The 47785-nt window shown below is 35.2% G+C and carries 32 protein-coding genes; 14 read left to right on the top strand and 18 right to left on the bottom strand.

Features of this window, described 5'->3' with window-relative positions; genetic code table 11:
• Positions 1–713 precede the first annotated feature (713 nt).
• Entirely contained in the window at positions 714–1391 is a 678-nt protein-coding gene (locus tag F6K54_RS06780; RefSeq protein ID WP_293075883.1) for a hypothetical protein, read from the top strand.
• Positions 1392–2266: 875 nt separating this feature from the next.
• A complete protein-coding gene (gene moaA / locus F6K54_RS06775; RefSeq protein WP_293075881.1) occupies positions 2267–3253 on the top strand; it encodes a GTP 3',8-cyclase MoaA in 987 nt (328 codons plus the stop codon).
• A gap of 407 nt (positions 3254–3660) precedes the next feature.
• On the opposite strand, the gene rpsD is transcribed toward moaA, so the two are convergent.
• Positions 3661–4269: a 30S ribosomal protein S4 gene (gene rpsD / locus F6K54_RS06770; protein ID WP_293075879.1), complete on the bottom strand. Its 609-nt coding sequence runs from the start codon at positions 4267–4269 to the stop codon at positions 3661–3663.
• Between the two features lie 353 nt (positions 4270–4622).
• Between rpsD and F6K54_RS06765 the strand changes: the two genes are divergently transcribed.
• Positions 4623–5186, top strand: coding sequence for a hypothetical protein (locus F6K54_RS06765; protein ID WP_293075877.1), 564 nt, complete (start codon positions 4623–4625; stop codon positions 5184–5186).
• Positions 5187–5328: 142 nt separating this feature from the next.
• Complete coding sequence (locus F6K54_RS06760; RefSeq protein WP_293075875.1) at positions 5329–5754, top strand: hypothetical protein; 426 nt, start codon at positions 5329–5331, stop codon at positions 5752–5754.
• A gap of 624 nt (positions 5755–6378) precedes the next feature.
• Here the strand turns inward: F6K54_RS06760 and F6K54_RS06755 are convergent.
• Together F6K54_RS06755 and F6K54_RS06750 are read right to left on the bottom strand one after the other, a co-directional pair.
• A complete protein-coding gene (locus F6K54_RS06755; RefSeq protein WP_293075874.1) occupies positions 6379–7512 on the bottom strand; it encodes a cob(I)yrinic acid a,c-diamide adenosyltransferase in 1134 nt (377 codons plus the stop codon).
• A 1394-nt stretch (positions 7513–8906) separates the two neighbouring features.
• Positions 8907–10007: a PPC domain-containing protein gene (locus F6K54_RS06750; protein ID WP_293075872.1), complete on the bottom strand. Its 1101-nt coding sequence runs from the start codon at positions 10005–10007 to the stop codon at positions 8907–8909.
• Between the two features lie 461 nt (positions 10008–10468).
• On the opposite strand from F6K54_RS06750, the gene F6K54_RS06745 reads away from it, so the two are divergent.
• From F6K54_RS06745 to F6K54_RS06720, 6 genes are all read left to right on the top strand, one after another.
• On the top strand, positions 10469–10612 hold the full coding sequence (locus tag F6K54_RS06745; RefSeq protein WP_293075870.1) for a hypothetical protein: 144 nt from the start codon (positions 10469–10471) through the stop codon (positions 10610–10612).
• A gap of 1121 nt (positions 10613–11733) precedes the next feature.
• A complete protein-coding gene (gene fraC / locus F6K54_RS06740; RefSeq protein ID WP_293075868.1) occupies positions 11734–12237 on the top strand; it encodes a filament integrity protein FraC in 504 nt (167 codons plus the stop codon).
• On the top strand, positions 12234–13274 hold the full coding sequence (locus tag F6K54_RS06735) for a DUF5357 family protein (protein WP_293075866.1): 1041 nt from the start codon (positions 12234–12236) through the stop codon (positions 13272–13274). The genes fraC and F6K54_RS06735 overlap by 4 nt, the downstream gene beginning before the upstream one ends.
• Before the next feature lie 475 nt (positions 13275–13749).
• Entirely contained in the window at positions 13750–14523 is a 774-nt protein-coding gene (locus tag F6K54_RS06730) for an ABC transporter permease (RefSeq protein WP_293075864.1), read from the top strand.
• Between the two features lie 1045 nt (positions 14524–15568).
• Positions 15569–16396 carry an ATP-dependent sacrificial sulfur transferase LarE gene (gene larE, locus F6K54_RS06725; protein ID WP_293075887.1) on the top strand — a complete coding sequence of 276 codons (828 nt, stop codon included), beginning with the start codon at positions 15569–15571 and terminating at the stop codon, positions 16394–16396.
• A gap of 2470 nt (positions 16397–18866) precedes the next feature.
• On the top strand, positions 18867–19562 hold the full coding sequence (locus tag F6K54_RS06720; RefSeq protein WP_293075862.1) for an SAM-dependent methyltransferase: 696 nt from the start codon (positions 18867–18869) through the stop codon (positions 19560–19562).
• A 61-nt stretch (positions 19563–19623) separates the two neighbouring features.
• Here the strand turns inward: F6K54_RS06720 and F6K54_RS06715 are convergent, their stop codons facing one another.
• The 3 genes from F6K54_RS06715 to F6K54_RS06705 form a co-directional block, all read right to left on the bottom strand.
• Positions 19624–19953, bottom strand: coding sequence for a DUF559 domain-containing protein (locus F6K54_RS06715; protein ID WP_293075860.1), 330 nt, complete (start codon positions 19951–19953; stop codon positions 19624–19626).
• 69 nt (positions 19954–20022) lie between these two features.
• Positions 20023–20241, bottom strand: a complete 219-nt coding sequence (locus F6K54_RS06710) for a hypothetical protein (protein ID WP_293075858.1) — start codon at positions 20239–20241, stop codon at positions 20023–20025.
• 69 nt (positions 20242–20310) lie between these two features.
• Positions 20311–20454, bottom strand: coding sequence for a hypothetical protein (locus F6K54_RS06705; RefSeq protein ID WP_293075856.1), 144 nt, complete (start codon positions 20452–20454; stop codon positions 20311–20313).
• Between the two features lie 577 nt (positions 20455–21031).
• Here F6K54_RS06705 and F6K54_RS06700 point away from each other — a divergent pair.
• The gene (locus F6K54_RS06700) at positions 21032–22171 is read left to right on the top strand and encodes a histidinol-phosphate transaminase (RefSeq protein WP_293075854.1); all 1140 of its coding nucleotides are present in this window, start codon (positions 21032–21034) and stop codon (positions 22169–22171) included.
• Between the two features lie 1153 nt (positions 22172–23324).
• Here F6K54_RS06700 and F6K54_RS06695 read toward each other — a convergent pair.
• Positions 23325–24770, bottom strand: a complete 1446-nt coding sequence (locus F6K54_RS06695) for a cyclic nucleotide-binding domain-containing protein (RefSeq protein WP_293075852.1) — start codon at positions 24768–24770, stop codon at positions 23325–23327.
• A gap of 625 nt (positions 24771–25395) precedes the next feature.
• Positions 25396–26739, bottom strand: a complete 1344-nt coding sequence (locus F6K54_RS06690; RefSeq protein ID WP_293075850.1) for an S-layer homology domain-containing protein — start codon at positions 26737–26739, stop codon at positions 25396–25398.
• A 283-nt stretch (positions 26740–27022) separates the two neighbouring features.
• Here F6K54_RS06690 and F6K54_RS06685 point away from each other — a divergent pair, with 283 nt between their 5' ends.
• Positions 27023–27739 (top strand): glycerophosphodiester phosphodiesterase, encoded by a 717-nt coding sequence (locus tag F6K54_RS06685; RefSeq protein WP_293075848.1) that lies wholly within the window; start codon positions 27023–27025, stop codon positions 27737–27739.
• 269 nt (positions 27740–28008) lie between these two features.
• Here the strand turns inward: F6K54_RS06685 and F6K54_RS06680 are convergent, their stop codons facing one another.
• The 3 genes from F6K54_RS06680 to F6K54_RS06670 all read right to left on the bottom strand — a co-directional run bounded on the left by F6K54_RS06680 (position 28009) and on the right by F6K54_RS06670 (position 31105).
• Complete coding sequence (locus F6K54_RS06680) at positions 28009–28656, bottom strand: PEP-CTERM sorting domain-containing protein (RefSeq protein ID WP_293075846.1); 648 nt, start codon at positions 28654–28656, stop codon at positions 28009–28011.
• A 151-nt stretch (positions 28657–28807) separates the two neighbouring features.
• The gene (locus tag F6K54_RS06675; protein ID WP_293075844.1) at positions 28808–29545 is read right to left on the bottom strand and encodes a PEP-CTERM sorting domain-containing protein; all 738 of its coding nucleotides are present in this window, start codon (positions 29543–29545) and stop codon (positions 28808–28810) included.
• Positions 29546–30808: 1263 nt separating this feature from the next.
• Complete coding sequence (locus tag F6K54_RS06670; protein ID WP_293075842.1) at positions 30809–31105, bottom strand: hypothetical protein; 297 nt, start codon at positions 31103–31105, stop codon at positions 30809–30811.
• 893 nt (positions 31106–31998) lie between these two features.
• Here F6K54_RS06670 and F6K54_RS06665 point away from each other — a divergent pair.
• Positions 31999–33018 carry an endonuclease/exonuclease/phosphatase family protein gene (locus tag F6K54_RS06665; RefSeq protein WP_293075840.1) on the top strand — a complete coding sequence of 340 codons (1020 nt, stop codon included), beginning with the start codon at positions 31999–32001 and terminating at the stop codon, positions 33016–33018.
• A gap of 96 nt (positions 33019–33114) precedes the next feature.
• On the opposite strand, the gene F6K54_RS06660 is transcribed toward F6K54_RS06665, so the two are convergent.
• From F6K54_RS06660 to petB, 6 genes are all read right to left on the bottom strand, one after another.
• Positions 33115–33255 (bottom strand): hypothetical protein, encoded by a 141-nt coding sequence (locus tag F6K54_RS06660; RefSeq protein WP_293075838.1) that lies wholly within the window; start codon positions 33253–33255, stop codon positions 33115–33117.
• Between the two features lie 825 nt (positions 33256–34080).
• Positions 34081–34476 (bottom strand): hypothetical protein, encoded by a 396-nt coding sequence (locus F6K54_RS06655; RefSeq protein WP_293075836.1) that lies wholly within the window; start codon positions 34474–34476, stop codon positions 34081–34083.
• A gap of 41 nt (positions 34477–34517) precedes the next feature.
• On the bottom strand, positions 34518–35669 hold the full coding sequence (locus tag F6K54_RS06650; RefSeq protein WP_293075834.1) for a glycosyltransferase family 4 protein: 1152 nt from the start codon (positions 35667–35669) through the stop codon (positions 34518–34520).
• A gap of 325 nt (positions 35670–35994) precedes the next feature.
• Positions 35995–37797, bottom strand: coding sequence for a hypothetical protein (locus tag F6K54_RS06645; protein ID WP_293075832.1), 1803 nt, complete (start codon positions 37795–37797; stop codon positions 35995–35997).
• A 622-nt stretch (positions 37798–38419) separates the two neighbouring features.
• Positions 38420–38902 (bottom strand): cytochrome b6-f complex subunit IV, encoded by a 483-nt coding sequence (gene petD / locus F6K54_RS06640; protein ID WP_293075830.1) that lies wholly within the window; start codon positions 38900–38902, stop codon positions 38420–38422.
• A 105-nt stretch (positions 38903–39007) separates the two neighbouring features.
• Positions 39008–39676 carry a cytochrome b6 gene (gene petB, locus F6K54_RS06635; protein ID WP_202223005.1) on the bottom strand — a complete coding sequence of 223 codons (669 nt, stop codon included), beginning with the start codon at positions 39674–39676 and terminating at the stop codon, positions 39008–39010.
• A 316-nt stretch (positions 39677–39992) separates the two neighbouring features.
• On the opposite strand from petB, the gene ctpA reads away from it, so the two are divergent.
• Positions 39993–41231: a carboxyl-terminal processing protease CtpA gene (ctpA, locus tag F6K54_RS06630; RefSeq protein WP_293075828.1), complete on the top strand. Its 1239-nt coding sequence runs from the start codon at positions 39993–39995 to the stop codon at positions 41229–41231.
• Positions 41232–42134: 903 nt separating this feature from the next.
• Here the strand turns inward: ctpA and F6K54_RS06625 are convergent.
• On the bottom strand, positions 42135–47762 hold the full coding sequence (locus F6K54_RS06625) for a formylglycine-generating enzyme family protein (RefSeq protein ID WP_375341956.1): 5628 nt from the start codon (positions 47760–47762) through the stop codon (positions 42135–42137).
• Positions 47763–47785 lie beyond the last annotated feature (23 nt).

Here is a 47785-nt window from a genome sequence, read left to right as displayed (position 1 = left end):
GCTGAAATTCACGAAAATTTCTTCACATAAAATGGCCGAAACCCTTGCCTGTGCCCCCATCTCCGCGTCCCCGCGTCTCCGCGTCCCCGTGTCCTACCCCACCAACCAATTTATTCAGCAAACCCTAATTAGGGTTTGCTGAAAAAGTCTTATGGGTGAGGGTAGGAGACAGGAGACAGGAGACAGGAGAAATGGGTGCTTAGAGGAGGTAGGAGTAAGAATTGTAAGAATAATTTTTCTGCCCAACTATGTGCCTAAAATACTAACTTTTTGAGCATTAATAGCTGAAAACTAGGCACTTTTTAAAGACACCAAAAAGGCTAAATTCTTTATATTTCAATGCTTTGATATTTAATCAGCAAGCCCTAATTAATACTAACTGGCTAATATTAGAACGCTCAATTAGATTGATAATTTTTGACAACAACAGAGCAATTATCATAAAAATTATATATATATTTGTAGCCAATATTTATGATTATGAAACTGTATTATCCTTCGGTATTCAATCAGATATGATATAATTCCATACCTAAAACCTAATACCTTCTTCCTTAATATAGCGTTTCTCAAATTAGTGAGATACAGTTATTTTTCTTATTTTCTATCCTCTGTTTCCCGAATTACTACTCCCTACTCCCTACTCCCTACTCCCTACTCCCTACTCCCTAAAATCAACGAATTTTGTACCTCACCAGTATGGGAATTACTATATGATTTATTTATCTCCAAAAAAAACCATTATATTTCTGATATTTATTGTTATTGGCTTGACTATTGCCAGTATTACCGGGCAGTTTTTTCAATATTATGGTTTCTCTAATTCTACCGAATTGATTGATAAATTTAATGTAGATGGAGAATATACTATTCCTTCATTATTTTCATCTTTTTCTTTATTTTTTTGCTGTATCATTCTGGGGATAATTTCTCATAAAAAATGGCAACAAAATGATAAATATCTTTGGAAGTGGATAGGTTTATCTGTAATATTTTTCTATCTAGGACTTGATGAAACAATTAGCTTACACGAACAACTAATTCATCCTTTGCGAGATATGCTGAATGCGACGGGAATTTTTTATTACACTTGGGTAATTCCAGGATTAATATTAGTTATGACTGTTCTATTTATTTATCTAAAGTTTCTTCAATCTCTGCCTAGAAAAATAAAATATCTATTTTTTCTCGCTGGAATATTTTATGTTGGAGGTGGAATTGGTATGGAAATGGTTGGTGGATATTACGCTTATTTATATGATACTAATAACTTTTTTTATGAAATATTGGTAACAATTGAAGAATTACTTGAAATGTTAGGAGTTGTTGTCTTTATTTATGCGCTTCTGTGTTATGGGAGGGAACAGGGAACAGGGAACAGGGAACAGTAGGAAAAACATTTATCTGCCTAAACTTCATCATCATTATACGCCCTAAGTAACTCGTTTTTTGCTATATTTTAAATTAGATTAATTTGATAATTTAATATTTTTTATTGGTGAATTATCAAATTGAAAAATCTGCTATTTAATATCAAGTAAAGATATTCATAAATTGATCAATAATACGAAATTCATGGCTAATTAGGGTTTTCTGAAATCGCTAAAAAGGTATATTTATCTATGCAAGCTACTGAAAATTTTGGTCAAAATTATACTTTCTTAATTTTTTGGTCAAAAAAATGCCATAACTGGTAAATATAGCAATGAGCGCTGGTATATTTACAAATTGCAGGATGGGCCAAATAGCTAAAAGTCTTATATGATTCCTACGGAATGCTTGCGCAAACAGCAATTTATTCCCCCTGTTGCCTGTTGCCTGTTGCCTGTTGCCTGCGCACAGCGCTATATTTAGCTATTCAGTATAATATAAAATTGTATTACCGATAAATTGTGGTTTAAAGCCTCCCCTTTTAAGGGGAAAAAGAAAAAAAATTTCCTTTGAGTCAATCCTCTTCTTTTCAAGGAGAGGTAATTATTAATTAGGGTTTGCTGAAAAAGTCTTTTAGTAGGGGAAGGAGACAGGAGACAGGAGACAGGAGACAGGAGAAATAGGAATGAGCGAGGAGGTAGGAGTAAGAATTGTAAGAATGATTTTTCTACTCAACTATGTGCCTAAAATACTAACTTTTTGAGCGTTTTAGACTGAAAATCAAGCACTTTTTTCGACCCTAAAAAGGCTAAAGTCTTTATATGTCAATGCTTTTAGGTTTAATCAGCAAGCCCTAATTATTAATTATTAATTGTTGAAATAGAATATTTTTAATATGAATAAAGTTGATTATTTAAGAATTAGTCTGATAGATCGTTGCAATTTTAGATGTCAATATTGTATGCCAGAAGGTGCAGAAATTAACTATGTATTACAACAAAACTTACTAACTCATAATGAATTACTAACCCTACTAAAAGAAGTTTTTATTCCTGTAGGTTTTACTAGGTTTCGGTTAACAGGAGGCGAACCTTTATTACGTCCTGGTGTGATAGATTTAGTAGAAGCGATCGCCTCTTTCCCAGAGACTCAAGACCTATCAATGACCACCAATGGATTTTTGTTGGCGGGTATGGCAAAAGATTTATATAAAGCTGGCTTGAGAAGAGTTAATATTAGTTTGGATTCTCTAGACTCAGATACTTTTAATATAATTATTGGTAATCGAGGTCGTAGTCGTTGGCAACTGGTTTGGAATGGTATTCAAGCTGCTTATGATTTAGGTTTTGACCCTTTAAAAATAAATGTAGTGGTAATTCCTGGGGTTAACGACCATGAAGTTTTAGACTTAGCAGCTTTAACTATTGACCGTAATTGGCACGTTAGATTTATTGAATTTATGCCTATTGGTAATGATAAATTATTTGACGACCGAGGTTGGATATCTTCGGAAGAATTACGGCAAAAAATTAGGAAACGATGGGGTTTGACAGAATCTTCTGTTAGAGGAAATGGGCCTGCCGATGTCTTTCAGATTCCTGGAGCAAAAGGGACACTGGGATTTATTAGTCAAATGTCAGAATGTTTTTGCGATCGCTGTAATAGAATGCGTCTCTCAGCGGATGGATGGTTAAGACCTTGCCTTTTGAATGAAATGGGTCAAATAGATTTAAAAAGTGCGCTGCGTAGTGGGGTTTCTGTTGAGGAGTTACGGCAGCAGGTAGAATGTTTGTTGGGTATTAAACCAGAAATTAATTTTAAGCAAAGAGAGTCTGGCACTACTGGAAGTTATGGTCGAACTATGTCACAAATTGGTGGGTGAAATCAGTTATGGCGCTACGCGCTAGGGAATAGGGAATAGGCAATAGGCAATAGTAAACTGTTAAAGGGTTTCAGGATTTAGAAATGTTAAACACTTTAATGCGTAGCGCTATATTCAGTTATCAGCTATCAGTTATCAAAAGAACATGGGTCTAAAACCCCGCCTTTTAAGGCACAATATTTTTGGAGAGTTGCTCAAATCCCCTACTTCCCCTCCTGGGAGGGGTTAGGGGTGGGTTAACTTCTGACTTCTAACTTCTGACTTCGTTAACAACGGGGGTGCTTAAAATTGTTTGGCAAATATCAGGGAAGAATGAGGAAAGAACGGGCCAGAGGCCCATTCCACAAAACCCATTCCACAAAACTAAAAACTAATGAATTAAAAATTCAGATAAAAAACAAAAATCTCTATGCTTGTCTGGAATAATATTCCACTACTAATAGTTCGTTAATTTGAAGTGCCACCCACTCCCGTTCCACAATACTATTAACCTTACCAACAAGTTTATTTTTATCAAATTCTAAATGGCTAGGAATATTCGCTAAACCAGGATATTGAAGATTAGTTTTTACCAATTCCTGAGATGCCTCTTTTGACCTAACACCAATTTCCTCTCCTGGTTTACACTGATAACTAGCAATACTCACAACCTTACCATTTACTGTTACATGACCATGATTAACTAGCTGTCGTGCTGAGGGAATAGTTGGTGCCATTCCTAAACGAAATACAGTATTATCTAAACGCATTTCTAGTAGTTGCAATAATACCTGTCCAGTGGAACCTGCTGCACGACGAGCTTTTTTTACATAACGTAGGAGTTGTCGTTCGCGAAGACCATAATTATAAAGTAATTTTTGCTTCTCTTCTAGTCGAATTGCGTACTCTGAGCGCTTCCTCCGATTTTGACCATGTTGACCGGGGGGATAAGCACGTCTGGGACTTTTACGAGTTAGTCCTGGTAAGTCACCGAGACGACGCGCTATTCTTAAGCGTGGGCCTCTATATCTAGACATATAATTTCCTCATTAACATCAAATTTAACCACAATCTTATATTATATACTACTTAAGCGTTGTTTTGTCAATTAGCTTTTCTTTAGCAGTGTAAGCATTTCCTACGGAATGCTGCGCAAACAGCTATTAGCTTGTCAGCTAGCCTCCTACGGAGGAACTGCGTTAACAGCAATAAGACTCTCTTATACAGGATAGTGTTTAAATTAATATAGACTTTAAGGGCAAGGGAGCAAACTTTTATAGTAATAGAATTAATAAAGCTTTTATCTAAAATTAAAAGTAATAGCTGATGGCTGATAGCTGACGGCTGAATGCTTACCTAGTAGTAAATCCATTAATTTAATTTATTTATTATGCCTAATATTCCTAATATTAACTTTTCTAATTTATTCCTGAAAAAGTTTCCTCGATCTATTAAATTCCGTCATTGGCGCTGGATTTATTTAGTAGGAGTTTTTAGTTATGGTTTGTTAATAGCTACTCCTCAAGTAGCAGTAGCTCAAGCAAATAAAAAATCTTTTAAAATTTGCTCTGAAGATTTACTAAGTGTAGGTTTATCTGAGGCAGAAGTAGCTAATGCTTGTGGTGCAGCTCTCAAACCTAGAGGTTTATCAAGATGCGTGACAAAAATTTATGATAATACAACAGAAGAACTTTCAGCAGAAGATATTTTATTTAATTGTCAACGAGTCAGAAGATTTGATGAATTGGGAACTTGTGTAGAAAAAATTAATAAATCAGTTCAAGATAAGTCTAATGAAGCTGCTATTTTAGAAAGTTGTCGTCTAAGTTTACTGCCAAAACGTTTTTCTTTTTGTGTGGTTGGTTTAAGTGCTAATGTTGGATTAACTACAGAAGAATTATTATCTAATTGTCTCAATCCCGATGCGAAAATCAGTGATATTTCTCCAGATTAAAGAAGGAAGAGGTAATAATTAATAATTAATAATTAATAATTAATAATTAATTGTTGAACATTCCCTCACTCTCCTACTTAGTTGCTACTTTTAGAAAGTGCTGTTAAGATCCCTTAATCAAAAGCTACTTTACTAAAAAACAATGAAAAAACATCATATTATGGCCAGTGTTTTGTCTACTGTAGCGATCGCTGGTGGTGTACTTTTTTCTAGTACCGCAGAAGCTTGTATTTTCAGCAACAAGGGTAAAAGTTTAACATCGGAAACACCATTAGCTCCACTAAGTTCTTGGTTAAGCAAAAATTTTCCCGGTAAGTCTGACTTTGCTATTGCTGGTATTGCTACTGGTACAGTAGGTTTAATGGGATTAGGTGCTTTTTCTGCTAGTCGTTATATTGCTCGTAAAGCAGAAGCTGATGTTGATGCTGGGAATGAGTTTATGGAAGTACCAACAGAAGAAACACTTGTTCAACAGCATCCTGAAGCACCAGGTGGCGAGCTAGACTTAGTTGAAGATAATGAAGTTGTATCTGAGCAAGCTGAAAAAGAAATTTCTCTGGTCAAATAATTCTCTTTCTTGCCATAGGAAGCAAATAATTTTCTCTAGTACTTCCAATTACTCAAAGCTGGGAGTTTTTTGATTTTTTACTTTATTAATTAAATAATTCAGGTAAAAATCCTCCCCCTTTCAAGGGGAAACAAGAAAAAATTTTCCTTTTATTCAATCCTATCCGTTTTTAGGGAGAGGTAATTATCAATTATCCATTATCAATTATCAATTATTGAAGTCTTTTAGGCATCTCCAGAAAAGAGGGAGTAGGGAGAAAGAATTGATGAATAAGAGTGCGATAATTGATTTTATTTTTTATTATTGGAGATGTATTTTGGTTAGGACAATAAATTTTAGTTGTAAGGGAATAGGGAACAGGAAACAGAGGAAAATCTTAACATATTTGCGTAGCGCTATAACTAGCTCTGGGCTAACAGTTTTCAGCTATCAGTTTAGGTTTAAATCCTCTTTGAAATTGTATTTTTCTGTCGTTTCAGTATATATCTAATACCAAATTCACGCATTTTTGCTACATCTTCTTGAAGGCAAAGAGTAGGGAGTAACCAAATAACGAATAAGATATCTTTACTTCATACAAATAATTGCTAAAAACATTTTATTACTTCCCTATTCCCTAATTCCTTAAAAATCAACTCCACGTTTTAATTCTACCCCATGATTAGCATAATGTTTATGACAGAAAACCTCTGAATGAACGCTAGCCAAATCAAAATATGCTGGTGGATTAAGACAACGACCAGTAATAATTATCTCCGTATCTTTTGGCTTGCGTAATAAAGCTTCAACTATTGGTTCTACTTCTAATAATTCTAAATCTACAGTAGGATTAAGTTCATCTAAAATAATAGTCTTATATAAACCAGAAGCTATAGCCGCCCTAGCTATTTCCCAACCTCTTTCTGCTTCGACAAAATCTATTTCTTTTTGTTGTCCTCGCCACACAATAGCATCTCCACCACAACGTTGATGATCCACCAAATTTGGATAGCTTTGACGTAAGGCGGCGATCGCTGCATCTTCTGTATAACCAATACCTCCTTTGAGCCATTGTATAATTAGGACTCGATGAGATTGGTCTTGACTAATACCCCTACCTATGGCCTGTAATGCTTTACCCAAAGCACTGGTAGATTTACCCTTACCAGCACCTGTATAAATTTCAATCCCTGTAATACCATGAGCTTGAGCAGTTGGGTGTTGATGGGGTTTCATTTCTGAATGTAAGTCGGCAATGTCCAACAATGCTGGAGGAGCTGCACGACCTGTCGCAATAATTTCTAACTGTTCTGGTTTATCCTTTATAGTGTGGATGACTTCATCCACTGGTAATAGACCTAAGTCTAGAACTGGATTTAGTTCGTCCAAGACTACAACTGAGTATAAGTCAGAAGCGATCGCTCCTTTGGCGACATTCCAACCCCGTTGGGCTTCTTGACGGTCAAATGTAATAATTTCATCATGGCCAAAATATTCACTTCTACCAGTGCGTACTTGGTCTATTAGATGAGGAAAGCCTTTTTGTAAGGCTTCTATGGCAGCATCTTCGTCATAAGAGCGGTCAGGTCCTTTGAGGAATCTCAGTAGTAATACTCTAGTTGGAGAGTCAGAATGTATCCCTAAACCTATGGAACGTAAAACTACTCCTAATGCTGCTTGAGATTTACCTTTACTGGAGCCATCGTAAACATGAATTTGTCCCACAATTCTTTCTGACATGGCTTGTGCGGTGCGTATACCAATGCCGTTTCTTCTCATAGGTAGTTGTTTGGAGTTGGTGATTTTTGATTTTGGTTATCTAACTTAGTAATATACAGTTTTTCAGACTTTAGAAAAGCGGAAGGTCCCCCTATCCCTGAAAAACAATACTATTTTTCGTTGAATAAAAAATCATGTGCATAGGCGAGTAACCCCTTATAGTTTCTATCCTATCACAGTTTTTGTGAGGATGCAACCGAAAATCCTTTGGCGTGACGATTATTTTTATTAGCTCTCAGAAAATGAAAATAATGGATGATGGAATTTTTTCCTTTTATTGCGGATAGAGCAATAGTGTTTTCATTTACTTAAGCTCCTGGAGGTGAGGATGGAAATTTCCCTTTTATTACTATTGAACAATAGTTAGTTTCATTTACTTAAGCTCCTGGAGGTGAGGATGGAAATTTCCCTTTTATTACTATTGAACAATAGTGGTTTCATTTGCTGAAGCTCCTGGAGGTGGAGGATGGAAAATTTTCCCTTTTATTACTATTGAACAATAGTTAGTTTCATTTGCTGAAGCTCCTGGAGGTGGAGGATGGAAAATTTCCCTTTTATGACTATTGAACAATAGTTAGTTTCATTTGCTGAAGCTCCTGGAGGTGAGGATGAAAAATTTTCCCTTTTATGACTATTGAACAATAGTTAGTTTCATTTGCTGAAGCTCCTGGAGGTGAGGATGGAAAATTTCCCTTTTATGACTATTGAACAATAGTTAGTTTCATTTGCTGAAGCTCCTGGAGGTGAGGATGGAAAATTTTCCCTTTTATGACTATTGAACAATAGTGGTTTCATTTGCTGAAGCTCCTGGAGGTGAGGATGGAAAATTTCCCTTTTATGACTATTGAACAATAGTTAGTTTCATTTGCTGAAGCTCCTGGAGGTGGAGGATGGAAAATTTCCCTTTTATGACTATTGAACAATAGTTAGTTTCATTTGCTGAAGCTCCTGGAGGTGGAGGATGGAAAATTTCCCTTTTATGACTATTGAACAATAGTAGTTTCATTTACTGAAGCTTCCGGAGATGGAGGATGAAATTTTTATTGCAGATAGAGCAAGTTTGTCATTTCAGCTATCAGTTATCAGTACCTCTCTCTGGCTATTTGCGCAGCATTCCGCAGGAAAGTATCGGGATTGAAATGTTGAACTCGATTTTCTCTTGGTCGATGGTCGGACAGCGAGGGGACTTCGCCATCCCACCCTTCGGGAAGCTGCGCTTTTCATGTCGCGTAGCGTTAACGTAAGTTATGCGCCAGCAAAACGAGCGCTTTTTCATCCTCTTGTAGAGCGGTAGCTCGCGGCGCAGCCAAGGGGAGGCTATTGACCTGATTTTTTGGTCAAGCACTACCTACCTATTATTTTGATCGTAAGTATAAAGGTGAGTAATAGAATATTTAAAGGGTTTGCTTGTTCAGCGTCCAAGTTGGTCGGTTGGTAAACGGGTATTGTGTTTCGGGTGCATCTGCTGGTCTAATCTCTGTTTTGCCTACTGGTCTGTAGGAATTAAATGCTACACCTGTATTTATGAATTGTGGGAGGGAGTTTTCTATTCCAGTTTCAAATGATAAAAAGGTACTTTCCGTAGTTGTATTAACATAGCAAAAGACTGGCTCGCCTTCGCTGACTGGTACATCAAATTCGTTACTTTCTGGTCGGAAGAGAGTAGGTTGACCTGTGAAATTATTTATCTCAATCTGATTACCTGTAGAAATATGTGGTAGTGCTGTAAAGTTCCAGAAGCGCTCTACACTTTGAGAACTACTGCTAAAGCTGCTACCTCCGGGGTTGCCAGCTCCAGAATTACCACTAACTTGTTGGACAGTCAATATATAATCTGTAGAGGCTTTTCTTCCATCAGGAATATTTGCACTACGGTCGGCAGGTGTTACTCTAACCAAGTAATCTCCAGCAGAAAGACTTTGGTTGATTACTCCGTTATTTGTTGCTTCGGCTTTTGCTGAGTCTATGGGATTTAGACCTCTGTCATATAGCTCTAATTTAGCGTTGTCCATGATAGGGTCTAGTGTAACTCTAACTTGACTGTTGTTGGATACTTCAAACTTAAACCAATCATCTGTGTCACTACGGCCAACAAAGCCATCAACTGATGGTTTATTAGAGACGTTACCAATAGAAACTGCAGTGGTGGACACATCATTACTGACATCTTCTGAGCTAACTTCTAACAAATAAAGTCCAGTACCGGCATAGATTCCTACTACATTAGTATAGTTTATATCTGTTTCTACCGGATCGTAAACAAGTTGCTCAACGTTACTAAAATTTCTAAAGCCCTGAGAAGGAAGTGGTAAGTTTGGTGCATTTCCTTTCAACCTTAATCCAACCTTATGAAGAGCATTGCCACCCTCCCTAGAGCTAATTGAAAATACTGTCACCTTTAAAGGTTGGTCAGATTCAACTTTTGATGATGGTATTACTGTCTCTTGTGTTCCACTACTGACTAAGATATTACCTACTCGTCTAAAACCACTCATTGTTTGTACCTCTTAATTTTAAAAGTTAAAATATTTGGCGTTAATTATAATTGTTAATCTGGTTATCAAAAGCAGGTTTTCCAAGTTCCTTTTTAACCTTTGTGTCTGAATTTCTCAGCCACCCTTGGAAAGCTATACTTTATAAACAATATCTTTCCTAACATAAAACTTGACAAAAAGAGTCAAGTGTGTATTTTTGGAGCGATCGCTAATTATATTATTGTAAGATGTACTCTCGCTCTATTTTTGATGATGGTATTACTGTGTCTTCTTTTCGATAATTAACTTAAGATATTACCTACTCGCCTAAAACCACTCATTGTTTGTACCTCTTAATTTTAAAAGTTAAAATATTTGGCGTTAATTATAATTGTCAATCCGGTTATCAAAGGCAGGTTTTTCAAATTCCTTTTTAACCTTTGTGTCTGAATTTCTCAGCCTCCCTTGGAAAGCTATGCTTTATGAACAATATCTTTCCTAACATAAAACTTGACAAAAAGAGTCAAGTGTGTATTTTTGGAGCGATCGCTAATTATATTATTGTAAGATGTACTCTCGCTCTATTTTTGATGATGGTATTACTGTGTCTTCTTTTCGATAATTAACTTAAGATATTACCTACTCGCCTAAAACCACTCATTGTTTGTACCTCTTAATTTTAAAAGTTAAAATATTTGGCGTTAATTATAATTGTCAATCCGGTTATCAAAGGCAGGTTTTTCAAATTCCTTTTTAACCTTTGTGTCTGAATTTCTCAGCCTCCCTTGGAAAGCTATGCTTTATGAACAATATCTTTCCTAACATAAAACTTGACAAAAAGAGTCAAGTGTGTATTTTTTTAGCGATCGCTAATTATATTATTCAGGACTTACGCACAGAAACTAAATAAAGTGAGGGCGAATGCCATTCTCCCTACATATAGCGTTTAAGGTAAATTTGTGTAAGTCCTGTTGATAAATACTTACTGAATTTTTGATTTCTATTAACCACTATAATTTTCTTCTGACTTTTGACTTCTGACTTTTGACTTTTGACTTTTATGCTACGTTTTGTCGTGTGGAATGTAGGTTTAAAGAGTACAAGGTGGTTATGTTTGACATCCTCCCCGGCCTAAAGGCACGGGGATTCCTGCCGAGCCGTAGCTCCTCGGTGGGTTGACGTTTCACAGGCTGTCGCTACCTTGGCGCTAGTCTTACACTTGCCTCCGCGTCCGCTTAGAGTCTCGGAATGCCCTCCCGCGACTTATCAAGAATTCTTATAGGGTTTATCTGTGCCTTCTCTTTTTAGCTGCTCATTGACCTGAAAGCTTCCCTTGTTCTGCTCTCAACTGAAGGAGTTTCGACCTAATCTTCTTTTCTACAGTATTTATGAGACAAGGCGGGTACATAACCGGTCTCATTATAGCGCAATTATAGTAAAGTCGCCCGCTTATGGGCGAGGCTTTAAACCCAATTTTTCGGTAAGTCCTGAATTATTATATATAATATCCCCTATCTGACTTCTGACCAAAAAATAAGGTATCAAGCCTCCCCTTTCAAGGGGATGAAAAAGCGGTCGAGGGATGGATGGGTTTCCTAACCATATCCAATCGACCAAGAGAAAATCAAGTTCAATATTTCAAGCCTTTGACTTTAACTATAGGTACTGATAACTGATAACTGATAACTGAAATGACTCTTGACTCCTAACCACCACTAAAATATTACGACTTAAATAGGATTGCTATATGAACTTAACTATTTTGCCTTTGAGGGCTATTGTCTCTGGCTCTTTAATATTATTATTAGTAATTGCCATTGAATCATTTTTTCTTCAATATCGACTTAAATTCATTCCAAAAGTTAGTGTTCAGTATGCAACTGTAATGAATTTAGTTTCTACTTGTATAGGGTGGATATTCTTTTTTTATATAGTAAGTATTGTGCCAAATATCTGGGAAAAAGAAGTCGTAGCTTATATTTTATTTGGTAAGATTGGCACGATTTATCCTATATTTATACTTTTCATATTTCTTAGTTTTTTTATTTCTCTAATTGTGAAGTTTATCGGTTTTAATTGGTGTGAAAATCGATGGAATAAAAAATCTAAAAATAGTGGTGCTAGTATGAATTTATCACAAGCATTAGGACAATTAAGAACGCCAACGTTTTTAGTGATTACACTGGCTCATATTTGCAGTCATTTAGCAATAGTATTTATTTTATTTCTGCAGAGGTTTAAATTAATATGAAAGCAATTTGGAAAAGTTTTACCGATCTGTTTAAAGGTCTTATTGACATTTTAAAGAATCTACTAAATTTATTACTTCCTCCTAAGTTTTGGCATTGGAAAACATTTTTATTGTTGAGTGGAATGTTATTACTGGTGTCAATAGCTGTGGCTGAAATTGATGGTAATAGGCAAGTAGAAGTTGATTTTATTTCTGTTTTAAGTTGGTTATTTTTAACATTTTCTGTCGGATGGTTAACTACTCAGAAACCATTTGTATTTCGAGGTATAAGTTTAAGTCCCTGGATTACAGCAGGGTTAATTTGCTTTCTTTTATATGAAAAATTAGAGAGCAATTTGAAATATGTTGCTATAGTGTCTTGGCCAGTAATTGCTGTGTGTATAGCAGCGGTAATTTTAGTGTTGAATACTCCGGAAGAATCAACGAATCAAAAAGTTGATGTATTGTCAAAGCCGAGTTTTGTTATTTTAGTTTTGGTCAATTTTTTGGTTAGTTGTTGGTTGGGATTATATTTTATGATTCAGGGAATAGTGCAAGAATATCCGACAATGGGAGAAGATGATTTAAGTAAAAGTACATTTGTTTATCGGTTGATAACTCCTTCAATAAATGATTATAGAGGTGCAAAAATTCTGAATTTAATGGAAGAGAGACTGAACAATGATTTAGGAACTCAAAGAGTGGATTTATCAGTACCTAATATGAAGTTGAAACTGCAAAGTATTAAAGATGAGGCGACTAAAGAAATATCTGAAGTTAAAGAAGATAATTTCTGGAAGTTAGAGACACCAATAGTTGCTAATCAGTCTGGATATCAGGTAGAGTTAAAATTATTTTGGAAAGGACTTACAGCAAAAGATGAAAGTTATTATCTTAGTAAGAATTGTAAAATCGAGGAAAGAGTAGGGCAAAGAAGATCTGGTACTACTTCACAAAATCAAGCAGTACCAATTAGAGTTGGAAATGTTGAATGTGGTGCTGTAGAAAAGAAACTTGTTAAGTCAGAAAACCAGTCAGAAGATGTGAAAAAAATTTAGAGTTGAAGAAGGCAGAAGGCAGAAGGGAAAATAGCATGGGTGGGATTCAAACCCTAAATTAATTTTAAGCACCCCTGTTAATAGTTATGCTTTATAAACATCTTTACTTAACATAAAACTTGACAAAAGATAGAATTTATTTGTTAGCCATTCAATGGGTATTCCGGGAGAGTAAACGTATTTAATTAGAGGCTTTTTTCCCCATCTTCCCATCTCCCCACCCCCCCATCTACAAGAAGGGATAGGGTGCATCTCATATTTGCAAAAAGACTTTTTTCCTATATATTCCCTATTCCCTGTTGCCTGTTGCCTGTTGCCTGTTGCCTGTTGCCTGTTGCCTGTTGCCTAAAAGCCATAAATTTTTGGCTTTATTCACGCATTGAGATGCACCCAAGGGATAGGTTTATAGTGGGGTATTAAACCTGCAAAAGAAAAGATAAAAAATAAGTAGAAATAGAAGGTTAGGAAACATTTTATGAATCTAGGGAGAATTCTGGCAATTTCTCAAAATGTATTTTGGGAAGTAATTCGCGATCGCATCCTTTATTTAATTATTTTTTTTGCTTTATTAATGATTGCTGCTATTAGATTAATTCCAGAATTATCTGTAGGTACGGAGGATAAAATAATTTTAGATTTTGGGTTGGCAGTTATTAGTGTTTTAGGTTTGATAGTGACGGTTTTTATTGGTACTGCTTTGGTGAATAAAGAAATTGAAAAACGCACTGTTTATGTTTTGATTGCTAAACCGTTAAGTCGTTCGGAATTAATTATTGGTAAGTATATTGGTTTATCAGCAGTTTTGGCTGTTTTATTGTTGACTATGACAATAATATATGGATTAATTCTGCATTTCAGTGGGATTTCATATCCTATGGTTAGTATTTTAGTAGCAGTAATATTTATTTTTATTCAGTTGTCTTTACTTACTGCGGTAGCAATTTTGTTTGGTGTATTTACCAGTTCTCTATTAGCGACATTATTTACTTTTGGCGTTTATTTAATGGGGAATTTAAGTAGAGATTTGGTTAAGTTGGGTGAGTTAAGTGATAATCCTGGAGTTAGAAAGTTAATGATGGGATTATATGTAGTATTACCAGATTTAAGCAGGTTAGATTTGAAAAATGATGCTGTATATGGTCTACTGCCAAGTATAGCTACTTTAGTTACTAATTTTGGTTATGCTTTGCTTTATACAATGTTGATTTTATCTATTACTATAGCTATTTTTGCTCGGCGAGAGTTTTGAATTTAAGACGGTTTGTGGAATGGGCATCTTGCCCGTTCCGTATATGATTTGAAAGAATAATTTATGTGGAATGGGCATCTTGCCCGTTTGGTTTTTTTCAAGTCAATTAACTAGAGGAAACTTTGAGGTTGTAGTTGAGAAAGTTTGGATTAATAATTAATTTCAGCAATGTCAGATAATTGATAATTTCTCCACAAAATCTGACGTTGAATGGGCATCTTGCCTGTTCCGTATATAATTTGAAAGAATAATTTATGTGGAATGGGCATCTTGCCCGTTTGGTTTTTTTCAAGTCAATTAACTAGAGGAAACTTTGAGGTTGTAGTTGAGAAAGTTTGGATTAATAATTAATTTCAGCAATGTCAGATAATTGATAATTTCTCCACAAAATCTGACGTTGAATGGGCATCTTGCCTGTTCCGTATATAATTTGAAAGAATAATTTATGTGGAATGGGCATCTTGCCCGTTTGGTTTTTCTCAAGTCAATTAACTAGAGAAAAATTTAAGGGTGTAAGTGAGAAAGTTTGAGCTAATAGCGAATTCCAGGAATTGTTGGGAATTGATAATTTCCCCAAAAAATCTGACAATGAGTATTTAATAAAAATAATATCTGTATTTCCACCGTACTATACTAGCACCTATAGGAACTGCCATTACTACTCTTGATTTATAGAATATCTAAAAAAAACAGAATATCAATCTTCCTCCTTCCTCTTTCCTTCTTCCTTCTTCCTCCTTCCTTCTTCCTTCTTCCTTCTATAATTGCTATAATCAATAAGAATTAAATTAACAACAGTAAAAATCAATAAATAGGTAAGCATTCAGCTATTAGCATTTCCTAGGTCATGCTCCGCAAACAGCCATCAGATGCATGAACATATTCAAGCAAGAACTGAGGTTAAGTTATAGCCAATTTCAAATAGTGGAATTTTAATTCTCTTGGGTAGATAATTCCCCTCTAGTATGACATGAGTTAATAACAAATAACAAATAGCTGATAGCTGATAGCTGACTGCTGAATGCTTACATAAATAGAGGAAATGATGTTAACAAAAAAACTAAAAGAACTGAAAAAAATATTTTCAGAAATGGAGAAAGCTTTGATTGCTTACTCCGGCGGCATAGATAGTACTTTAGTAGCAAAAGTCGCTTATGATGTTTTGGGAAATAAAGCTTTAGCTATAACTGCTATTTCTCCTTCTTTATTACCTGAAGATTTAGAAGATGCTCGTATTCAAGCGGCAGTAATTGGTATTTCTCATGAAGAGGTAGAAACTAATGAAATGGAGAATCCTAATTATACTTCTAATCCTATAAATCGTTGCTATTTTTGTAAAAGTGAATTGCATGATACTCTCAAACCTTTGGCTTTAAAGCGGGGTTATTCTTATGTAGTTGATGGGGTAAATGCAGATGATTTACGAGATTATCGTCCTGGTATTCAAGCAGCAAAAGAAAGAGGAGCTAGATCGCCTTTAGCAGAATTAGGAATTAGTAAGTTTGAAGTTAGACAACTTGCTAAGGAATTGGGTTTGCTTTGGTGGGATAAACCAGCTCAACCTTGTTTAAGTTCCCGTTTTCCTTATGGGGAAGAAATTACTTTTGAAAAGTTACAAAGAGTTGGTCGTGGGGAAAGATATTTGCGGAATTTGGGATTAAAAAATTTACGAGTTCGTTCGGAAAAAGATACTGCGAGAATTGAACTTCCCCCTGAACAAATCAAAGAGTTTGTGTTGACAATAAATTTGCCTCAGTTGGTAGAAAGGTTTAAAGAGTTTGGGTTTATTTATGTCACTTTAGATTTAGAAGGATACCGGAGTGGGAAGTTAAATCGGGTTTTGTCGCCGGAGGTATTGGGGGGAAAAGTTTAGGGTAGATTTTCTAGAAATTGGGTTATTTCCATAATTAGGCGAATAGCGGCCACACTTGCTCTGCCAAGACTATATTTGCCTTTTATTTCCTAAATGTCTTGGGGACTACTATACCTACTTCCTCTCTTTAATTGTGTATGTCGCAATAGTCAAATCATTTTGTGAAGCGCATAACTTTAAAGTGTGTCGTAGAGAAATATCTACTTCCTCTCTTTATTGTGTATGTCGCAATAGTCAAATCATTTTGTGAAGCGCATAATTTTCGAGTGTGTAGTGGGAAAATATTTACTTCCCCTATCTGTTGTGTATGCCGCAATAGTCAAATCATTTTGTGAAGCGTATAACTTTAGAGTGTGTTGTAGAAAAATATCTACTTCCTCTCTTTATTATGTATGCCGCAATAATCATTTCATCTTGTGAAGCGCATAACTTCCGAGTGTGTTGTAGAGAAATATCTACTTCCCTCTCTATTGCGGCATACGCAATAGTCAAGTCATTTTGTGAAGCGCATAACTTTAAAGTGTGTAGTGGAAAAATATCTACTTCCCCTCTGTGTTGCGTATGCCGCAATAGTCAAGTCATTTTGTGAAGCGCATAACTTTAAAGTGTGTAGTGGAAAAATATCTACTTCCTCTGTGTTGCGTATGCCACAATAGTCAAATCATTTTGTGAAGCGCATAACTTTAGAGTGTGTTGTAGAAAAATATCTACTTCCCCTCTGTGTTGCGTATGTCGCAATAATCATTTCATTTTGTGAAGCGCATAACTTCCGAGTGTGTTGTACAGAAATATCTACTTCCCTCTCTATTGCGGCATACGCAATAATCATTTCATTTTGTGAAGCGCATAACTTCCGAGTGTGTTGTACAGAAATATCTACTTCCCTCTCTATTGCGGCATACGCAATAATCATTTCATTTTGTGAAGCGCATAACTTCCGAGTGTGTTGTACAGAAATATCTACTTCCCTCTCTATTGCGGCATACGCAATAATCATTTCATTTTGTGAAGCGCATAACTTTAGAGTGTGTAGTGGAAAAATATCTACTTCCTCTCTCTATTGTGTATGCCGCAATAGTCAAATCATTTTGTGAAGCGCATAATTTCCGAGTGTGTCGTAGAGAAATATCTACTTCCTCTGTGTTGCGTATGTCGCAATAGTCAAATCATTTTGTGAAGCGCATAACTTTAGAGTGTGTTGTACAGAAATATCTACTTCCCTCTCTTTATTGCGTATGCCGCAATAGTCAAATCATTTTGTGAAGCGCATAACTTTAGAGTGTGTTGTACAGAAATATCTACTTCCCTCTCTTTATTGCGTATGCCGCAATAGTCAAATCATTTTGTGAAGCGCATAACTTTAGAGTGTGTTGTACAGAAATATCTACTTCCCTCTCTTTATTGCGTATGCCGCAATAGTCAAATCATTTTGTGAAGCGCATAACTTTAGAGTGTGTAGTGGGAAAATATTTACTTCCCTCTGTCTTTATTATGTATGCCGCAATAGTCGTTTCATTTTGTGAAGCGCATAACTTTAGAGTGTGTTGTACAGAAATATCTACTTCCCTCTCTTTATTGCGTATGCCGCAATAGTCGTTTCATTTTGTGAAGCGCATAACTTTAGAGTGTGTTGTACAGAAATATCTACTTCCCTCTCTTTATTGCGTATGCCGCAATAGTCGTTTCATTTTGTGAAGCGCATAATTTTAAAGTGTGTAGTGGGAAAATATCTACTTCCTCTGTCTTTATTATGTATGTCGCAATAGTCAAGTCATTTTGTGAAGCGCATAACTTTAGAGTGTGTTGTACAGAAATATCTACTTCCCTCTCTTTATTGCGTATGCCGCAATAGTCAAGTCATTTTGTGAAGCGCATAACTTTAGAGTGTGTTGTACAGAAATATCTACTTCCCTCTCTTTATTGCGTATGCCGCAATAGTCAAGTCATTTTGTGAAGCGCATAATTTTAGAGTGTGTTGTACAGAAATATCTACTTCCTCTCTCTTTATTATGTATGCCGCAATAGTCAAGTCATTTTGTGAAGCGCATAATTTTAAAGTGTGTAGTGGGAAAATATCTACTTCCTCTCTCTATTATGTATGCCGCAATAGTCAAGTCATTTTGTGAAGCGCATAACTTTAGAGTGTGTTGTACAGAAATATCTACTTCCTCTCTCTATTATGTATGCCGCAATAGTCAAATCATTTTGTGAAGTACCAAAATTTGAGGGGTGTAGTGGGTAATACCAATTTGGAAAAAGAATGTTACGAATAATAAGAGAAATTAAAATACTTTATCAAAATAACATGGGTCTAAAACCCCGCCTTTTAAGGCGTAATATTTTTGGAGAGTTGCTCACGCATCCCCTACTTCCCCTCCCAGGAGGGGAGGGGCGAGGGGTGGGTTAACTTCTGACTTCTGACTTGCTGACTTCTGACTTCGTTATGACTCCTGACTCCTAAGAAATAACTATGACAATTAAACTAGAAAAAATAGTACCTTGGGGTCGAAATATTGACGAATATATTTCTATGTTCGACCTTACTCCAGAAGAGAAGAAATTAAAAATTCTCGACTGTGCAGGAGGACCTTCAAGTTTTAATTATGAAATGACTTTTCAAAGATATAACGTCATTTCCTGCGACCCAATATATCAGTTCAATGCTGATGAAATTTCTCAACGTATTCAGGCAATTTCTCAAAATATGATTGACCAAGCAAAAGCAAATTATGATACTTTTGTTTGGCAAAATCTACAGTCGCCAGAAAATCTACTAAAAGTCAGAATGGCAACAATGGAAAAATTTTTATTAGACTTTCCTCATGGGTTTCAGCAAAAACGTTATTTAACTGCTGAACTGCCGAAACTGCCTTTTGATAATCACAAATTTGATTTAGCTTTATGCAGCCATTTTCTATTTTTATATTCTGATCGTCTCTCAGCAGAATTTCATCTAGAATCAATTTTAGAAATGTGTCGAGTTGCTAAACAAATACGCATTTTTCCTGTGTTAGAACTTTCTGGAAAAATATCTCCATTATTAATGCCAATAATTGATAAATTATCGACTAAAGGATATAGAACAGAAATTCGGCAAGTAGATTATGAATTTCAAAAAGGAGGTAATCAAATGATAAGCATTCAGCCATCAGCTATTAGCTATTAATACAAATTTTGAGTATTTATATTTTATGTCTAAACTTGAATAACTAATGTTGATCTTAACTTTAAATATTATTCAGAAGTTCTAAAAATTCATCAACAACTAAACTTGGATTGTTATAGCATTGATTTGAATCAAAACGGAAAATCCTCATGCCATTTATTTCAAAATCTCTTTCTCTTTCTTGTTTTTCTACTCGTCTTTCAGATGTATGAGATATCCCATCTACTTCAAGTATTGCATATTTTTTATTATACAAGACAAAAAAATCTGGTTCTTTATTTTCACGACCTTTTTTGGTTGTCAATCTCAGGGCGCTATTTGGGAAAAAACATATACCTCTTTTGTCAAGTTCTTCTGCTATTTTTACTTCTGATTGAGAACGAAAATTCAAATTTTTCCATTTAATAGGATTATCTTTAAATCTACAGTTATTTAATGGTTCTACATTTGTACTATTATTTTAAAGTTCAATTTGGCGTAGAATTTTAAGTTTTCTTTCTTGAAAATCCTCAACTGTTAGACTTACTAAATTAGATGAATTTGAATCTAAATCTAAATCTAAATCTTCATCTGAAAATTCATCTGAAAATTCATAACGATTTTTATAAGGTAGGCTTTGATTGTCTGTTAAAATTGGTTTAATATCGTGTCCGGTAGCATCGTTTGTGTATAAAATCAAGGTGACACTCTTGAGAAAACCTTCTGCCTCCTGCCTCCTGCCTCCTGCCTTCCTTCCACCAAAATCTAATTATTCAACCGGACATGATATAAAGTCTTCTCCTAATGCTTCAGAAACAGCTTTTTCTAATTTGCTATACCGACTTTCGGCCATTTTTAAGAACTTTTCAACAAAAATAATTGCTCTCTTTTTGTCAAAATCTAAATCGATCAATTTTGCACAATGTTGAAATAATGCCTTTGTAGAGACTAATTCTAATTTGTCTATTATTTTCTGTCATACAAGTTGTAAATCTGTCATATTAAAACTTTAAATACAATACTCTAAGAAAGTATATATCACCGACAGCCTTAGCATAGGTTTTCGTTCCATTGCTACCAAAGATGGCAGCAATAGAAGGTTCGTTTTAGCAGGTGCAGCGTTGTAAGATTTTGTTTTGTAGAGAAAGAATATATTTTGGCATAAAACTAGAGAAATAATACCAAATCCGGTTTAGAAAAGCTAATTATATATTCCCTCTATTGCCTATTAAGGCTTACTTTTTACCAAAAAAAAAGGGTATGCGCCTCCCCTTTTAAGGGGATAAAAAAAGAGAATATTCCTTATGTCAAGGCTCTGGGTGAGCGTCAGAGGTACTGAGAACTGATAACTAAAATGACCTCACTGCATAATCAGCTTATAATAATCTGGTTTGGTATTATTTATTGTAGTTTAATTTTCTGAATAATCCCGTGAAGTCTATAATCAATGATATGCTTTAATTAATAAGCAAAAATTATTCAATCAAGTTATGTTTTCTTTTATTCGTTCAGACCTTAGTAATCTTAAAGCTTATACACCTCATCCTGGTGGCAGTTCAGAAATTCCTTTAGATAGACTGGATACTAATGAATGTCCTTATGATTTATCGGATAATTTAAAACAAAAGTTAGCTGGAAATTATCAAGAGTTAATTGAAACAAACCGTTATCCAGATGGCAGTCATTTTCAACTTAAAGAAGCTATAGCTCAATATGTGAATGAAGCAACTCCATCAGTTAATATTTCTGCCAATAATATTTCTGTTGGTAATGGCTCAGATGAGTTAATTCGTTCTATTTTAATTGCTACTTGTTTAGGGGGAGAAGGTTCTATTTTAACTGCTACTCCTACTTTTTCTATGTATTCTATTATTGCCAAAACTCTTGGTATTTCCATAGTCAATATTGGTAGAAGTGAGGCAAATTTTGAAATAGATATTTCTGCTGCTCAGGATGCTATTAATCAAACAAACAATTCGATTGTAAAAGTGGTATTTGTTGTTAATCCAAACTCTCCTACAGCTAATGCTTTAACTGCTCAAGAATTAGAATGGTTACTTAGTTTGCCTGAAGAAATTATGGTAGTCATTGATGAAGCATATTTTGAGTTTAGTCAGACTACTGTGGTTGAGCAATTAAACCAACATCCTAATTGGGTAATTTTAAGAACATTTTCTAAAGCTTTTAGATTAGCTTCTCTCCGGGTAGGATATGCGATCGCTCATCCAGAAGTTATTATTAATTTGGAAAAAGTTCGCCTTCCTTATAATTTACCAAGTTTTTCTCAAGCTGCTGCTAAATTAGTGCTTACCTATAGACAAGAGGTTCTATCTTTTATACCGGAAATTTTGACAGAAAGAACTAAGTTATTTGATAGTTTTGGGGAAATTTCAGCTCTACAAGTTTGGGAAAGTACGGCTAATTTCTTTTATGCCAGACTTACGGATAAAGGGTTGAGTTTATTAGGAGAAAATTTGTCTCAGGAAGAAGGTTTAAATAATTTGATGCAGCAACTTAAAAATCAGGGGACTTTAATTCGTCATACAGGTGGTGGTTTAAGAATTACGGTAGGAACTCCTGAAGAAAATCAGCGTACAATTGAGAGAATTAAAGATATTTTTGATAATTAATAATTAATAATGAATAATGAATAATTAGGGTTTGCTGAATAAATCTGAAAGCATTGACATATAAAGGATTTAACCTTTTTTGGATCGAAAAAAGTGTCTGGTTTTCAGTCTAAAACGCTCAAAAAGTTAGTATTTTAGGCGCATAGTTGGGCAGAAAAATCTTGGGACAATTCTTACTCCTACCTCCTCGCTCCCAAGCCATTTCTCCTGTCTCCTGTCTCCTGTCTCCTGTCTCCTACCCCTACGAAAAAAGACTTTTTCAGCAAGCCCTAATTAGGGTTTGCTGATTAAATATCAAAGCACTGACAGATATTGGTTTCAGCCTTTTTTGGTCTAAAAAAGTGCAAGGTTTTCGGTCTAAAAAGCTCATGCATGCTAGTATTTTGGGATGATTATGGCAGAAAAATCTTGGGACAATTTTTACGACTTCCTCCTCTATAATTTCCATTTCTCCTGTCTCCTGTCTCCTGTCTCCTACCCCTAGCAAAAGACTTTCCATACGCAAACCCTAATTATTACCTCTCCTTGAAAAAAAAGGATTGACTCAAAGGAAATTTTTTTTCTTTTTTCCCCTTAAAAGGGGAGGCTTTAAACCACAATTTCTCGGTAAGCATTCAGCCATTAGCAGTCAGCTATTCCTTTGGAATGCTACGCAAACAGCAATTAATAATGAATAATTAGGGTTTGCTGATTAAATATCAAAGTATTGACTGATATTGGTTTTAACATTTTTTTGTAGAAAAAAGTGCCAGCTTTTCAGCTCAAAAAGCTGCAAAAAGCTAGTATTTTGGGACGATTATGGCAGAACAATCTTGGGACAATTTTTCCGACTAACTCCTCTATAATTCCCATTTCTCCTGTCTCCTGTCTCCTGTCTCCTGTCTCCTACCCCTACTAAAAGACTTTTGAGCGCAAACCCTAATTAGGGTTTGCTGATTAAATATCAAAGTATTGACTGATATTGGTTTTAACATTTTTTTGTAGAAAAAAGTGCCAGCTTTTCAGCTCAAAAAGCTGCAAAAAGCTAGTATTTTGGGATGATTATGGCAGAAAAATCTTGGGACAATTTTTCCGACTATCTCCTCTATAATTCCCATTTCTCCTGTCTCCTGTCTCCTGTCTCCTGACTCCTTCTTCAATCAGCAAACCCTAATTATAAATTAAACAGATTTTTCAGACGATTTCTAACCCAAACCACAGGATTTTTATCATCTTCTTCTGCATTAACTAATCCCAATCTTCTAAGTTCATTTTGACGTTCAGATAATTCTTCTTGATGTTTACCCAACTCTTGCACAATTACCTCTGCTAATTCTGGATTTTCATGTAATATTTTCTCAAAGCCTTTTTTATGAATAGCAAATAAAATTGTATCTTCAAGGGCCCTGACTGAAGCAGTACGAGGAATACCTAACATTAAAGCTAATTCTCCAAAAAAATTTCCAGCTTTTAGAGTAGTCAAATGTTTATTAATTTTTTCAGCAAATACCTCTACTGAACCTGAAAGAATAATATAAAAAGTATCACCAGGATCTCCTTCATGAAATAAAATTTTTAATGGTCTAAGACGTTTTCTATACCCTACTTCTATCAATTTTCGTAACTCAACATCAGTAAAGTTTTCAAAATAAGTAACTTCTAATAATAAATCCCTCGCTGATAGAGGTTTACTCGGTATAGACTGATGGTTTCTTACCCCATGAAGAACAGTATTTTGAGATGATTCTAAATGTTGTGATTCTTGTGGATTATGGAGGTATATATTAAAATGGTCCCAAGGAATTAAAATACCTTGTTGATGTAAGTTATTGTAGATAATAAACCGTAAAGAACTCATATAAACTGGTTGATTATAAATTTTCTTTACCCATACCCATAATTGAAACTTAAAAGCGTTATCTTCAAACCCCAGAAACAAAACTTTTGGAGGTGGTTCTCGTAATACTACAGGTTCCATATAAGCAGACATTAGTATCGTTTCTGTAACTAATACTGGATCACTATCGTCAGAGACAAAAATATCAAGTTCAATCCTACCTTGAAAACTATCGTAGCTTAAGTTATGTATTTTTCCTTCTATTAAAATGCCGTTAGGAATAATTATATGACTACCCTGTAATGTTCTAATTCTTGTTGAACGCAAACCAATTTCTTCTACAAAACCTAAATCATTATCTAATTCAATAAAATCTCCTATTTTTATTGGTCTTTCTATCAGTACATTCAAACCACTAATAAAGTTTTTAGTAATATTCTGAAATCCTAAACCAATACCTACACCTAAACCCCCGGCTAAAACTGCTAATGAAGAGACATTAAAACCTTGTGTTTGTAGAATAACTATCACACCCAACGTGCTTATTCCATAGCTAAATATTGTAGATATTGCTTCTCTATTAGCTTCATCTATACCTAGTTTTACTAAAAATATTTTTTTGAGTAAATTTTTGAAGATTCTACCGAATAAAATAACTACAATTAAATATAAAAATAGTTTTAAAAGTAAACTTAAAGATATATAAGTATCCCCGACAAATAGTAGGGGAGTTGTAAACATTTGAGCTAGTTGTAATAATAAATCTTGTACTTTTTGGAGCATAAGGAGAGTGGCTCACACTGATTATGGCACGGATACAGGGATAGGTCAGGGAGTGGGGGAGTAAAAATAAGAATAGTTAACAATAACTGGTTAATAATTACAATGGATAATTAACAATTGATAATTGATAATTGATAATTAATCCATTCGGCTTTATTGCCTCTCCTTTTAAGGAGAAAAAAGCGGTCGAGGGATGGATGGGTTTCCTAACCATATCCAATCGACCAAGAGAAGAAATCAGATTTCCTTATATTCAATCCTCTCGGTTTTAACCAGAGGTAATTATCCATTATTCATTATCCATTATCCATTGATGAACAAAAAATTATTCAGTATATGTTAATTACTTAATAATTGAAATGTTACTTAAGTCTAGTATTATTTTTTTCAAATTAGTATAACATAAAATTTTTTATATTAATGAAATCAAGTAATTAGCCTTAGAAGCAAAATCAAAAAAGGGAAAGCAAAATCAAGATTTTTCCTTCTTCCCTTTTCCTTCTTCCTTCTTCCCTCTTCCTTAATATTAGCAACCCGGTCTCTAGAAGAAACCGGGTGTTTTAGAGATTGATTATTTAGGGTAAATATTTAGAGAAAAACTGTTCATGAAAAAGGACAGCAAATTTTAATTTTTTGGAGTCACAATATATTCTGATGAAACCTGTTCTACCTTTCCTAATCTTACTAAAGCCTGATGAAATATTGCTGTAACTTCAGCACGAGTAGCAGGTTTATCTGGATTCAAAATTTTTACATCTGGATGATTTACTACCAATCCAGTTGCAGTAGCTGCTGCTACTTTTTCCTTAGCCCAATCAGGTATTTTTTCTTTGTCTTTATAAATACTTAAAACTTTATCAGGATTTGATGGAATTTCCAGATTTAAGCCACTAGCTAAAGCAACTAATACCTGTAATTTTGGTACTTCTTGTTCTGGACGAAAAACATTTCCTGGATACCCACTCAAAAAGCCAGATTTAGTAGCTCTTTGAATTCCTTCTTGAGTTGGTAAATCTTCTGGTACATCCTTATATTTAACAGTACTTCCTGTTGATTTTTCCTCAAATACTTTAGGAATTTGAGTAGCTAATTCAGCTCGTGTTACAGGTTTATCTGGCTCGAATTTATCACTATCAACTTGAGCAATAATATCACTTTCTCTCAAAGGTTGAATGAAATTACTGGCCCAAAAATCATCCGGAACATCAGAAAATTTAACTTTGCCAATAGGAGGAGATGTTTCAGGAGATGGCGCTGTTGTACCAGCTAACGGAACTTCAGAGGTTGCCTGCTCTGGAGAAGGAGAAGTTGCCGTGAATGAGTCAGTAGTTTCTGCTTCTGGAGGAGGAGAAGTAGCTGTTTCACTTGCTCCAGGTGACTTGAAAGTTATCTCCTCTGGAGAAGGAGAAGTTGCCGTGGGTGACTCTGTTGTTAAACTAGGAATAGGGGGGGCCACAGGTAAAGGTGGAGTTGTCATTGGAGATCCAGATAACATACTTCCAATACCCAATGTGGCCAAATTCTTGCCTACTTGTGGGACTTTTGGCGGTTTGGCTAATTCGAGTGTTGTCTCAGTCTCAGTATTAGCTTGATTCAAACCTGTAACACTTGTTTCTAACTCCTCAAAAGTATCATTAATAGGAGTCAGAGTAGCCAAACTTGTTTCTAACTCTTCAGAAGAAGAAAGTGCTTGACCAAAATTTGATGCTGGTTCGCCAGTCAGGGTATTAAGTTGTGGTGTGCCTAAGCTAAAGATTGACTCCTCTGTACTAACATCTGGACTATCAACTATTTCAGATTCAGATGAAGAAAGAATAGGTTTAGAGAATAAATTAAACCCATTATTTCCTCTAGTCGTTGTCCAGAAAAATACACTGCCAAGAGTTGCTAAGGCTACAAATATTGCAATCCACTCATCACGTTCCACTGGCCTTGGCCGTGAAGGTGGGTTCGGAGGTATATTTGTCATTGTTATAGCTATATAGTGACAGCTCTAGATTAGACTACGATTAGGGAGAAAAGGAAGAAGTCAAAAGTTAGAAGTCAAAAGTTAGAAGTCAAAAATTAGAAGTTAAAAGTTAAAAGTTAAAAGTGGTATTTTAGGTACTTACCGAATAATTAAGGTTTAAAGCAGGGTCATTATATCCAATCGACCAAGAGAAGAAAAAAAATCCTTTTATCCAATCCTCTTATTTATATTTATTAAGAAGAGGTAATTCTAAATTCTAAATTCTAAATTCTAAATTCTTGAAATGACTACTAAACCATTAATTATTGCTCACCGGGGCGCATCTGGCTTGGTGGAATTTGAAAATACTTTAGCTTCTTTTGAAAAAGCTATTGAATTGGGTGTACCAATGGTGGAGTTTGATGTGAGAAAAACTCAGGATAATTTGTTCATTACGTTTCATGATGAATCAATTGATGGGATGAATATTAGTGATTTGAGTTATCAACAACTTTTGGATATTTCTCGGCAAAAAGGTTTTGATGTGCCATTGGTAGAGGATGTGTTGAAGTTGTGTCGGGGGAAAATTAAACTTGATATTGAATTGAAAGAAGTGGGATATGAATTGGAGATAGTTAATTTAGTCAAAAAATATTTAGATTACCAAGATTATGTGATTAAATCTTTTCTTGATGCTGCTATTATTACGGTTAAACAAATAGATAATCGAATTACAACTGGTCTGTTATTAGGACTTAGTAAACCCAAAAATTTAATCGCTACTAGATTATCAGAAATCTTTCCTGAATTTCGTTTGTTTACAACTAAAGCTGACTTTGTTTCACCTAATTATCAATTGATAAAATTTGGTTTTGTCTGGCGCATGAAATTGATTAATCAGAATATCTATGTTTGGACGATTAATGATGAAAAATTAATGGTTAAAATTGTCAAACAAGGAGCATTTGCATTAATTACAGATAGACCAGATTTAGCTTTGAAGTTATTTGATGGGAATTAGTATTCAGCTATTAATATCTGTTTAAAAATAACAAAAAGAGCCTCTTATAACCAAGAAGCTCTCTCATAATAGAATTTTGAATAAGTCCTTAGATTTAATGGCATATCTTGGACGTAACCACAGTTAGAACAAGTCTTTGTTGATGGAAAGAATCTATCAACTACTTATATTGTGATTCTTTGATTAAGTCAAAGCTCTCTCAGAATATTCTGATACTAACTCTAATATCACTACGATCAATTAGAGTAAAGGTATCGATCGCCCCATCACTAGATTTTTGCTTTGGAGTCTTTATTTCTCTTGCGACTAGCAACTAAACCTGTAGTAACTACACCCAGACCGAATAATGCAGTTGGTTCAGGAGTAGAAGCAGTAGTAGAAAACACAGCACCAGAGAATTGAGCTGTAAGTGTGTTACCAGCATCAAGCTGTTGCTCAATTGTGCTTGCCAATGTATCGTTAAATTGAAGTGTTATGTTACCTGCACCCTTATTTTGATCGCCATCTGCGCTCAAAAATGTTCCAAAGAGGTGTATATCTAGGGATGCATTATCTCCACTCTGAATAATTTCTCCTATAGAAGCTTGTTGTAGGTCAAATTCATTACCACCACCAAAATCTATGAATGGAACAGGTGCTGAAAATGGATCGAATTCTACAGGTCCGTGGATAGTAGTGGTAATACCAGTAAATTGCTGAAAACTGCCTGTTGCAGCAAGGGGACTAACAAAAAGAACACTTGGATTTGGATTGAAATTCAAGTAGTCTTTTGTAAATTCAGCAACACCAAGACCAGCAAATTGAAATTCCCCAATTAGAGCAGCGTTAGCAATGCTAGCATTAGTCATTACGCCAGTAAATGCGACTGTAGCAGTTAGACCTGCAAAGAATTTAGAGTTAATTAGATTGTTAATCATAGTATTCACCCTGTTTGTATGTGTAATTAGCTAGTATTAAATCTATCCTTCAGGCCATGTTTAGGGTTTTGGTCAGTTACACTACTACCAACACATCCTACCCATAGCATTTATGCGTAAGTCCTATTTTAATTAAATCTTGCTTTTTGATTTAAGCTTTACTGCTTACCTTCCTCTTTGATAAAAAGCCTGCCCCAGCAAATAAACCTAAACCAAGTATTGCAGAAGGTTCGGGTACTCTTTCAGACAAAACATCACCATCTATCACTTCATATGCGTATGTCACTGAAACACTTGCTCCAGCCTGGGTAGTAATACCAGCAAATATGTTAGCTGCACCTGTTACTTTTGAATCAGTGCTAGCAGAGAATAAAAACTCTACATTTTCAGCACCAGTGAAGAAATCTAATACAGCTTGGTCATCATAGAGGTTCTCTCCACTTAATGTAGCTATTAGTCCCTCAAAGCTTTTACCAGAAGTACCTGAAAAATCCATAACACCATCAAAAGCAGTTGCTTCAAATGAAGCTGATGCACTCACTGCTTCTTCAAACAAAGGGTTATTAAGAATCTCATCCCCAAGTAAGGTCAAAGTACCTCCAAGAGTAAAAGTTAGAGTTTGGGCTTGCGCATCCAGACTTTCTACTAAGGCATCGCCAACGATCTGTCCATCAAAGCCGATCGTCACACTTTGAAGTTCACCAAGATTACCATCAAATTTTTGAACTGATAATAGGGCATCCGTAATATCTGTTGGTGCTAGCTCAAAGGTGTCTGTATATGTTTTGACCAGAGCGTTAGCAATGCCAGCATTAGTCATTACGCCAGTAAATGCAACTGTAGCAGTTAGACCTGCAAAGAATTTAGAGTTAATTAGGCTGTTAATCATAAGTATTCGTTAGTCTGTGTGTGTAATTAGCTACTTTTAAATTTGTATTCAGGCCATTTTTTAGTGATGACCTACTTTTGTATTGTAGATGCCCTGCCTGTATTCCTGTATCTATTTTTATTCAAATAGAAAGCTTTATACTGTGATTAAAATCATTGCTATAAGTGATATTGATCGCTGTTTTTTAAATAAAATAATGTATATGCAATAAGAAAAATGTTTTATAAGCCTTGCTGTGAAAGGTTTTTAAGGAAATAATATTTAACCATCAATCTATACTAGAAGCGTAAAAAAATAGTATCAATCGTGCAAGCACTTAAACCTTAAATTATTTTTTATACTTAAAAGCTAAGTGTTATTCAGTAGAAAAAAAATCTTATCTCAATTCAAGATACGGAATACAAAATAGTAACATTTGCGACATTAACTCCAAGGTCAGCGATCGCATATTAGGCATCGATAAATGTGTGCAGATATAGTGCAAGGGAGTGTGGGAACCTACCCCTAATATCATGTCCGGTAGCACCGGAGCGTGTATAAAGTTAAGGTGACAATGAAAGAAAACCTTCTGCCTCCTGCCTCCTGCCTCCTGCCTTCGGACAACCATTGTCTAATTATTCAACCGGACATGATATAACCCCTCCCAGGAGTGGAATTTGGGGAGATGGGGAGTGTGGAGGCAAATTTCCACTATTCTATTTCTCTAGCTCCTCAGTTCTGAGTTATGACTCCTTTGTCAAAAACCCATACTGCGAGCAAAAATACTAAATAGTTTTTATATAGTTTCTATAGATATCTCCGCAAAAGAACTTAGGGACATTTCATCAAATGTCCATGCCCTACAACATTTGGATCGAATATGTAATACCAATTCCCATGCATTACAGCGGTTTTCATTTGGGTAAACCACAGTAGGGACGTTCCATGGAACCTCCTTACAAGGTTTGATGTGTAAAAATGTGGTTCATCAATTTGAAAAGCGCTGTATTGCTATACTTGGGCAGTACTTCAGTTGTCAACTAATCAGTACAAGCAAAAAATTTTTTTGCTAATTTCAGCTAAATTAATGTTAATTATTCTTATTTTTGCTTCTCCCCTACTCCCCTACTCCCCTATTTCCCCTCCTGGGAGGGGGAGGGGCGAGGGGTGGGTTCCCTGCTCAACAAAATGTAGAAAAGTTTTTGAGAAATGGTATAATTTCTGGGGTATCGTCAGATTAAAAGATGAATTATAGGGAAATAGTGGGAACAGTATTTCTCTGTCTTACGGTTCATCATCAACATACAGCAGTTTCCGCGCGTTATGAGGTACATACATTGATACTTTTAGGGAGTAAGGAGTTCGCTGACTACCTCCTTTTTCTTCATAAGCTTCTTGGGACATCAGACCATTTAGATTTCCTGGTTCTCCGGATAAAGTTACATAATCATTGTTTAGATTAAATCCAAGTTCAAATTCTATTTCATGGTTTACAGCATCTAGATAATTGTCAATGACTTTTTTCTCTCTTGCTGTTAATAAACGCCAGAATGTATCCTTAGTCTTGTAAAACTTTATCAACCAAGAAAACAATAAGTAAATTACGACTATAACTTAAATAAACAGAATAATAGAAGGCAGGTATTTCGGTAATTTATTGTTACTAGATAAATAATTCACTGCAATTGGAAATGAAATATTTATTACAGTTAAGAATATTCTCCATAATAGTTTTTGCTCTTTTTCAGCTATGCTTAACATATCCTTTCTTTATTCCCTAAAGTTTAAAAATTTGTACCTGCTAGACTCGAAAAAATGCTGTAATGTTTCTGATAATATTGAAAAGCGATCGCTACTATTTAGGGCTTGCTGATTAAATATAAAAGCATTGACATATTAAAGATTTTAGCCTTTGTGGGGCCTTTAAAAAGTACCTGGTATCACGTCTAAAACGCTCAAAAAGTTAGTATTTTAGGTGCATAGTTGGGCAGAAAAACTCAGGAACAATTCTTGCTCCTAACTTCCTCGCTCCCATACCATTTCTCCTGTCTCCTGTCTCCTGTCTCCTACCCCTACTAAAATACCTTTTCAGCAAGCCCTATTTATATATTATTATTAGAAATTAGATTATCAGCTAGTTATCCTACAATTCAGGATAAAACCCACTGTTATTTCAGTTATCAGTTAGCCTCCTATCGGAGGAACTTTCCTACGGAATGCTACGCAAACGTTAACAGTTATCAGTTATCAGTACCTCTGCAATAAGGAGGCTTGAAATAAGGAATATGTTCTTTTTTTATCCCCTTAAAAGGGGAGGCGCATACCCACAATTTTTCGGTAACTACTAACAAAGGTAGCTTCTTTAATCACCAAACCTAATATTACAATTCTTGTAATATAGTTACTGTACTAGGTGGTGAGCGCCTATCAGCATGATTCTTTATTCAATAAAAGTAGGATATTCTAAAGCCTATATGCAAATACCCTGGTTTGATCGACTAAAAAAAATATTCAGTTATTTATTAACCACAGGAATTATTATTACTACTCTGTTTTCCCTAGGAGGTTATTGGCAAAAAGGAATCATTTTCGAGCTAATCTCTCATTTTAAAGTTCAATATTTTGTAATCAGCTTAATTTTGTTGTGTTGCTTAGGTATAACAGGCAAAAAGAGATTATTATTAGTAGGCATATTTTGCACAATTATTAACCTCACCCCAATTTTACCTTGGTATATTCATAGAAATGGTATTAGCCAAGAAACTCCTAACTTGCGAATTTTAGTTTATAACCTTTATGGAGGCAGAAATTCTCAATATTCACAAGTTATCGAGATGGTAAGACAAGAAAATCCAGATATAGCAATTTTTTTAGAACCTACTAATACCTGGTTTCAAAATCTACAAACATTATCTGATATTTTACCTAATTCAATTGCCTCTCAGTCTACCTATGGAATTCCTCCCTATGGAATTGTTTCAGTTTACAGCAAATTTCCTATCAATGATTACTCAATAAAATTTTTTGCTCCGAACAAACCTACTATTATTACTAACTTCAACATTAATCAACAAACCATTTATTTAATAGCAACCCATCCTACTGTTCCTATATATAGAAACACTTTTAAACAACGCAATCAAATATTAGAAAAACTTAGTAAATATATTCAAAAATTAAATCATCCAGTTATTCTTGCAGGAGATTTGAATATAACAATGTGGTCTCCTTATTATCAAAAATTAGAACAGGAAACTGGATTAAGAAATAGTCGTTTAGGCTTTGGCATTCTTCCTACTTGGCCTGCAAGATTTAATAACTCTTTAGTCTTGTATATTTTATCTAGATTTTTTCCAATTCCCATAGATCATTGTTTAATCAGTTCAGAAATTCAAGTTGTAAATGTTAAGACAAAAGCTAATTCAGGTTTAAATTTAGGTTCAGATCATCTACCTTTAATTACAGATTTATTGATTAGCAAATCAGGAAATTAATAATATCATGCCCGGATAATTAGTTATCAAAAAAACTATCCTGTCACTAGCGATCGCAAATCTCTTTTTATCCCTACTCCCTAATCATTTATTTATTTATAAGTCTTCAACCGAACATGATACAAGATTCAGTTTTATGCTCCGTTTCCAATGAATTTTTCCTACAACAGAAGAAAGCTTATATTCATTATCTAAATCTAAATCTAAATTTTTATTGACTTCATAGCAAATTCGCATTAGTTAAACCAGAATAAAAAGCTATTAACTTATCATCTTAAGTCAATATTGCCTCTTTCATTTTGTATTAAATTAAGTAGGGCGTGACCGATCTAATCTAAAAGCATTGACATATAAAGGCTTTAGTCTTTTTGGTGTCGAATTGCAGTGCAAATTTTTCAGCTCTTTATGCTCAAAAAGTTAGTATTTTAGGCAAGACTTGGGCAGAAAAATTAAGGGACAAAACGCCCGCTCCTACCTCCTCGCTGATTCCAATTTCTCCTGTCTCCTGTCTCCAGTATAGCTGTCTCCTACCCCTACTAAAAGACTTTTGAGCGCAAACCCTAAGTAGTGATTTTTGCAGATTACTCCTTATCCTTAATAACTAAGGATATATACCAACCAATATCGCTACCGTGACAAAACTACCCAAAATTTATCTCTATCAACAAAATCAATGTATAGTAATGAGCGCTGGTATATTTACAAATTGCAGGAGAGGCCAAATAGCTAAAAGTCTTATTATTATCGGCAATTTATTCCCCCTGTTGCCTGTTGCCTGTTGCCTGTTGCCTGCGCACAGCGCTATAACTGAAAAAACTCAATATTAATTTTTAAAATTAGCTCAAAGAAAATAAGTATATTTTAGTTAACCAATATCTTATGTTTTTCTTTCATAGAAAAATTTTTACCTAATAATTAAGGTTTAAAGCCTCTCCTTTAAAGGAGAAAAAAGAAATAATTTTCCTTAAGCTTCAATCCTCTTCTTTTCAAGGAGAGGTAATTATTAATTATTAATTATTAATTGTTGAACTTAGTTCCACTATCAAATTAATATTAAATAAATCAATTTTTTGACTTATAGTCTTCAATTTGTTGTGCATTAATCTCCACAGCAGACACATCAATAGTACCAGGAGGAGTTAACCTGCTAAAATTCCCCCCTTCAACTTTAAGTGGTTCTCCACAACTAGGACATTGAAATTGAGTCTGATTTAAAGCAGTAAATTCATAACTACAAACAGGACATTTATCTATAATTAAATTACGATTTAACCACCAACGTAACCCAATAAATGCAATTATAGGTGTAATCAATATAAAACCAATTAATATCAAAACAGAATTAACTAACCATCCCAAACCTATAGACCCTAAAAACCAAACAACAGCTAAAACAATTAGCCAATTACCAATACTGGCCAGTGTTAATTTAAATACTTTTGAATTGCCTTGATTCACTTCATTATCTCCTTAAATATCCATCCTTACTTATATCCTAATCACAAATTTAAAAGTTGTTTTACCCTTTCAGTAAAGGCAAACCTACCAAACACTTTTACACTTTCTTCTCGCAACCAATTACTATCACATCTTTGGTCCTCTCCCTTCAACATCTCAATACAAGCATTAGCTACTGCTTCTGGATCTCTATAGGGTACGCGCCATCCTAATTTTCCATCCTGTAAGGGGTCTGCCGATCCATCCGCATCACCCGATAAAACTGGTATTCCACAGGCCATTGCTTCTAAATACACAATACCAAACCCTTCCTGAGAAGGCATCACATAAGCATCAGCTACTTGATAATGTCTAACCAAATCTTCTGTAGGCACAAACCCAGCAAATATAACTTGTTTCTCCACCCCTAAATCTTCAGCTAACTTGGCCAAGCGGGGTTGATCATCTCCTCTGCCAATGACTAAATACTTTACTTCTGGGAATATTTGTAGTATAATAGGTATAGCTCGGATAGTAACATCAACACCTTTATAGGGGTCTCCTGACCAAAGTCTAGCTACAGTCATTAACACCTTTGCCCCTTCCAGATTGTAACTCTCAATCAAATCTTGAGGTTTAGGCTGAGGAATAAAAATATTCTCATCTACCATACAAGGTAACAATTGAAACTTTTCTTGGTCTAGATAATTATTTTCACAACAGCGATCGCGACTATAACGGCTAATAGTTAAAATACTAGCTGCTTTTTTTAATGCCTGTTGATATTTATTTGGCAGTGGTTCCCACACTTCCTTACCATAAGTAAAAACTGTGTAGGGAATGCCGAGAGGTACACAGAAAGTTTGAACTAATGGAGCTAAATTAATATGACCACAAAAAACTTGTTGAGGTTGTTTTGTTAGTAAACACCATAATAATGTTGTTGCTAACCTAAAACGCCCTAACCAAATAGGCTGAGTTTTTAAATAATAGAAATTTATATTCTTCGACTGATAGGGATTTTCACATTCTACTCCATCTCTAAGTAATAATATATCAGTATCTAGAACCGAATCAGAAGCATTTGTAGAATTTGTTAAGTCTTGGTAAGCCTGAAAAATATCTCTAACATAAGATTGAATGCCACCTTCACGAGATAAAATTTCCAGAAAAACGAATATATTTCCCTTTTTTTTATCAATTTTTTGATCCAATTTTATCTCCAATTGTTTAGATTATTAAGAAAATTCACAAAGAGTTTGATACCCTCCATCCACTCATTCTTTAGTTATATCTTAAACTATTTAGTCGTAAACTTCATTACCAAAAAAAAATGTCTAAAGCCTCCCCTTTTAAGGGGATAAAATAAAGAGAATATTCCTTATGTCAAGCCTTTGGGTTTCCTAGTTCATGCTGCGCAAACAGCCAGAGGTACTGTTAACGCAGTTCCTCCGTTAGGAGGCTAACTGATAACTGTTAACGTTTGCGTAGCATTCCGTAGGAAAGTTCCTCCGATAGGAGGCTAACTGATAACTGAAATTACCTAGTTTTACCTGGATTAAAGTCAGTAAAAACATACGCATTTAACCATATCTCATCAATTCTATCTTTACAAAAAAAGTAAAGTATACTTTCTATTCCTTGAAATTCTGGTTGATAGTGAAATAGTTGAACTGAATTTTTTTCAAATTTATTAATTAACTCTCTACGAGTAAGAGGTTCTTTTCCAGTAAAAGGTTTTTCGGGAAGAAAAATAATAATCAAATTACTTGGTTCTGGTTGAGCAGAATAAAAACATTTAAAGGGGCGATAAGGAGTACATAAATTATCAGGGAATGATTTTTTAGCTTTCATAACTAAAAAGCCATCTCTAAACGGTTTATTATCCTGGATTAAAATAGGAAAGTTTTTATAATTTAGAAAAGCAGAAAATTGCATCATCCTATACCCTGAATTTTCAGGAAAAAATAAGTCAATATTATGAGAGTTATTGTTACTAATATACCGTTCTAGAAAATGGGTTGTTTGTACTTTTCCATCTATCATTTTTTTTCGAGCTAAAATGAAAAAAGAAGAATAGTGTATATTGTTTATAAATATAATAATAACCAAGAAAACAATGCCTAATACCTTATACCTTTGCTTATTAATCAAAACTTTTGAAGAGATATTTGCTAAATATAAAGTGGCAATAAAATCTACTGGAGCGGTATAATAATTTGTAAAAATGTTAAGCTTAATATAAGCTAAAAAATATAATAAATTACCAATTGCTAAAGTATCCCATATTAAATTGAGACGATATTTTCCTAAAATTAACCCACGGATTCGACCAATGAATACTAGAAGAAAGATTAATAAAATTGGATTCGCTTTTAGATAATTAACAAAAGTAGATAATCTACTATCTCTTGCGTGTGCGCTAGCATAAGAAGTTCCAACTTGACCATAAGTATTTGAGATGTATAAATACATAAATACTAAGGAGAGAATAATTAAACCTAAATCGAGCCAATTATTTTTGACAAATCCAAATATTCTTTGCTGTAACTTATGCCAAAGTCGATCATTAAATGCTGTTATTATTAATCTGCTACCAGCAAACCCTATTATTAACAGAAAAATAGGTTCTTTATAGTAAAGTAAAAATTGAGTAGCAATAAAAATTCCACAAAGATAAAATAATGATTTGTGCTTCTCCAGTTTCTCCAAACAAAAAATGAAAATTGCCAACCAGAAAATTATGTTTCTTTCAGGATAAATGAGACCAAAAAAAGAAACAACAAAGCTAGGTAGTGCTAAGAGCAGAGTAGCCAAAATAATTTTATGGCTCAATTTAATTTGCGGTAAGATTGACAAACAAAGAATAATTGTAACCAGTAATTGAAAGATTGAAAAAGAATGATATGCTAGAGGAGTTTTGTTGAAAATACTAATGATATTATATTCCTGAAGCCCTAAAGGCCAATATCTACCTGATTTCGACCAAATTGGCATATTATAAAACTTACCTTGTAACGAAAAAAATGTAAATTGATCGTGATCGTAGTAGGCAAATTCAGCTTTATTAAATATGAGATAAATATATATACATACAAATATTAAGAAACAGATGCTTCCTAAATACAGAAAGTAATTCTTACTTAAATTTTGAGAAATATTATTTCTCTGATTAAAAATAGGATGAACTTGTTTTAATGAAGTTGAATTATTAGAGTCAAAAATAACAGCAAAAACAATCACGATAGTCAGAGAAATTATCCAAACACTGAGAAACTCTCTATGACTATTACGTTGTAAATAATTTACAATTTCCGAGAAGTTAGTATCATTCATATTCATAACTAAAAATAACTTTAAACTTGGAAATTATTGAAACAGTAGGAAACTATGATTAGGCAAGATCAAACAAAGAAAGGTTCGTGGCTATAATACTTCTACTTCTTGCTTAACCCAACGCCATGATAGTCCCATGATTGATTTGAGTTACTCTTAGAAAAAATCTACTCAAAATGAGTAATTTTATCCATCTCGTCTGTGAATGGGTTGGATATGATTTCGAGATATAAGATTTTAGCTATTTAGCCCTTCCTGCAATTTGTAAATATACCAGCGCTCATTGCTATATAATAATTCTATATTCACTAATACCATTTTGAAAAAAGAATGTTACGAATAATAAGCACCATAAAAAGACTTTCAGATAAAGTCTGTTTCACGAAAAAGGTAATTTGCAACATCAAAAATGGTATTAAATCTATCCCCAAGTGCATTCTAAATTCTAAATTGGCGCATTAAAATAAATACCCTAACTATTTGTAGCAAATATTTATCAAATTGGTATAACGCCATTATCCGCCACTTGAAAATAGAAAAAAACCGCCCTAGAAGGGCGGAGGTTTAAACCAATTTTTTTTGTAAATATTTGAGATATCCAAGTCTTACAATGTAGATATCTGAAGTCTTAGAATAGACCAAAAGTCAAGGATTTTTCAATTGGTAAAGTAGCACCAATACCCAACCACAGAGTTACTGCTGTACCAAATAGGAATACAGCAGTAGCTACTGGACGACGGAAAGGGTTTTGGAACTTATTTACACTTTCAATGAAAGGAACCAATATTAATCCTAGAGGAATAGAAGCCATTGCTACAATACCCAACAACTTATTAGGTACAGTACGCAGGATTTGAAACACTGGCCAGAAATACCACTCAGGTAAAATTTCCAGAGGAGTAGCAAATGGATCTGCTGGTTCACCAACCATAGCAGGATCTAGTACGGCTAAACCTACACACAAAGCAAATGTACCAACAATTACTACTGGAAATATATAGAGTAAGTCGTTAGGCCAAGCAGGTTCACCATAATAATTGTGACCCATACCTTTAGCTAACTTAGCTCTTAATTGAGGATCGCTCAGATCCGGCTTTTTTAAAGTGGACATATTTTTTCTTCTCCGTAATCACTGATAGATAGTATTTGATTATTTTTGACACTCTCACCACTAAATCAAATATTATAGTGGGAGATTCTTGCCTTATAGCTTAACTTACAAAGGTCCAGAGATACCTTGCTTACGAATCATCAAGAAATGCAGTAGCATAAATACTGCAATTAGCCAAGGTAGTACAAAAGTATGAAGACTGTAGAAGCGAGTTAGAGTTGCTTGACCAACACTTGTACTACCACGCATTAGTTCTACAATGAATGGACCAACAAATGGAATTGCATCAGGTACACCAGAAACAATTTTCACAGCCCAGTAACCAATTTGGTCCCAAGGTAGAGAATAACCTGTAACACCAAAACTAACAGTAATTACAGCCATAACTACACCTGTTACCCAAGTAAGTTCCCGGGGTTTCTTGAAACCGCCTGTGAGATAAACTCGGAAAACATGAAGAATCATCATCAGCACCATCATACTGGCAGACCAACGATGGATAGAACGAATTAGCCAACCGAAGTTAACCTCAGTCATAATGTATTGAACTGATGCCAGTGCTTCTGTTACTGTTGGCTTGTAGTAAAAAGTCATCGCAAACCCAGTAGCAAACTGGATCAGGAAGCAAACCAAAGTAATACCACCCAAGCAGTAAAAAATATTTACATGGGGTGGAACATATTTGCTAGAAATATCGTCGGATATCGCTTGAATTTCTAAGCGCTCATCGAACCACTTATAAGTTGCTGAATCAGTTACCTGTTTTGTGAACATGAAGCCAAAAATCCTAGATGAATATTGCTGTTTTTTAATCGATGTTTTGGGGTAGTTAGGAAGATATACTTACCTCAAACTTTTGACCAGCAATATGAGTATGATACCAACTGGCAAAGGAATTCAGAGACAAGTCTACTATAACTTAGGAAATATATATTCATTACTTGCCTACCCTCCAGTTATAAAATTTAACATAACTTGTGGAGAATTTTCATCAAGGTTTCAGCTTTGATCAAGTTTGAAATCTTAAGTATTTTTCATTTACACTATAAATTTTACCCAATCATCCTATAAGGCAAGAAGTTTTGTATTTATGAAAAAAAGATTTATCCGAATTATATTTCTCTTAATATTACCAGTGATTCTGAGTTGTGGACTTTGGACATCATCTGCATCAGCATTGACAGAGGAACAGAGTTTATTGGGCGAAGCTTGGCGGATAGTTAACTTGGCTTATGTTGATGATTCTTTCAATCATCAGAATTGGTGGTTTGTACGTCAAAAATTGATTAAGAAACCCCTAAAGAGCAGAGACGATACTTATAATGCCATTCAGGAAATGTTGGCCAGTCTGGATGACCCCTTCACCAGACTTCTCAAACCAGAACAATACAATAATTTGCAGGTTAATACCTCTGGAGAATTAACAGGAGTGGGTTTACAAATTGCTTTAGATCCTCAAACAGGAGAATTAATAGTCATCTCTCCTCTGGAGGGTTCTCCTGCTGAAGCTGCTGGTATTCAACCTCGCGATCGCGTAATCAAAATTGATGGCCAACTAACTTCAGAATTTACTTTGGATGAAGCTGCTAATAGAATGCGAGGTCCCGTTGGCTCTTCTGTAGTATTGACAATTTTGACAGAAAGCAGCAACCAACCTGAAGAAATCACCCTAATTAGGGATACTATTGAGATTAACCCAGTTTATGCTGAATTGAAGTCTGGCCCGGAAACAGGAAAGATTGGTTATATTCGTCTGAGTCAATTTAATGCTAATGCGGCGACAGAAGTCAGCCAGGCAGTGGAAAGTTTTGAACAGCAAGGGGTTATTGGTTATGTGCTTGATTTACGCAATAATCCAGGTGGACTATTACAAGCTGGCATAGAAATTGCTCGTCTATGGTTGGATGATGGTACTATTGTTTACACGGTTAACAGACAAAGGTTTATTGGTAGTTTTTCTGCTGATGGACTAGCGATAACTGATGCTCCGTTAGTGGTATTGACTAATCAGGGAACTGCTAGTGCTAGTGAAATTCTTGCAGGTGCTCTTCAGGATAATGGCCGTGCTTTGTTAGTGGGTGAAAGAACTTTTGGTAAAGGGTTAATTCAGTCTTTGTTTGATTTGTCTGATGGTTCGGGATTGGCTGTGACGGTGGCTAAGTATGAAACACCAAACCATACAGATATTAATAAACAGGGAATTATGCCTGATATTGTGGTGGAACAAGACCCGATTTTGCCTTACCAAGTTACTACAGAAGATGACAAACAATATCAAGCTGCAGTAGAACTTCTTACATCTGAAATTGTGTTAGCAAATGCAGTTTAATTAGGGTTTGCTGAAAAAGTCTTATGGGTGAGGGTAGGAAACAGGAGACAACCCACCCCTCGCCCCTCCCCCTCCCAGGAGGGGGATAGGAGTCAGGGGAATGAGCGAGGAGGTAGGAGTAAGAATTGTTCCTTGATTTTTCTGCCCAACTATGCGCCAAAATACGCTCCATGCATGAGCGTGAAGAGCTGAAAACCAGGCACTTTTTAAAGGCCCCAAAAAGGCACTTACCTTTATCTGTAAATACTTTTAGATTTAATCAGCAAACCCTAATTAGGCTTTTTATCCATATCTAACTTAAGGTTTGTGTTTCTACATAGAATTCAATAAATATAACCCAAATTCGGAACTGCAAAATGTAGGAAAAAATAGTTTAACAGGGCGATCGCTATTAATATAGATATAAATGCAATTTAGGGCAGATTTTAGACTAATGTGGTACAACTGACGGGGTCAATATTTTGTGCTTGTTTTCTATCCTACTCTCAACGTTATTGCAGCTTATTTTGAGAGGCGATCGCTCTTTTGAGAATTTTTTCTACTCTTCAATAACTTGATTAAATTGATGTTAGCTACTTTTATTAGTATTGACTAAAAAATCATATACATATGCGAACAACACCTTATGGTACAGATATTATCACAATTTTTGGGAGAAGGCAAGCTGATTTTACTCCCGGCGCGACACTTTTGAAGCTTCACACAATGAAAAGAAGGTATAGCAATGTGCGCTGGCATATTTACACATTATTTTTTGTACAGCTTTTCTAAACTGCATTTTAAGCTGGACATTGTAAATACCTGAGCGCTCATTGCTATAGCTGTGAATCAAGGAGATAGCTTTCTCAAAAAAAATCGTCACTTGCTGAGGCGAGAATGAATGAAAGAGGGAAGAACAGGACACTAAAAACTCGGTAAACAAACAATACGAAAACCACCCCGGGAATTACGTTCATAGGAATAGAAGCTATGGCGACAGGCACTCCGACAACTCCTAGTAAGGTTGCACCAACAACCACCACGAAGTACTCGTTTATTACTACTCCCTTGACTTTCCCAAGTACTTCCATCAGTAGGTGCACCATCATAATTAATGTGCCAAATATCTAAACACCACTCCCAGACATTTCCGTGCATATCGTATAAACCAAAAGCATTGGGAGGAAAAATTCCTACTTCGGTTGTTTTTTGTCGATACTTACTTTGAGGAGCTTTGCCATAAGCATAGTTGCCGTTGTAGTTAGCTAACTCAGACGTTATAGTTTCTCCAAAATAGAAAGGAGTAGTTGTCCCGGCGCGACAAGCATATTCCCACTGACTCTCACTGGGCAGTCTGTAAATTCTCCCAGTTTTCTCAGATAGCTTTTGACAGAACTCTTTAGCGTTATGCCATGTTACTCTTTCTACTGGGCAGTTTTCTCCTTTAAAGTCAGAAGGATTTTTTCCCATAATGGCTAAATATTGGTTTTGAGTAATGGGGTATTTACTCATATAAAAAGGTTTTAGGGTTACTTGATGCTGAGGGCTTTCTGCATCATATCTGTGTAGTTCATTTTCTGGCGAACCCATAATAAAACTTCCCCCAGGAATATAAACCATTTCTAATTTAATACCATTACCTAAATCTTCTATTTTTTGTCTGGCATTACCAGGGGTGCCGTTGATTATTTTGCCAGAGTTGTTAACAGTAACTACCTCAAAAGTAAATATTTCTCCTATTTTTGATTCTGGTATTGATGTGAGAAATTTTTGTGGTGGAGAAGTTTCGTTAATAACTGATGATATTTCTCCTGTATTTTGAAACTTTTGCTGAAAATCAGGCAACAAGAGAAGGCGGAAACCCCAGTAGCTGCCGTAGTAGTCGGCATTATTCCTGATACGGCGGGCACTCCGACAAAACCGAGGATGGATATTCCAACAGCCACCACGAAGAAGTCGTTGACTACTATCTCCTTCACTTTCCCAGGCACTTCCATCAGTAGGCGCACCATTATAGTTATTGCGCCAAACATCTTGACACCATTCCCAGACATTGCCGTGCATATCATGTAAACCAAAAGCATTGGGAGGAAAAATTCCTACTTCGGTTGTTTTTTCTAAATGTTTACTTTTAGGAGCTTTGCCATAAATATAGTTGCCATTGTAGTTACCTAACTCAGACGTTATAGTTTCTCCAAAATAGAAAGGAGTAGTTGTACCTGCACGACAGGCATATTCCCATTGACTTTCACTGGGTAGTCTATAAATTTTCCCAGTTTTCTCAGAGAGTCTTTGACAAAATTCTGTGGCGTTATGCCATGTCACTTTTTCTACAGGATGGTTTCCTCCTTTAAAGTGAGAAGGATTTTCTCCCATAATTGCTTGATATTGGTTTTGAGTAATAGGGTATTTACTAATATAAAAAGGTTGAAGAGTAACCTGATGTTGGGGACTTTCACTATTAAGTCTTTCAGCTTCATTTTCTGGCGAACCCATGAGAAAACTTCCGCCAGGAATATAAACCATTTCTAATTTAATGCCATTACCTAAATCTTCTATTTTTTGTCTGGCATTACCGGGGGTGCGGTTGATTATTTTGCCAAAATTATTGATAGTTACTACTTCAAAAGTAAATCTTTCTCCTATTTCTGATTCTGGTATTGATTCTGGAAATGTTTCTGGTGGAGAAGTTTCATTAATAACTAATGGAGCTGTTAATTTTTGAGATTTTTGTGGTGGAGGGGTTAACTTTTTTTCTGTTGGATAAGTCTGATTAATAAGGGAGGATATTTCCCCAGGATTTTGAAATCTTTTGTTAGTTTTACCTACAATCATTTTATCCAAAGAATTTCTGACTTCCAGGGTAGACGAAACAATCCGAAAACCCCTGTAGTAGATAAGGTTGTTGCCATCATTGTTGTAACGTTTAGCACTCCGACAATTCCAAGAATAGTTGTACCAACTACCACCACGAAGGACTTTTATGTTGCTATCTCCCCTAGTTTGCCAAGCACTTCCATCATTAGGCGCACTATCATAATTAATGTGCCAAATATCTAAACACCATTCCCAAACATTGCCGTGCATATCGTATAAACCAAAAGAATTTGGAGGAAAACTTCCCACATTAGTTGTTTCTCCTCGATATTTATCTTTAGGAACATTACTGTAAGGATAATTACCGTCATAGTTAACTAACTCAGACGTTATAGTTTCTCCAAAATAAAAAGGAGTAGTTGTACCTGCACGACAAGCATATTCCCACTGACTCTCGCTTGGCAGTCTATAAATTTTTCCAGTTTTCTCAGAAAGCTTTTGGCAAAACTCTACTGCGTCATACCATTTCACATTTTCAACTGGGCGACTTTTTCCTTTAAAGTGAGAAGGATTTTCTCTAGTAATAGCCTGATATTGTTCTTGAGTAATGGGATATTTACTCATATAAAAAGGTTGGAGAGTCACTTGATGTTGCGGACTTTCATCAGAGCTTCTTCCCTGTTCGTTTTCTAGGGAACCCATCATAAAATTTCCCCCAGGAATATAAACCATTTCTAATTTAATACCATTACCTAAATCTTCTATTTTTTGTCTGGCATTACCAGAAGTGCGAGTGATTATTTTGCCAAAATTATTGACAGTTACTACTTCAAAAGTAAATATTTCTCCTCTTTCTGCTTCTGGTATTGATGTGAGAATTTTTTGTGGTGGAGAAGTTTCATTAATAATGGGTGGTGCTGTTAATTTTTGAGATTTTTGTGGTGGAATGGTTAACTTTTTTTCTGTTGGATAAGTCTGATTAATAAGGGAGGATATTTCCCCAGGATTTTGAAATTTTTTGTTAGTTTTACCTACAATCATTTTATCCAAAGAATTTGTTACTTCGGGGGTATACCAGACAATCCGAAAACCCACACTTATGCCAAATTCGACGCTATAGTAGTAGCTACGCCAGGCACTCCGGCAACTCCTAGAACGTTTGAGCCAACTCCCACCACGGAACACCCTTCTAAAACTATATCTTCCACTTTCCCAAGCACTTCCATCATGAGGCGCATCATCATAGTTATTGTGCCAAATATCCAGACACCATTCCCAAACATTGCCGTGCATATCGTATAAACCAAAAGCATTGGGAGGAAAACTTCCCACTTCGGTTGTTTCTCGTCGATATTTATCTTTAGGGGCATTACTATAAGGATAATTACCGTTATAGTTAACTAACTCAGACGTTATAGTTTCTCCAAAATAGAAAGGAGTTGTCGTACCTGCACGACAAGCATATTCCCACTGACTCTCGCTTGGCAGTCTATAAATTTTTCCAGTTTTCTCAGAAAGCTTTTGGCAAAACTCTACTGCTTCATGCCATTTCACATTTTCAACTGGGCGACTTTTTCCTTTAAAGTGAGAAGGATTTTCTCTAGTAATAGCCTGATATTGTTCTTGAGTAATGGGATATTTACTCATATAAAAAGGTTGGAGAGTAACCTGATGTTGCGGACTTTCATCAGAGCTTCTTCCCTGTTCGTTTTCTGGGGAACCCATGAGAAAATTTCCCCCAGGAATATAAACCATTTCTAATTTAATACCATTACCTAAATCTTCTATTTTTTGTCTGGCACTAACGGGGGTGCGGTTGATTATTTTGCCAAAATTATTGACAGTTACTACTTCAAAAGTAAATCTTTCTCCTCTTTCTGCTTCTGGTATTAATTCTGGAAATGTTTCTGGTGTAGAAGTTTGATTAATAACGGGTGGTGCTGTTAATTTTTGAGATTTTTGTGGTGGAAGGGTTAACTTTTTTTCTGTTGGATAAGTCTGGTTCATAACTGACGATATTTCCCCTGTATTTTGAAACTTTTTCTGAAAATCAGGCAACAAGAGAACGCGGAAACCAAAATTCATAATGCAGTTGTCAATATAGTTGTTAAAGCGGAAGGCACTCCGGCAATGATTAGGATTATTGTTCCAACTACCGCCACGGATAATTCTTTGATTAATACTTTCTCCTCTTTCCCAAACACTTCCGTCATTAGGAGCACCATTATAATTGTCATGCCAAGTATCTAGACACCACTCCCAGACATTGCCGTGCATATCATATAAACCAAAAGCATTAGGAGGAAAAATTCCTACATTTGTTGTTTCTTGTCGATAGTTACTTTTAGGAGCTTTGCCATAAATATAGTTGCCATTGTAGTTAACTAACTCAGACGTTATAGTTTCTCCAAAATAAAATGGTGTGGTTGTTCCTGCACGACAAGCATATTCCCACTGACTCTCACTGGGCAGTCTATAAATTTTCCCAGTTTTTTCACAGAGTCTTTGACAAAATTCTGTGGCGTTATGCCATGTCACTTTTTCTACTGGATGGTTTCCTCCTTTAAAGTTAGAAGGATTTTCTCCCATAATTGCTTGATATTGGTTTTGAGTAATAGGGTATTTACTCATATAAAAAGGTTGGAGAGTTACTTGATGTTGAGGACTTTCATTATTAAGTCTTTGAACTTCGTTTTCTGGGGAACCCATCATAAAGCTTCCTCCAGGAATATAAACCATTTCTAATTTAATACCATTACCTAAATCTTCTATTTTTTGTCTGGCATTACCAGGAGTACGAGTGATTATTTTGCCAAAATTATTGACAGTTACTACTTCAAAAGTAAATATTTCTCCTATTTCTGATTCTGGTATTAATTCTGGAAATGTTTCTGGTGTAGAAGTTTGATTAATAACGGGTGGTGCTGTTAATTTTTGAGATATTTGTGGTGGAGGGGTTAACTTTTTTTCCGTTGGATAAGTCTGATTAATAAGGGAGGAAATTTCCCCAGGATTTTGAAATATTTTGTTAGTTTTACCCACAATCATTTTATCCAAAGAATTTGTTACTTCGGGGGTATACCAGACAATCCGAAAACCTTTGTAGTAGATAAGGTTGTTGCTATAGTTGTCGTAACGTCTGGCACTCCGACAATTCCAAGAAGAGTTAGACCAACTACCACCACGAAGGACTTTTATGTTACTATTTCCTGTAGTTTCCCAAGCACTTCCATCATTAGGCGCACCATCATAGTTAATGTGCCAAATATCCAGACACCATTCCCAGACATTGCCGTGCATATCGTATAAACCAAAAGAATTTGGAGGAAAACTTCCCACATTAGTTGTTTCTCCTCGATATTTATCTTTAGGAGCTTTGCCATAAATATAGTTGCCATTGTAGTTAACTAACTCAGACGTTATAGTTTCTCCAAAATAAAATGGTGTGGTTGTTCCTGCACGACAAGCATATTCCCACTGACTTTCACTGGGTAGTCTATAAATTTTCCCAGTTTTTTCACAGAGTCTTTGACAAAATTCTGTGGCGTTATGCCATGTCACTTTTTCTACTGGACGGTTTCCTCCTTTAAAGTTAGAAGGATTTTCTCCCATAATTGCTTGATATTGGTTTTGAGTAATAGGGTATTTACTCATATAAAAAGGTTGGAGAGTTACTTGATGTTGAGGACTTTCATTATTAAGTCTTTGAACTTCGTTTTCTGGGGAACCCATCATAAAGCTTCCTCCAGGAATATAAA

Origin of the sequence: Okeania sp. SIO3B5 (assembly GCF_010692555.1) — a bacterium.
In the GTDB taxonomy this organism is placed as follows: Bacteria; Cyanobacteriota; Cyanobacteriia; order Cyanobacteriales; family Microcoleaceae; genus Okeania.
Note: the sequence above shows the minus strand (reverse complement) of the source record. Positions and strands in the feature narration are given on the sequence as shown.

Coding starts and splice junctions, on each gene's coding strand:
- F6K54_RS06780 (WP_293075883.1), top strand. CDS start 714: ATGATTTATTTATCTCCAAAAAAAACCATTATATTTCTGATATTTATT.
- moaA (WP_293075881.1), top strand. CDS start 2,267: ATGAATAAAGTTGATTATTTAAGAATTAGTCTGATAGATCGTTGCAAT.
- rpsD (WP_293075879.1), bottom strand. CDS start 4,269: ATGTCTAGATATAGAGGCCCACGCTTAAGAATAGCGCGTCGTCTCGGT.
- F6K54_RS06765 (WP_293075877.1), top strand. CDS start 4,623: ATGCCTAATATTCCTAATATTAACTTTTCTAATTTATTCCTGAAAAAG.
- F6K54_RS06760 (WP_293075875.1), top strand. CDS start 5,329: ATGAAAAAACATCATATTATGGCCAGTGTTTTGTCTACTGTAGCGATC.
- F6K54_RS06755 (WP_293075874.1), bottom strand. CDS start 7,512: ATGAGAAGAAACGGCATTGGTATACGCACCGCACAAGCCATGTCAGAA.
- F6K54_RS06750 (WP_293075872.1), bottom strand. CDS start 10,007: ATGAGTGGTTTTAGACGAGTAGGTAATATCTTAGTCAGTAGTGGAACA.
- F6K54_RS06745 (WP_293075870.1), top strand. CDS start 10,469: ATGAACAATATCTTTCCTAACATAAAACTTGACAAAAAGAGTCAAGTG.
- fraC (WP_293075868.1), top strand. CDS start 11,734: ATGAACTTAACTATTTTGCCTTTGAGGGCTATTGTCTCTGGCTCTTTA.
- F6K54_RS06735 (WP_293075866.1), top strand. CDS start 12,234: ATGAAAGCAATTTGGAAAAGTTTTACCGATCTGTTTAAAGGTCTTATT.
- F6K54_RS06730 (WP_293075864.1), top strand. CDS start 13,750: ATGAATCTAGGGAGAATTCTGGCAATTTCTCAAAATGTATTTTGGGAA.
- larE (WP_293075887.1), top strand. CDS start 15,569: ATGTTAACAAAAAAACTAAAAGAACTGAAAAAAATATTTTCAGAAATG.
- F6K54_RS06720 (WP_293075862.1), top strand. CDS start 18,867: ATGACAATTAAACTAGAAAAAATAGTACCTTGGGGTCGAAATATTGAC.
- F6K54_RS06700 (WP_293075854.1), top strand. CDS start 21,032: ATGTTTTCTTTTATTCGTTCAGACCTTAGTAATCTTAAAGCTTATACA.
- F6K54_RS06695 (WP_293075852.1), bottom strand. CDS start 24,770: ATGCTCCAAAAAGTACAAGATTTATTATTACAACTAGCTCAAATGTTT.
- F6K54_RS06690 (WP_293075850.1), bottom strand. CDS start 26,739: ATGACAAATATACCTCCGAACCCACCTTCACGGCCAAGGCCAGTGGAA.
- F6K54_RS06685 (WP_293075848.1), top strand. CDS start 27,023: ATGACTACTAAACCATTAATTATTGCTCACCGGGGCGCATCTGGCTTG.
- F6K54_RS06680 (WP_293075846.1), bottom strand. CDS start 28,656: ATGATTAACAATCTAATTAACTCTAAATTCTTTGCAGGTCTAACTGCT.
- F6K54_RS06675 (WP_293075844.1), bottom strand. CDS start 29,545: ATGATTAACAGCCTAATTAACTCTAAATTCTTTGCAGGTCTAACTGCT.
- F6K54_RS06665 (WP_293075840.1), top strand. CDS start 31,999: ATGCAAATACCCTGGTTTGATCGACTAAAAAAAATATTCAGTTATTTA.
- F6K54_RS06660 (WP_293075838.1), bottom strand. CDS start 33,255: ATGCGAATTTGCTATGAAGTCAATAAAAATTTAGATTTAGATTTAGAT.
- F6K54_RS06645 (WP_293075832.1), bottom strand. CDS start 37,797: ATGAATATGAATGATACTAACTTCTCGGAAATTGTAAATTATTTACAA.
- petD (WP_293075830.1), bottom strand. CDS start 38,902: ATGTCCACTTTAAAAAAGCCGGATCTGAGCGATCCTCAATTAAGAGCT.
- petB (WP_202223005.1), bottom strand. CDS start 39,676: ATGTTCACAAAACAGGTAACTGATTCAGCAACTTATAAGTGGTTCGAT.
- ctpA (WP_293075828.1), top strand. CDS start 39,993: ATGAAAAAAAGATTTATCCGAATTATATTTCTCTTAATATTACCAGTG.
- F6K54_RS06625 (WP_375341956.1), bottom strand. CDS start 47,762: ATGATGGGTTCCCCAGAAAACGAAGTTCAAAGACTTAATAATGAAAGT.